Annotated in this window: 45 protein-coding genes (1 of these 45 cut by a window edge); 31 read left to right on the top strand and 14 right to left on the bottom strand. The window is 60.7% G+C overall.

Annotated features, from left to right (window positions below; genetic code table 11):
* Nucleotides 1-89: 89 nt before the first annotated feature.
* Nucleotides 90-632 carry a halocyanin domain-containing protein gene (locus C453_RS12445; protein WP_008324937.1) on the top strand — a complete coding sequence of 181 codons (543 nt, stop codon included), beginning with the start codon at nt 90-92 and terminating at the stop codon, nt 630-632.
* Between the two features lie 288 nt (nt 633-920).
* Here the strand turns inward: C453_RS12445 and C453_RS12440 are convergent, their stop codons facing one another.
* Nucleotides 921-3,209, bottom strand: coding sequence for a nitric-oxide reductase large subunit (locus tag C453_RS12440; protein ID WP_008324936.1), 2,289 nt, complete (start codon nt 3,207-3,209; stop codon nt 921-923).
* A 199-nt stretch (nt 3,210-3,408) separates the two neighbouring features.
* Here C453_RS12440 and C453_RS12435 point away from each other — a divergent pair, with 199 nt between their 5' ends.
* Nucleotides 3,409-4,050 carry a helix-turn-helix domain-containing protein gene (locus C453_RS12435; RefSeq protein WP_008324935.1) on the top strand — a complete coding sequence of 214 codons (642 nt, stop codon included), beginning with the start codon at nt 3,409-3,411 and terminating at the stop codon, nt 4,048-4,050.
* Nucleotides 4,051-4,135: 85 nt separating this feature from the next.
* Here the strand turns inward: C453_RS12435 and C453_RS12430 are convergent, their stop codons facing one another.
* Nucleotides 4,136-4,510, bottom strand: a complete 375-nt coding sequence (locus C453_RS12430; protein ID WP_008324934.1) for a winged helix-turn-helix domain-containing protein — start codon at nt 4,508-4,510, stop codon at nt 4,136-4,138.
* 256 nt (nt 4,511-4,766) lie between these two features.
* Here C453_RS12430 and C453_RS12425 point away from each other — a divergent pair, with 256 nt between their 5' ends.
* From C453_RS12425 to C453_RS12395, 7 genes are all read left to right on the top strand, one after another.
* Entirely contained in the window at nt 4,767-5,924 is a 1,158-nt protein-coding gene (locus C453_RS12425; RefSeq protein WP_008324933.1) for a multicopper oxidase domain-containing protein, read from the top strand.
* A gap of 106 nt (nt 5,925-6,030) precedes the next feature.
* Nucleotides 6,031-7,368: a hypothetical protein gene (locus C453_RS12420; protein WP_008324930.1), complete on the top strand. Its 1,338-nt coding sequence runs from the start codon at nt 6,031-6,033 to the stop codon at nt 7,366-7,368.
* 124 nt (nt 7,369-7,492) lie between these two features.
* A complete protein-coding gene (locus tag C453_RS12415; protein ID WP_008324929.1) occupies nt 7,493-8,356 on the top strand; it encodes a DUF6544 family protein in 864 nt (287 codons plus the stop codon).
* A gap of 84 nt (nt 8,357-8,440) precedes the next feature.
* Nucleotides 8,441-8,914 carry a hypothetical protein gene (locus C453_RS12410; protein WP_008324928.1) on the top strand — a complete coding sequence of 158 codons (474 nt, stop codon included), beginning with the start codon at nt 8,441-8,443 and terminating at the stop codon, nt 8,912-8,914.
* A 75-nt stretch (nt 8,915-8,989) separates the two neighbouring features.
* On the top strand, nt 8,990-9,865 hold the full coding sequence (gene surE, locus C453_RS12405) for a 5'/3'-nucleotidase SurE (protein ID WP_008324927.1): 876 nt from the start codon (nt 8,990-8,992) through the stop codon (nt 9,863-9,865).
* A 57-nt stretch (nt 9,866-9,922) separates the two neighbouring features.
* The gene (locus tag C453_RS12400; protein WP_008324926.1) at nt 9,923-11,560 is read left to right on the top strand and encodes a COG1361 family protein; all 1,638 of its coding nucleotides are present in this window, start codon (nt 9,923-9,925) and stop codon (nt 11,558-11,560) included.
* Nucleotides 11,557-12,744: an ABC transporter permease gene (locus C453_RS12395; RefSeq protein WP_008324925.1), complete on the top strand. Its 1,188-nt coding sequence runs from the start codon at nt 11,557-11,559 to the stop codon at nt 12,742-12,744. Before C453_RS12400 ends, C453_RS12395 begins: the two co-directional genes overlap by 4 nt.
* Nucleotides 12,745-12,833: 89 nt before the next feature.
* On the opposite strand, the gene C453_RS12390 is transcribed toward C453_RS12395, so the two are convergent.
* Complete coding sequence (locus C453_RS12390; protein WP_049907670.1) at nt 12,834-13,238, bottom strand: CBS domain-containing protein; 405 nt, start codon at nt 13,236-13,238, stop codon at nt 12,834-12,836.
* 204 nt (nt 13,239-13,442) lie between these two features.
* On the opposite strand from C453_RS12390, the gene msrA reads away from it, so the two are divergent.
* From msrA to C453_RS12370, 4 genes are all read left to right on the top strand, one after another.
* Nucleotides 13,443-13,982, top strand: coding sequence for a peptide-methionine (S)-S-oxide reductase MsrA (gene msrA / locus C453_RS12385; protein WP_008324923.1), 540 nt, complete (start codon nt 13,443-13,445; stop codon nt 13,980-13,982).
* Between the two features lie 1,064 nt (nt 13,983-15,046).
* Nucleotides 15,047-15,871 (top strand): ParA family protein, encoded by an 825-nt coding sequence (locus C453_RS12380; protein WP_008324921.1) that lies wholly within the window; start codon nt 15,047-15,049, stop codon nt 15,869-15,871.
* Nucleotides 15,864-16,409, top strand: a complete 546-nt coding sequence (locus C453_RS12375; protein ID WP_008324920.1) for a hypothetical protein — start codon at nt 15,864-15,866, stop codon at nt 16,407-16,409. The genes C453_RS12380 and C453_RS12375 overlap by 8 nt, the downstream gene beginning before the upstream one ends.
* Before the next feature lie 918 nt (nt 16,410-17,327).
* Nucleotides 17,328-18,578 (top strand): orc1/cdc6 family replication initiation protein, encoded by a 1,251-nt coding sequence (locus C453_RS12370; RefSeq protein ID WP_049907682.1) that lies wholly within the window; start codon nt 17,328-17,330, stop codon nt 18,576-18,578.
* 472 nt (nt 18,579-19,050) lie between these two features.
* On the opposite strand, the gene C453_RS12365 is transcribed toward C453_RS12370, so the two are convergent.
* Nucleotides 19,051-20,226 (bottom strand): tryptophan--tRNA ligase, encoded by a 1,176-nt coding sequence (locus tag C453_RS12365; RefSeq protein ID WP_008324918.1) that lies wholly within the window; start codon nt 20,224-20,226, stop codon nt 19,051-19,053.
* A 364-nt stretch (nt 20,227-20,590) separates the two neighbouring features.
* On the opposite strand from C453_RS12365, the gene C453_RS12360 reads away from it, so the two are divergent.
* The 10 genes from C453_RS12360 to C453_RS12315 all read left to right on the top strand — a co-directional run bounded on the left by C453_RS12360 (nt 20,591) and on the right by C453_RS12315 (nt 33,348).
* Nucleotides 20,591-21,364: a ferritin-like domain-containing protein gene (locus tag C453_RS12360; RefSeq protein ID WP_008324917.1), complete on the top strand. Its 774-nt coding sequence runs from the start codon at nt 20,591-20,593 to the stop codon at nt 21,362-21,364.
* A 357-nt stretch (nt 21,365-21,721) separates the two neighbouring features.
* Nucleotides 21,722-22,990 carry an RNA-guided endonuclease InsQ/TnpB family protein gene (locus tag C453_RS12355; RefSeq protein ID WP_008324916.1) on the top strand — a complete coding sequence of 423 codons (1,269 nt, stop codon included), beginning with the start codon at nt 21,722-21,724 and terminating at the stop codon, nt 22,988-22,990.
* Between the two features lie 147 nt (nt 22,991-23,137).
* Nucleotides 23,138-24,001, top strand: a complete 864-nt coding sequence (locus C453_RS12350; protein WP_008324915.1) for a universal stress protein — start codon at nt 23,138-23,140, stop codon at nt 23,999-24,001.
* A 265-nt stretch (nt 24,002-24,266) separates the two neighbouring features.
* Nucleotides 24,267-24,551: a translation initiation factor eIF-1A gene (gene eif1A, locus C453_RS12345; protein ID WP_049907669.1), complete on the top strand. Its 285-nt coding sequence runs from the start codon at nt 24,267-24,269 to the stop codon at nt 24,549-24,551.
* A gap of 385 nt (nt 24,552-24,936) precedes the next feature.
* Nucleotides 24,937-26,412, top strand: coding sequence for an ATPase domain-containing protein (locus tag C453_RS12340; protein ID WP_008324914.1), 1,476 nt, complete (start codon nt 24,937-24,939; stop codon nt 26,410-26,412).
* Nucleotides 26,413-26,439: 27 nt separating this feature from the next.
* Nucleotides 26,440-27,513: a sensor histidine kinase gene (locus tag C453_RS12335; protein WP_049907668.1), complete on the top strand. Its 1,074-nt coding sequence runs from the start codon at nt 26,440-26,442 to the stop codon at nt 27,511-27,513.
* Nucleotides 27,503-29,986 (top strand): PAS domain S-box protein, encoded by a 2,484-nt coding sequence (locus tag C453_RS12330; protein WP_241430756.1) that lies wholly within the window; start codon nt 27,503-27,505, stop codon nt 29,984-29,986. Before C453_RS12335 ends, C453_RS12330 begins: the two co-directional genes overlap by 11 nt.
* A 95-nt stretch (nt 29,987-30,081) precedes the next feature.
* Nucleotides 30,082-31,116, top strand: a complete 1,035-nt coding sequence (locus C453_RS12325; protein WP_008324907.1) for an NAD(P)-dependent alcohol dehydrogenase — start codon at nt 30,082-30,084, stop codon at nt 31,114-31,116.
* Nucleotides 31,117-31,135: 19 nt separating this feature from the next.
* Nucleotides 31,136-32,338: a threonine synthase gene (locus C453_RS12320; protein ID WP_008324906.1), complete on the top strand. Its 1,203-nt coding sequence runs from the start codon at nt 31,136-31,138 to the stop codon at nt 32,336-32,338.
* A gap of 164 nt (nt 32,339-32,502) precedes the next feature.
* A complete protein-coding gene (locus tag C453_RS12315; RefSeq protein ID WP_008324905.1) occupies nt 32,503-33,348 on the top strand; it encodes a hypothetical protein in 846 nt (281 codons plus the stop codon).
* A gap of 78 nt (nt 33,349-33,426) precedes the next feature.
* Here C453_RS12315 and C453_RS12310 read toward each other — a convergent pair whose 3' ends face one another.
* From C453_RS12310 to C453_RS12275, 8 genes are all read right to left on the bottom strand, one after another.
* The gene (locus C453_RS12310) at nt 33,427-33,903 is read right to left on the bottom strand and encodes a YbaK/EbsC family protein (RefSeq protein ID WP_008324904.1); all 477 of its coding nucleotides are present in this window, start codon (nt 33,901-33,903) and stop codon (nt 33,427-33,429) included.
* A gap of 169 nt (nt 33,904-34,072) precedes the next feature.
* A complete protein-coding gene (locus C453_RS12305) occupies nt 34,073-34,492 on the bottom strand; it encodes a type IV pilin (RefSeq protein ID WP_049907681.1) in 420 nt (139 codons plus the stop codon).
* A 260-nt stretch (nt 34,493-34,752) separates the two neighbouring features.
* Entirely contained in the window at nt 34,753-35,181 is a 429-nt protein-coding gene (locus C453_RS12300; protein WP_008324902.1) for a type IV pilin, read from the bottom strand.
* 326 nt (nt 35,182-35,507) lie between these two features.
* A complete protein-coding gene (locus tag C453_RS12295) occupies nt 35,508-36,725 on the bottom strand; it encodes a glycosyltransferase (RefSeq protein ID WP_008324901.1) in 1,218 nt (405 codons plus the stop codon).
* Complete coding sequence (locus C453_RS12290; RefSeq protein WP_008324898.1) at nt 36,722-37,678, bottom strand: glycosyltransferase family 2 protein; 957 nt, start codon at nt 37,676-37,678, stop codon at nt 36,722-36,724. The genes C453_RS12295 and C453_RS12290 overlap by 4 nt, the downstream gene beginning before the upstream one ends.
* On the bottom strand, nt 37,675-39,390 hold the full coding sequence (locus C453_RS12285) for an alkaline phosphatase family protein (RefSeq protein ID WP_008324896.1): 1,716 nt from the start codon (nt 39,388-39,390) through the stop codon (nt 37,675-37,677). Before C453_RS12285 ends, C453_RS12290 begins: the two co-directional genes overlap by 4 nt.
* Nucleotides 39,391-39,554: 164 nt before the next feature.
* On the bottom strand, nt 39,555-39,923 hold the full coding sequence (locus C453_RS12280) for a hypothetical protein (protein ID WP_008324892.1): 369 nt from the start codon (nt 39,921-39,923) through the stop codon (nt 39,555-39,557).
* 106 nt (nt 39,924-40,029) lie between these two features.
* Entirely contained in the window at nt 40,030-43,980 is a 3,951-nt protein-coding gene (locus tag C453_RS12275) for a PQQ-dependent sugar dehydrogenase (protein WP_241430753.1), read from the bottom strand.
* 294 nt (nt 43,981-44,274) lie between these two features.
* On the opposite strand from C453_RS12275, the gene C453_RS12270 reads away from it, so the two are divergent.
* Complete coding sequence (locus tag C453_RS12270) at nt 44,275-44,694, top strand: VOC family protein (RefSeq protein WP_008324883.1); 420 nt, start codon at nt 44,275-44,277, stop codon at nt 44,692-44,694.
* A gap of 90 nt (nt 44,695-44,784) precedes the next feature.
* The gene (locus C453_RS12265; protein WP_008324882.1) at nt 44,785-45,387 is read left to right on the top strand and encodes a hypothetical protein; all 603 of its coding nucleotides are present in this window, start codon (nt 44,785-44,787) and stop codon (nt 45,385-45,387) included.
* A 70-nt stretch (nt 45,388-45,457) separates the two neighbouring features.
* On the opposite strand, the gene C453_RS12260 is transcribed toward C453_RS12265, so the two are convergent.
* Nucleotides 45,458-47,293, bottom strand: coding sequence for a class I SAM-dependent methyltransferase (locus C453_RS12260; protein WP_008324881.1), 1,836 nt, complete (start codon nt 47,291-47,293; stop codon nt 45,458-45,460).
* A 297-nt stretch (nt 47,294-47,590) separates the two neighbouring features.
* On the opposite strand from C453_RS12260, the gene C453_RS12255 reads away from it, so the two are divergent.
* From C453_RS12255 to C453_RS12240, 5 genes are all read left to right on the top strand, one after another.
* Nucleotides 47,591-48,850: a glycosyltransferase family 4 protein gene (locus C453_RS12255; protein ID WP_008324880.1), complete on the top strand. Its 1,260-nt coding sequence runs from the start codon at nt 47,591-47,593 to the stop codon at nt 48,848-48,850.
* A complete protein-coding gene (locus C453_RS12250; protein ID WP_008324878.1) occupies nt 48,847-49,665 on the top strand; it encodes a class I SAM-dependent methyltransferase in 819 nt (272 codons plus the stop codon). The genes C453_RS12255 and C453_RS12250 overlap by 4 nt, the downstream gene beginning before the upstream one ends.
* Nucleotides 49,666-49,809: 144 nt before the next feature.
* Nucleotides 49,810-51,231 (top strand): sulfatase, encoded by a 1,422-nt coding sequence (locus C453_RS12245; protein ID WP_049907667.1) that lies wholly within the window; start codon nt 49,810-49,812, stop codon nt 51,229-51,231.
* A 138-nt stretch (nt 51,232-51,369) separates the two neighbouring features.
* A complete protein-coding gene (locus C453_RS20200) occupies nt 51,370-51,525 on the top strand; it encodes a hypothetical protein (RefSeq protein ID WP_160163399.1) in 156 nt (51 codons plus the stop codon).
* A gap of 3 nt (nt 51,526-51,528) precedes the next feature.
* Nucleotides 51,529-53,019, top strand: a complete 1,491-nt coding sequence (locus C453_RS12240; RefSeq protein WP_008324873.1) for a lipopolysaccharide biosynthesis protein — start codon at nt 51,529-51,531, stop codon at nt 53,017-53,019.
* On the opposite strand, the gene C453_RS12235 is transcribed toward C453_RS12240, so the two are convergent.
* Nucleotides 53,016-54,629, bottom strand: coding sequence for a PAS domain-containing protein (locus tag C453_RS12235; protein ID WP_008324871.1), 1,614 nt, complete (start codon nt 54,627-54,629; stop codon nt 53,016-53,018). The two genes, C453_RS12240 and C453_RS12235, sit on opposite strands and share 4 nt — an antisense overlap.
* Nucleotides 54,630-54,797: 168 nt before the next feature.
* On the opposite strand from C453_RS12235, the gene C453_RS12230 reads away from it, so the two are divergent.
* Nucleotides 54,798-55,710: the 5' portion of a DUF7350 domain-containing protein gene (locus tag C453_RS12230; protein WP_049907666.1), read on the top strand. Its footprint extends 149 nt past the window's final position; only the first 913 of its 1,062 coding nucleotides appear in the window; it begins with the start codon at nt 54,798-54,800; its stop codon lies off the right edge, out of view.

Raw genomic sequence — 55,710 nt, 5'->3', positions numbered from 1 at the left:
CTCAGAGATGTGTATAAGAGACAGGACGAGATACGCCCCGAACATATTCGGGGTAATCGTCTGCATGTCTCGGCGACGACGAACAACTGATGACATCTACTGGACTCAGCAGACGGCGGTTTACTGCACTCGTCGCGACGACCTCCATCTCGGCCGCACTCGCTGGCTGTACAAGTTCCAGCGGTGATGCTGCCTCGGAAGAACCCGAAACGGCCGAGGAAGACCCAGCCGAGAACACGGAGACGAGCGACTCCTCGGGCAGCGAAAGTGGACAGGCAGGAGACACCCAGAACTTCGACGGCTGGTTCGACGACGTCGAGAATTTCGACGGTGTCGACGACGAGACTGGCTCGGACGCCGTCGCAGTCGATGTCGGCGTCGAGGCCAACGGCGGCGCGTTCGGGTTCGGCCCCGCGGCAGTCCGCGTCTCGAAGGGGACCACAGTCACGTGGACGTGGAACGGAAAGGGTGGCACCCACAATGTCGTCCACACCGACGGCGAGTTCGAGTCTGAACTCGTCGGCGACGAAGGCCACACGTTCGAATACACCTTCGAGAGCGCAGGCGTCTACAAGTACTCCTGTGTTCCACACGAGACACTCGGGATGAAGGGGGCAGTGGTCGTCGAATAGCGCCCGGAACCGAGTGACTGGACAGTTGCCGCATTGTACGATTCCTACTATTTTTACAAGCTATGTGATTTCTACAAATTGTACAAATTGTGGAGTTTGTTGAGTTTGTGAAGTCTTTGGGCTGTTCGAAAGTCTGTAGAATTCAGGACAGCGTCCGCTGGGAAACTGGTAGTTGAACCGTCTTGGGGCGGGTTCGCCGACATGTGATCTTGGGTGTTCGAGCGCCCAGTCGAGGGTCGATGCGGACGGAGAGGAAAAGGAGAGGGCGAACCAGAACGCGTACCCACCTCAGTCGTCGTCAGACATGACCTGGTCTGAGACGGGCGTCCGCGCCGGAACGTCGCTCGTCTCCCTGAGGACGAACCGCTTTTTCACCACGTCGTACGCGAACACGATGGTCCCGGCGATGAGAAGCGTGTCACCGGGCATTCGTGCCCAGAACAGCGCCTGCACGAGACCACCGTTGTAGAATTCGAGGCTCCGCGCTGCGGCGTAGCTCTGAGTGAACGCGACTTCCAACTGGAGGAAGCCAACCGGCAGGAGCGACACCAGAACCATGAGTGCGAGGCCAGCGTTCCAGAGCCAGAAGGCCCACCGAAGGCGGCGCTCGACCCACTGGCCGGGGGAGACGGTCAACCGAAGGATGTACGTCGCCATGCCGAGCGCGAGGAAGCCGAAGGCCCCAAACATCGCCGCGTGGGCGTGTGCGACCGTCAGGTACGTCCCGTGTTCGTAGTAGTTCACGAGCGGAAGGTTGATGAAGAACCCGAGGACGCCAGCGCCCACGAAGTTCCAGACCCCGCTTGCGATGATGAACATGAACGGGAGCGTGTAGGGGAACGACTCACCGCTGGTGGCGAGCGTCCGGTACTCGTTCATCGCCTCGAAGAGGATGAGCACGAGCGGGATGAGTTCCAGCGTCGAGAAGATGCTCCCGAGCGGGAGCCACACGTCGGGCTGGCCGACCCACCAGTAGTGGTGCGAGACGCCGATGACTCCGGTTCCCATCACGAACAGCGCCTCGAACGCGACCGCCTTTTCGGCCGACCGCCGGGACAGCAGATTCATGCTCACCAGCGTGAGCGACACGACGGCGATGATGAAGAATTCGAACGCGCCTTCGACCCACATGTGGACGACCCACCAGCGCCAGAACTCGGTCGTCACGATGTTCGTCTGCGGCGTGTAGAGGAGGCCAGCGGTGAAGAGGAGCGCAATCGACCCACCGGCGTAGAGTATCATGTGCGCGAGGCCGTAGGGCGCTTCCTTATCGAGAAGCGGCTTGAACCCGCGTGCGGCGAGGCCTGCCCAGATGAGGAACCCGGCGAGGAGTCCGAACTGCCAGAAGCGGCCGACTTCGAGATACTCCAGGCCCTCGTTGCCGAGAATCCACCAGAGTTGGCCGTCGATGTACCCATTTGCGCCCAGCCAAATACCAGTCATCCCACCGACGACGACCACGACGAGCGCGACGAGCAACCCGTTGACGTAGCGGTCTTGATTCTTCGGTTCGTGCCCGGTCAAGAGTGGCGGGAGGAACAGTCCGGCACCGAGCCAAAGGGTCGCAATCCAGAGGATTCCGAGGTCGAGGTGCAGGGTCTTCGCCATCGAGAACGGAAGAATCGAGAGGAAGTCGATGCCGAGCAGTTCTCCGAGCCCGAAGAATCCGTCACGCTCGATGTAGTAGTGCGCAAGAAGCCCCCCGAGAAGGACCTGTACGACGAACAACAACGCCGCGATTGGCACGTATCGACTCGCTGCTCGCTGACTTGGCGTGAGTGCGACGTCTCGCGGGTGCGGCACGTCGACGACGCCGGTCTTGGGTTCCGGAAGCTCGACGGACTTGTAGAGCCAGACGCCGATACCAGCGCCAGCGACGAGCAATACCATGGCGATGACGCTCCACGTCATCGTGGCCCCGGCGGGCTCGTTACCCGCAGCAGGTTGGTACGGCCACTCGTTGGTGTACGAGTGGTCGCTTCCCGGCCGGTCAGCGTGCGAGAACCACGCGGTCCACATCGCGAAGTCGGCGAGGCGGCGTGCTTCTGCCTCGTCGCTCACGGTTCCCGAGGGGATACCGCGTTCGAGTTCGCCCTCGTGATACAGTTCCACGTATCGCTCGCGGACCTGCTCGTGGGCATATATCTCGGCGGCCGAGTACTCAATGGTCCCTTCGCGGCCAACCGCCGAGTCGAGTTCGCGGCGGACTTGGTCACTAATCGCCGCTTTCCCGTCGGCATCGAGCTCCGAGAAGGACGTCCCGTACTTCTCTCGGGCGTAGTAGTCGCGCATGTACTCGACTTTCATGTCGAGTGCTTCCGCGGTGAGGTCGGTCCCGAAGTATGCGCCGTTACCCAGTATCGACCCGTGATTCATCAAGCCGTTCTGTTGGAAGACGACTTTCCCCTGACGGATGTCGGCACCCGTCGCCAGCGACTCGCCGTCCGGACCCACGACTTCGTCCGGTATGGGCGGTGCTTGCTGTGCTGAGTACCATGCTCCGAGACCCATGACGACGAGATTCACGACGAAGACCGCCGCCAAGAGCCTCCAGAGGGTTTGTCGAGAGACTTTCATACAAGTGGGCGTTCGAAAACTGGGTGAAAAAGAGGAGACGCCGACTACCAGTCTTCGGACACGGGGCGAATATGTTCGGTCACGTGAACGTCTCGACTCGTGAGTGTCTTTCAGCGTCTCGAATCGAATTCTGCTCCTCACAGGCCGAACATGTTCGCCACTAACTTCCTCCCGGAGAGCAAATAACTACTACCTACCTATGCCACGCGCCAATCTCTCTATCACGCTGCCGCCAGAAGTCTGGGTCTCCGACCTCTCGCGCCAGTATTCCGATGCCGAGTTCACGGTCCTCGCCGCGATGCCAGCGGACGAAACCGGCGTCGGCTTGGTCGAGATACAATCCGACGAAATCGAACACGTCGTGACGGCGATGGACGGGTACGACTCCGTCCTCTCGGTGAACATTCTCGAAGCCCAGCCAAACCGTGCACTCGTCCAGTTCGAGACGACAGAACCGCTTCTCATCCTCTCTCTGAGCGAAGTGGGCATCCCACTCGAACTGCCGATTACAATCTCCGACGGCGAGGTGACAGTCGAGATTACGGCACCCCGAGAGAAACTCTCCGACCTCGGCGAGAAGCTCGAACTGTTCGGCATCCCGTTCGACCTCGTGTCGATTCGACAGTCTATCGACACCGAGTCACTCCTGACAGAAGACCAGCGACAACTGCTCGAAACCGCGGCCAATCGCGGCTACTACGACACACCACGAACCTGTACACTTACAGAACTCGCTGACTCGGTCGGGCTCGCGAAGTCGACGACGAGCGAAAAATTACATCGGGCTGAGGGCAAGGTCATGAAAGAGTTCCTCACGGGCGACGATGTCGGCTTAGAGTAGCCGAGCATCTGAGAGTCGTGTTTCGCTGGTTCAACCGTATCTCGCCGGTTCAGCCGCATCTCGCTAGGGAAGTCGCTGTCGCCGATTACCGGTTCGGGTCTGCTTCGTTTCGGACCTCAGACCAGAGTTCCGACAACTGCTCGGACGCAGATTGCGACGGACGCGAGATGGAGAGGTCGAGGTCGCCGGACTCGCGTGTGACGAGTACTTCGTCGAACCCCAAGGAGTACCGCGCCGCCTCACGACCACGTTCCTGTTTTTGAAGTAGCCCGGCGTCGACCATCAGCTCCACCTTTCGGTACACGGTCGACCGCGGGAGGTCGCACTCCTCGGCGATTTCGCCGGCGGTCATCGGATGGTCGAGCCCACTCAGTACCGCACGGCACTGTTCGTTCGTCAGCGCGTCGAACACCGTCTGAAAGTCCGGTTCGAGAGCGTCTGACAGCGGATTTGTTGACATCGTGTGAGTTTCGGTCTCTTCGTTCCGTTCGTGACCGATTCGAATGAACGAACGTGGATAGTTAGTTCGTCGTCGTCGAGTCTGAAATGTGTGGGGTATCTGCAGTACGAACCAGTCCCTGTCGTTTCACAGCCACCCCAACGGAGGGTAAGAGAGTCAGGGTAGTATCGGAAGTGCCGAACATGTTCGAATCTTTCTGACGCCGTGAGAACAGCCCCCCTCATATACCGACCCCTCCTCCCTACGCCAAATTGTTATGAGAAAATACGTAGGCGCACCCGGTTCGACGATGTCTCGCAGAGAATTTCTCGCAGCGACTGGCAGCGCCGGTGCGGTCGGTCTCGCAGGGTGTACTGCACCCACGAACAGCGGGTCGAACGCCGCCATCGAAGCGGAGCAACAGACTCCCGCGTCGACGAGCGCATCAGAACTTCCGTACACGAGTCCACCGGAAGTCGTGAACGTCGACGAGCAGGGCGGGAAGGTGACTATCTCTTCGACACCCGCACGGCACGCTGTCCATCCGGGTGAGTCGATGGGTGGCCCCGTCGAACTCCCGCAGGTGTGGGCGTTCCAAGCCGACGACGGGAACCCGAGCGTTCCCGGCCCGATTCTACGCACCACCGAAGGCGAGGACATGGAGATCACGCTCGACAACACCGACGGAATGCGTGCACACACGCTCCACTTCCACGGCGCTCGGAAGGCGTGGAAGGACGATGGTGTCCCGACGACGACGGGCATCCGCGTCGACCCCGGTGAGAAACACACCTACACCATCCCGGCGAACGTCCCCGGAACGCACCTGTATCACTGTCACTATCAGACCCATCGCCACATCGAGATGGGGATGTACGGTATCTTCCGCGTCGACCCGAAGGGCTACGAGCCTGCCGACAAGGAGCACTTCTTCACGCTCAGAGACTGGGATTCACGCCTCCCCCGGATGATGGCCGGTGAAGACGTGCAGTACAACCCGCGGAACCGCAAGTCCGACGTGTTCACCGTCAACGGAAAGAGTGCCCCACGAACACTCCACCCCGAAGACGGCTCGCCGGTCATCGTCGAGCAGGGAGACCACGTGCGTCTCCACTTCGTCAACGCGGGGTACATGAGCCACCCCATGCACATCCACAACCACCGCTTCCAACTCACCGAGAAGGACGGTGGCGTGATTCCCGAAGCGGCCCGCTACGAGATGGACGTGACCAACATCGCACCCGCAGAGCGCCACACCATCGACTTCACGGCCGACGCTGAGCCCGGAATCTACCTCATGCACTGTCACAAGGTCAACCACGTCATGAACGGGAACTTCTATCCCGGCGGCATGCTCGGTGGCGTCGTCTACAAAGAGGCGATGGACACCGACATCTTCAAGAAGCTGATGGAGTACGCGGGCTACGAACTCTAAGCTCGGTCGTCGCTCTTTTGTCCGGTTTTCCCGCGTTCGTCGAATCGTGCTCGGCCCCGAACACGTTCGGAATTAGAGCAACGTCGAACGCGACCCAACGCAGGGTATGAGCGCGATTCTCGCCGAAGTCGACACCGACGGGGGACCACCGATAGCAATCCCGTTTCACCACTTCGCGGTGGCCACCGTCTTCCTTCTCGCCGGTCTCGGACTCGGAGGTATCTCGGTGTTCGGTGGACAGCTACCCATCGTCGGTAGGCCGCTCGTCTTCGCCCACGTCGCCCAGGTTCACGCCCTCCTCGTCGGCTGGGTCTGTCTCACCATCATGGGTGCGATGACACAGTTCATTCCCGTCTGGTCGAGCGTAGACCTGCACTCTCGACGACTGGCTTACGTCGCGCTCGGACTCGTGAGCGTCGGCGTTGCAGGTCTCGTCGCGGGGTTTTCGACCGTGGGATTCACCCTCCTCGCCGTCTCGGGTACGGTCGCACTCGTCGGATTTTGGGTGTTCGCGTACAACATCGCCCGGACGCTCGCCAGCGCACGGCCGTTCGACAGCGTGGAGCGACACTTCGCGTACGCACTCGGCTTTCTCGTGCTCGCGACGCTTCTCGGCTTCTTGCTCGCGGTCGACTTCACCATCCCAGTGCTCCGTGACGTGGGTCTAAATCGCTCGAACGTCGTCCTCTCGCATGCGACACTGGCCGTCTTCGGTATCGTCCTGACGACTATCTTCGGCGCGTTCGGGCAGCTATCGGAGATGTTCACGCAGACGACGCACTCGGCGGGGGGGCGTCGGCTCAGACAAGTCGAGGAGTTGCTTCACCCGACCGGAACAGTCGTGTTTGCAGGCGGACGGCTCCTCGGTGTCGAGTGGGTGGCACTCGTCGGCGGCCTCGCAATCGTCGCCGCGACGTTGTCATTCGCCGGAGCAACCGCCGGATTACTACGCCGGATGCGAGTCCCGTGGTCGACGGTCCTCAGGCGGTATGCCGTCGCTGTCGTCGCGATGGTCGTCTGGGCGCTCACCGCCGGTGCAACGTGGGTCGCATCTCCACTCAGCCGAACAACCCTCTTTGGGCCACCGGGTGCAACCCTACTCTTCGGCCTCGGCGTCGTTGGCTTCGTGGTCTTCGGAACCCTCTATCACGTCGTGCCGTTCATCGTCTGGGTCGACCGCTACAGCGACGACCTCGGGCGACGGCCGGTTCCGATGCTCGACGACCTCTACAGAGCCGACGTTGCACTGGCCGATTTCGGCCTTCTCGTTGGTGGGACTATTGTGCTTCTCGGAGCAGTCGGACTCGGTGAACCCGCAACTGGCGTGATGACTGTCGCCGGGGGCGGTCTCTTAGCGATGGGTGTTGTCGCGTTCGTCGCAAACCTCGCCCAGACGGTTCGAAACCACGTTCCAGAAGGGGTGTTTCGGATTCGGGCCGCCTGAGCAGGTGGGGTGGTCGAGGAGAGAAGAGAGGAGGGGTCCGGGGAGGAGAGAAGAGAGGAGCCCACGACTACCAGTTTTTGAGAGCGTAAGCGAGGCTCTTCGTGCTGGCGAACAGAGTCAAGATATGCACATCTCCCGGCGAGCGGTACTTTTCGGCTTTCTCGGAATCGCCAGCATCGCCTCCCTCGTCGCCAGTCGCGTGTGGCAAGACGACACCAAGGCAAACCTTGTTGCCGAGTTCGAAGCGGCGCAGACGCCAGTCACTCGACCGCAGTTCAGTCCGGAGGATGTGTCCGACCTCCCCGCACCGATTCAGCGGTATCTGAAACACGTTCTCGACGACGGCCAGCCGTACGTGCAGTCGGCCCGACTCCGCCAGACCGGAGAGTTCAGACTCGGCGATGCAAACTCCCCATGGAAGCCACTCGAAGCAACACAGCGCTACTCCGTCGAACCACCGGGGTTCGTCTGGGACGCCCGAATCGAACTATTCCCGTTCGTGCCGGTTCACGTGGTCGATGCGTTCGTCCATGGCCGCGGGACGTTGCGGGCGAAACTCCTCTCGGTCGTCACCGTCGCGGACGCCCAGCCGAGCCCCGAACTGGACGAAGGCGAACTGCATCGGTACCTCGCAGAGATGGTGTGGTTCCCGACGGCCTTCCTCCCCGGCCAGCGCGTCGAGTGGGACCCCATCGACGAAACCGCAGCACGGGCGACCATCGAATTTGAGGGGACGAGCGTCTCCGCCGTGTTCCACGTCGACGAGAACGACGAGATTACGCGCGTCACCGCCGACCGCTGGTACGAGACAGACGACGGGGCGTACGAGAAACACCCGTGGACGGGATACTTCGAGGAGTACCACGACGTAGACGGACTGCTCGTGCCGCGCTCGGGTGTGGTCGAGTGGAACCGTCCAGACGAGACCGTCCCGTACTGGCGCGCAACCATCGACGAACTGTCCTACGAGTTCGCCGAATTAGACTGATTTTCGTGGCGAAACCAGTGGGTTCAGAGAACCACGAACGTGTTCGGGACCACAGCTACCCCGCGGTGTACGAAAGATTCGAGTATGTTTGGGCTCGGCTCACCAACTCCCGACGACGTCTTCGAGGACGAGGACTCGTTCGACCCGGCTACGATTCCGACTCCCGGGGCGTTCCTCGCCGACCACCACGTCCTCGCTGGGAGCGACCATCTCTCGGTGCATCAGACCGCCCACGACCTCTTCGAAGAACGGGGCGTCTACGACGTGACGTTCGGCTACAACCTCACCCGGCTGAACCTCGACACGCGACACCCGGACGCTGGCTTCCGGTACGCCGTCGACGCCGACGACTCCGCTGTCCTCTGGGCGGAGTTCACGCCCACGACACCGTTCTGCCCGCAATCACAGACCCTCGCAGTCGGTGCGTCGCGGGCGTGGAACGAACTGGCTGAGTCGCACAACTTCGACCTCGTTCGAGTCCGTGTCGCCGAGATGCACGAGCGAAGCGAGGCCGTAAACGACCGACTCGTGGACGTCGAATCCGAGTACGTCCCGTAATCCAATATGGACGATGGGTGAGCCCAGAGCGGCAATCCGCAATACCTACCACGTGTGACGTGAACCCCCCAGTAGATGAGCGATTCGTCCTCTCCGCTTCGTATTTTGCTCACCAACGACGACGGAATCGACGCGCCCGGTCTGGCCGCGATGCGCGAAGAACTCACCGCCATCGGTGAGGTGACCGTCGTCGCACCCGCCGAAAACCAAAGTGGCGTCGGACGCGCCCGAAACGAACACGCCGTCCGCCGCGACCATCCGTGGGGGTACGCCCTCGAAGGGACGCCCGCCGACTGTGTCGCGTACGCGCTCCGCGGCCTCGATACGGACTTCGACATCGTCGTCTCCGGTATCAACGACGGCCCGAACGCCGGGAACTACGTGGTTGGACGCTCCGGCACAGTCGGTGCGGGAATCGAAGCAGCGTTCCTCGGAACGCCCGCGATTGCTGTCTCTAGCTATCACGCCCGCGATTTCTTCTGCCACCCGCCCGAGGAGTACGACTTCTCCCGCCCGGCACGTATCGCCCGTGCAGTCACAGAGCGTGTCAGCGGTGCCGGAATCTTCGACGAAGTCGACCTGCTGAACGTCAACGCGCCTATCGACGTTCCGAATCCCCGGATGCGCGTGACCAAGCCGCTGGCGGACTACGACCAGCGAGTCGACCACCACCACGACGCCAGCGCCCACTCTGACGGTGGTGACGAATCAGAACTCGGCGACGACGAGGTTCTGGTTCGACTGCGAGACGTATCGTGGCCGGACACCGTCGGCTACGAGAATCCGTTCCCGCCGCGCGACGAACACCGAGAGCGCTATCCGATTGGGACCGACCGTCGGGCGATGGTCGACGGCGAGGTGAGCGTCTCACCACTCGCAGTTCACCACGGCCACACCGAAGACCCCAAACTCGCGAGCGTCGTCGAGAGCCTCTCCGAGACGGTCGAATAAGAAGCTATTCGAGGGGGTGGCGGCACGGCTATCGTCTTGCACCGCTAACATCTTACGATGAGTCCCCGCGGCCACGTCTTCGCCCTCGTCGCTGTCGTACTGCTTCTCACGTCGAGCGTCGGGACGGTCGTGGCCGTTCCAGACGCCCGACTCACAGTCAGCGACGCGGCAGTGTTACCAGAGACACCCGTCGTCGGCGAACAGGTCGTCGTCAGCGTCTCTATCGCCAACTCCGTCGCCAGCCCCGACGCCGCACGAATCGACGAAGTTCGACTCTCCGACCCCGTCGACGACCTCGACGTTCGTGCACGGACCCTCGGGAGTCTCTCGCCGGGCGACTCGGTGACTGTCCCGGTGGCGCTGACGTTCGAGACCGCCGGGGCGCGAACGCTCTCGCTTACCGTCTTGGGGACTGACGAAGATGGAGACAGGGTTCGCGTCGAGCGCCCGGTTCCCATCGCCGTCGAAGATGCGCCCCCGCTGGTCGACGTCGCTGTGAGTGACGCTGTCGTCGATAGCGAAACCCGAATACAGGTGTCGCTCTCGAACCCGACGACCGCCGATATCCGAAATATCGTCGTCTCTGTCGATTCGTTCGATGGCGAGGCGCTGGTCGGAACGGCGTCTGTTGCGACGCTCCCGGACGGGGCGACCGAAGTTCGGAATCTGACCGTCGTTCCGGCAGCCTCGGGGGACCTGCCGGTCGCTCTGCGCGTGAACTACACGACTGCGTCAGGGACTGAGAAGTCATTCGTCACCGAAACGCGAGCGCAGGTGGGCGAGTTCTCTGACGACGTGCAGCTTTCGCTCAGACCGATCCGAGAAGACGACGGGGCGACGACTGACGCCTCGACACTCGCGTCGCTTCTGGGTGGGGGTGCAGCGGGTGTCGCGTTCGGCGGTGGGGGCGGCGTGACCGACGGGGCAGACGAAAGCACCACCGAAGACGTGGCCGGGTTCGAAGTCGTCGTCACGAACTTTGGCAGCGCGCCGGTCTCGGACGTCGTCGTCGAGACAGAGTGGTCGAACGGGACGTTACCGCGGCTCTCGATTCCCGGCCCCATCGAACCCGGGGCATCCGCTGCCGCCACCGTCGACCTCTCTGAGGTTCGGACGGCTGGACCGCTCTCGATGACCGCTTCGTATCGCGTCGGCGTCGCGTCCGGGACGTCCACGACGACGCTCGACTACCGGCCCGCAGTCGCCGACGTTGCCGTCACTGACCTGGATGTGACCGTCGAAGACGGCGAACTCAGAATCGTTGGCAACATCGTCAACCGCGGTCTCGGAGAAGCGTCTGGCGTCGTCGTCGAACTCGTCGAAGGCGAGTCTGTCGCCCCACAATACCCGCAACGAGACTACTTCGTCGGTCGAGTCACACCAAGCGACTTCGCACCGTTCGAACTCACCGGACTGGTCTCCGAAGAGGCGACTGACGTGACGGTCAGAACCCGATACACTATCGGCGGCGTCGAAGTCGTCCACGACCACGTCGTGGACCTTCCTGAAGACGAACAGGATGGTGGATTCGCCGTCGGCAGCCTCGGGAACGTTGGGACAGTCGCGGGGTCTGAGCAGCACGCTGCTGTCTCTCGTATCGACCCAGCGACGAGAGGTGTCGCTCTCGCCGTCTTCGTGACGTTGCTCGCCCTTCCAGTGGCGGCCGCACTTCGAATCCGTCGGGAGACGGGATGAGCGCCCCGGAACCGGAGTCTGAGAAACATTCGGAAGCTGCGTCGGATATTGCAGAGCAGTTCTTGGCTTCGGTGTATCTCGCCCGTACGAGCCTCGCCCGCAACCCGCTTCGGTCGACGCTCGCAACACTCGGAATCGTCATCGGCGTCTTCGCTATCGCTACGCTCGGTATCCTCGGAAGCGTAGTTCAGCTTACCGCAACCGACGCACTCGGTGGGTTGGGTGACCAAGTTATCGTCTCGCCGAACGCCGACGCCGGTGTGGACCGACTGACGGATAGAGACGTCGCGCTAATCTCTCGGGCAGTCGGCGATGCGACCGTCATCCCAATCGTCACCGGCGGAGCATTGGTCCAACGTGGTGAGTCGCAGACGTTTGCGGCACTGTATGCCGTCGAGCGACCGGGAAACCTGTTTTCCGCACGCACTGGTGAATTGCCCGAGCGCCACCGCCGGGGCGCAATCGTCGGCAGCGACGTCGCGTCAAGTCTCGGTGTCGACGTCGGACGGACCGTGACTATCGAAGGCCGAGAGTACCGCGTGATTGCGGTGCTCGCGGAGTCTGACGGGGTGAACCTCTTGCAACCGGATGGGGCGGTGTTGATTCCGCGGAGCGCCTTCGCAGACGAATCGTTCACGCAAGTCATCGTCCGGGCCGACTCAGGGGGCGAAGCCGCTGCGGCAGCGGATTCGGTTCGAGATGCACTCAACACTCGCGGCGAGCGCGTGACGGTTCTCGAACTCTCTCAAATCGTCGACCGAATCGACCAGTTCTTCGGCCTCTTGAACGCGTTTCTCGTCGCAATCGGGGCTGTCTCCTTGGTCGTCGCGGGCGTCAGTATTCTGAACGTGATGCTGATGAGCGTCTCAGAGCGACGCGGCGAAATCGGCGTCCTCCGCGCAGTTGGCGTCCAGCGCATCGACGTACTGCGAACGATTCTCGTCGAGGCAGGTCTCCTCGGCGTCGTCGGCGGTGTCGGCGGGGCGGCAATCAGCGGCCTCGTCGCGCTCGGACTGTACGTTGTCGTCCCGGAAGTCACGCTCCCTGTCGTTGCAAATGTCCGTACTGCCGGGTATCTCGTCTTCGCGGTCGCATTCGGAATCACCGTCAGTTTGGCGAGCGGCCTCTATCCCGCGTGGCGAGCGGCGAATCAACGGCCGGTCGAAGCACTCCGCGTGAAGTGAGATGAAGCGAAGAATGAGCGCAATTCGTGGTGCATTCCGGTACCGTTAGGACCGGAATGAGCGCGTCACGCTACCGTACAGTAGACGCGTTACGCTACCGTCGGTTGGTCCGCACGCGAGAGGTACGCCGTGAGGTCGGAGGTAGCGATAATTCCGATGACTCCCTCGTCCTCGTCGACGACCGGCATGTGGTGGAACCCGTGTTCGGTCATCTGCTCGGCGACGTCGATGATACTGTCCTGTGCATTCGCAGTGATAACGTCGGTCGTCATGTACTTCTGGACGGTCGTCTGTGCCTTTGGCTGACTCTTCGCGACGATGCGCACGAAGTCAGTAGTGGTCAAGATTCCGTCGAGTTGATTGTCCTCGTCGACGACGAGGACCGAACTGATGTTGTTGTCAAGTATCAACTGTGCTGCATCTTCGACGAGGGTGTCGGTCGTCACCGTGTGAAGAGACGACGACATGAGACGAGCTACGAATATATCTTCCATGATAATTGCTAACAGAGACAGGAGTTAAATGTTAGTGTCCCAGAGAAAACGACGGGTATCGTGCCGACCGGGTCGGTTTAGTCGTTGGATTTGGAGTCAGTTTGGTCGCGTCCGAAGGCCCTGAATTTCGGAGACGGGCATTCGTATCTCGTTTTCGCTGCGCCCCGCCGCGGGGCTTAATTCACCAGCGACGTAAGGGGGAGTATGACCAACACGGAGACGGCGACGTTCGGCGGCGGGTGTTTCTGGTGCATCGAGGCGGCGTTCAAAGAACTCGACGGGATTACAGCCGTAACCTCGGGATACGCGGGTGGCGACGTTCCGAACCCGAGTTACGAAGAAGTCTGTAACGGGACGACCGGCCACGCAGAAGTCGTTCGGGTCACCTTCGAGACGGCTGTTCTCGACTACGAGGACCTCCTCGAAGTGTTCTTTACTGTCCACGACCCGACGACGGTCGACAGACAAGGCCCAGACGTTGGAAGTCAGTATCGGTCGGCTATCTACACCGAATCAGACGAACAGCAACGTCTGGCCGAGCAGTTCGTCGACGAACTCGAATCGGCAGAAGCATTCGACGACCCAATCGTGACCGAAATCGAACCGCTCGATACGTTCTACGAGGCAGAAGCGTATCACCAAGATTACTTCGAGAAGAACCCGAACCAGCCGTACTGTGCGGTGAACGTCGCCCCCAAGGTGAAGAAAGTCCGCGAGAAGTTCGCCGATAAGCTCGCTAACTGACGACTGGTCGTCGGCAACGTCTCGTCCTCGCGGAAGGCTCTCGGTTGCCAGGGCTGACCATCGACGCGGTGAACACAGTCTGGAATGTGTGGAATTTTTGGACACTGAACACACCGTCAGATGTGCTCACATCATAGACTGCTAGGAGAGTCAATACTGTTCGAACAACGTCAACATCCAAGGCAGTTCATACATCACAGACAGTTCACACACCACAGACAGTCAGCACGTTTGGGAAATCGCGAGAATCCCAAACATCATAGAATCCACCAACATCTTTCGAATTCTACAAATTTTAGAATTTGTACACAGTCACGAGTGCATAGTGACACAGTCGGTCCGAATCGTGGCTGAATGGATAGAGGACACAGCAATTCGGTTTCGAACCCAACACCACCATGTCCGCAGTAAACCAGCGGTTGAGACCTGTATAGACCTGTTTCATACAGTGTGAATTTTGTAGATATCTCACACAGTATTCACGCTGTGCCAAGTTCACACAGTTGGCAAAGTCTACAATTTGTACAGTGTTTCACCGCTGGTCCACGAGGACTCTACCTCGAAGCGGGAAGCACCTGGACAGTTCGGGCGGATAGCCGAGCCAAACGACCAACCCAATTCCGAAAGCGAATAGTATTCGCGTTTCGTGGGGTGAAGGCCCGAACAATTCATTTTCGCAGGAAGTACCCGATGCCCTCGAGAGAGATAGAAGCTGAAATTCGAGCATCCAGCTCGACAGACAAGGTGGGTTGGGAAGTGTGAACCGCCATGGGGAGTCAAGCACCGAGGTACTCGCCTTGTTTCTTCTGTAGAAACTATACAATTTTTAGAAATTCTAAAATGTTTGAGAATGGCCAACAGTTACGACAGTTCAAAAGTTGTGGATAGGATTATGTACCAGTGCGAAGAACCAGATTTTGAACGACGTCATGCGCATCCAATTCACCCACCACGGCCAATTTGTATCGGCTCCAAGGCCCACACAGCCCACAAACTGTACAAATTGTGCAAATTGTACAACCTGTGTGAATTGTAAGCAGTCTCGACAGCCGGGGGGACAGTAGATGTCGCGAGCAGTGAGTGTCTCCCTGCAGAAAGGTGGCGTCGGTAAGACGACGATTGCAATCAACTTAGCCGACGCACTCGCAGCACGAGACAACGACGTCCTTCTGGTCGACCTCGACCAGCAAGGGAACGCGACCGAAGGAGTAGGAATGAAAGATGCCTACGAGTCTGCAAACCCGAATATCGGCGACGTGTTGACCGACGACGACCCAGTGGACGTTCGGGAGATTATTCGCGACCGGGAAGTGTTCGACGTCCTTCCAGCACACGTCGACCTCGACGACATCGAAGACCGAGTTCGAAACTCGACGTTCGGTGTGCTGTGGGTCCGGCGACGAATCATCGACCCACTGCTGGATGACGAGTACGACTACATCGTCATCGACTCGCCGCCGAGTCTCGGTCCGCTCTCCGACGCTGCCCTCATCGGTTCCGGGAACGTCGTGGTCCCGCTTCTGATGAGCGAACCCAGCGTGAGTGGCTTCGAGCGAATGTTCGAACAACAAATCGGTCCGATTCGCCGAGAGGTCGACCTCGATATCCTCGCAATCGTGCCGAACGACCTCACCGGAAACAACGAAGAGCGTCGAATCATCCAGAACCTCGAAGACTCGCCGTTCGATAAGTACATCCCGCAGTTCGCTCGGTCGAGCCTCTTCGACGACGCCGAGTCGAAAGGACCGGGAATTCGACATCGAATCGCATTCAGTCGGGCGTGGCGTGACGGAAAGACGCTTCGAGAATACGACCCGACGAACGACATGCTGAACAGACTCGACGAACTGGCCGGTATCGTCGAGCGTGGAGGAGTGACCGATGCCTAAAGAGAACCGTTTCGCCGGGCTCGGCGAAGCAATCGACGGGAACGAAGACGAGGACGAAGACGAAGCCGAAAGTGAGCAGAAAGCAGACCAGACTGCCAATCAGGACGCAGAGCCAGTCGACGAAACGGAGAAAGACTCCACAGAAACGCCGGAGGAACCAGAGGGAGAATCTTCGCCAGAGACGCCTGAGGAAGAGACGCCCGAAGCGAACGCCGTCGACGAGAATCAGAGCACCGACGGTGCAGACCAATCCGCAGATTCAGAACCCGAACCATCCGCCGAGTCGAGTCAACATGACGACGACGAACCCGACGGTCCAGCGTTCGAATTTGAAGCGACGACCGCAAAGAGCGTCTACGTCCGCCAAGAGACGCTGGATGTGATGGACGACGCCGAGTTCGAAGTCGAATCGCTCCTTCGTCGAGAACACGACATCCGCGACCTGACGGGACGCGAGTTCCACGATGCGCTCATTCGTGTGGCAGCCGAGTATCCCGAGGAGATCGTCGACGTAGTTCTCGATACCCGAGACAGCTAAACAGGCGGTCAAAAAGTCGCTTCGTGGTGTATTGGGTGTGTTTCTCTTTGCCGACAACAGATGGGGAGACAAAATAGATAGCACAGCGTAGACAACACAGCGCAGATAGAACAGCGGACACAGTGGTGTTACTATCGAAGCCCAGCTGCCAAATCGGACGGAAGGAACACCACAATGTCCGCAGTAATCCGTGGCGGGTCTGTAGAACGATGTATTTTCGAGTCGACTGAGTGAGTAGACGTCGTACAGACGTGTCTCGGCAACCTGTAACACCACCAAGTCCGCAGTAATTGTAGCCAACATACCGTTGGAGTCGGAGATTAGACGGGGTCAGCGATAGCGTAGAAAGACGAGACAAGGCGAGGCGACTGAGTAGTAGACAAAAATTTGAGAGAGACCAACTCGGGAGTCCGTGGTTTCGAATCCCCCCCACACAGACACCACCATGTCCGCTGTTCTGACTGTGAGGAAGTTGGCTGGAGTCCTGGACACGAGGGTATTGCTCCCGAGACGATGTAACACTCACACCACTATGTCCGCTGTTCTCGGTGAGAAGGTGAAGGGGTGGTCCAAACTGTCGGAAGGTATTGCAGGTAACGAGCTGAGATGGAGAGAACCTGACAATAATCGAAGCATAATCACACCCGGAACCGACAGAACAAACTAGCAACCTCACACAGTCTACTAGTGACAACCAACTAATGCTGTTGTTATTATTGGCCTACGGATATGGTTTAACCTACTTTATGATAAAGCTTGCCTTACTCAATAGTGGTATTTTGTTGGCTTCCTTCCTTCGAAGACGAGAACAGCGGACAAAGTGGAGGGGGTGTGTTTGCTGTTTATTTATATACTCTCAGAACAGCGGACACTGCGGACGCGGTGGTTTTATCAGTGATGTGGACGAACCGTGTTCTCATGCCCCTGTTTGAACGAGACACCGAAATCTATCGGGACCGGGATGCCCTCCGTGAGGACTACCAGCCCGATGAACTCGTGGGGCGCGACGAGGAACTTCGAACCTACCAAGCAGCACTTCAACCAGTCATCAACGGTGAACAGCCGAACAACATTTTCTTGTACGGCAAGACTGGTGTCGGGAAGACAGCAGCGACGAAGTACCTCCTCGCTCACCTTCGGGAAGATGCGAGTCGGTACGACGACATCGACCTCACAGTCGTCTTTTTGAACTGTGACGGGCTGACGAGTTCCTATCAAATCGCGACCCGCCTCGTCAACGAGTTCCGCTCGGAATCTAACCAAATCAGTACGACCGGGTATCCGCTCGGCTCGGTGTACGAGATGCTCTGGCAGGAACTCGATGAGTGTGGCGGGACAATCACTGTCGTCCTCGACGAAATCGACCACGTCAACGACGATAGTATCCTCTATCAACTCCCACGCGCACGCGCGAATGGAAACTTAGACAACGCCAAGGTCGGTCTCATCGGTATCTCGAACGACTTCTCGTTTAGAGACGACCTGTCTCCGAAAGTAAAGAGTTCGCTGTGTGAACAGGAGATTCACTTCCCCGCGTACAACGCGAAGAACCTCCGAGCCATCCTCGAGCAACGGGCAACTGTCGCATTTCGGGACGGCGTCCTCGCAGACGAGGTCATCCCACTCTGTGCAGCCTACGGCGCGAAAGACGCTGGTGACGCCCGCCAGTCTATTGACCTGTTGATGAAAGCAGGCGACCTTGCCCGAGACGAAGAGACAGATTGCGTCACGGAAGAGCACGTCAAACGCGGTCGGAGAGACCTCGAACGCGGTCGTATCAAAGAAGGAATCAACGGCTTGACCGAGCACGGCCATCTCGTTCTGTACTCACTTCTCACACTGGACCTCGAGGGGGAGACCCCGATTCGCTCTCGCGATGTTCGACCGCGGTATACGCGCTTTGCCGAACTCGCTAACCGAGACCCGCTCGTTCCACGCAGAATGCGCGACCACCTGAGCGAACTCGCGATGCTCGGTATCGTTTCGGTCACCGAGCGCAACGAAGGCCGTCGCGGCGGAACGTACCGAGAGTATGCGCTGGATATGGACGTGGAACTCATCGTCTCGGCGATGCGCGACACCATCGACCTCGTCGGTGTCCACGAGACAGTCGAGCCATTCCTCAACGAGAACTCGTCCAGCACGCTCGACGATTTCGTCGGGAACTAGGTGTCTTGTTGGTCCTCTCTTCGAGCATATCTGATATTGAAAACGACGCCTAGAAGCGACGCCTGAAAGCTGCGACTGGGAGCTGCGACTGGAAGCAGCGACTGAAGACTAGCTCCGGCCGATTACTGCGGACAATGTGGTGTTCGAATTCCTCGCTCGGTAGTTGGTAAGGTAGATTCTCCCTGTTCTATGTCGCTCGCAAGGAGTAGCCGGTGGCCGACACCACCGTGTCCGGAGTAACTCGCTAGGTTTGTCACTCGAACAGCGGACACAGTGGTGTGGGTCGGAGTGGTGTGGGTTGGAGTAGTGTGCGTTGGTAGTGTCCTGGAACCGGCTCGACAAAGAGCTCCGGACATGGTGGTGTTCCACGTCCGAATAGTGGTGTTCCGCGTCGGTATGGTGGGTGTCCTACGCCGGGGTTGCAGATAGACTTCAGTAGTCGCGCGTGGCTCTCTCCCCGAATACACGTGTGTTAGAATACACGTGTACTAGGGTACCCGGCCTGCTTCCGTGCCGCCTGTCGTTCGGATTCCCTCAGTCGATACTGTTTGAGTTCGTCAGCTACCGGCCCGAGCTCTTCGCGCCGGTTTTGGTGTGCTTCGAGGAAGTCCGCGATACTCGCCGCGGCGATTTCTTTGAGCTCTCCGCTCAGGAGTGACCCGTCGCGATACTCACGTGCCAATCGCTCTACGCGCTCGTCACTCTTCTCGAAAAAGTAATACAGGAACTGGTACGGAACGTCAACCTCGGGGTCCCCACCGTGCTCTCGGTGGGACTCTACACTGCGTCGTCCACCGGAATACGCGTGGTTTCGAATCTTTTCGAAGACCGTCTCCCGGTCGTCAGACAGGCGAATACTAGCTGCATCGCCCGACGAACTCATCTTCCCTGGTCCTTCGAGGGCCGGGAGGAATTTCGAGAGCAAGGCACCGGGCTTGGAGACGTCGTATCGCTGCTTGGCTGCGATATCGCGACAGACCCGGACGTGAGGGTCTTGGTCTACAGCAATCGGAACGAGCGTCGGATGCCGCCCCTCGACGAGTTGCGGCAAGAGGAGGTGGGCGGCCTGAACAGCCGGGTAGAACGAGAGTCCGATGTTCTCGGGGTCTCCGTACGTCGCGTCCACGGTCGACTGCGTCACTTCCTTCGCAAAGGCGGCTGCGAGCGGATACACCACGTCGGCGTCGGCCGTGTCGACGACGATTCGAGTTCGCTCGGGGTCGAACCCGACGGCGAGGATATCCAATAGGTTCTCCCGCGTGTGCCCGTGAATCTCGTCGAGCGATTTGTCCTTTAACAGGTACTTCTCGTCGTCGGAGAGCGGAATATACACCAGACACCCTGTCTGGTCTTGCAGATACTTGGCGAAGTAAAACGGAATGATGTGCCCGATGTGTATCGGCCCCGACGGACCACGACCCGTCACGATAGAATGCGTTTTACCTTCGTTTGCGGCAGCGAGGAAGGCATCCACGTCTCGTCCCGCATAAAAGACGTCGCGACGGATGAGTTGGTGTACGGGTTGGGGGAACTGTGCTTTCTGTTCGGTTGTGAGGGACTCGGCCCCGAACTCGTCGAGCAGTCGGTCGTAGTCGATGTCTCCTTCGACGGCGTACGGGGTTACGGTGAAGTCGTCTGTTGCTGGCATCTATGTCTATTGGTGGTCACTCTGAAAGCGAGACAACCGAAAAACGGAGTGAGCACCGCGGCCGAATCTGGCGGGTGAAGCCCGTCTGATTCTAGACCGCGATACTATCCACTTCCCAAAACGCTTGCCAACGCCAGCACGTGGCGCGGGAAGTGGACACCATACTGTCACCAATATAGTTGAATCATTTATAGGTTCTGTTCTACCGTAGTTGAGCCTGTGCCCACCACGGTGGTATTCAGAAGACACTCACTCCAACAAAAATTTCATAAATATTGACTTTGGTTGAATTTGGGAAAAAGTTCGGAAAATCATAATCCCGGAGTCGCAACCACATTCAGACGCGCTTCGGCGCATGAACCCTATGGACGACGAAAAAACAGACTCCGCCCCTGAGCTCGGCCGGACACTCGAACCGCTCCGTGAACAAGCCACCCCTCGCCGGGCGTTCCTCGTCAGCACTGCAGCCGCTGGCCTCGGAGCATTCGGACTCTCGGGACTGGCCGCGGCAGACGAACACGAAGGAAACGGCAACGGCAACGGACCCAATGGAAACGGCAACGGGATGAACAAGGCGAACGGCGACCAGGACGTCCCCGGAACGGACGTCGACGTCCTGAACTACGCGCTCACACTCGAACACCTCGAAGACCAGTTCTACAAACAGAGCCTCGAATCTCTCGGCGGATTCTTCAGCCGAGAGACCATCGAAAACAGTGACGTGCTGTCGGGGTTCGGCGACGAAGTGCGTAGTACAGCCTACGACCACCTCACGCACGTCGGCGAGCACGAAGCAACGCACGTCGACGTACTCGAAACCGTCATCACGACGTTGGGTGGCGAGCCTGTCTCTCCCGCAGAGTACGACTTCGGAACGATGGTTCAAGACGACCCGACGAAGTTCTTCGCCACCGCACAGGCACTCGAAAACACCGGCGTGATGGCCTACACCGGCGCACTCGACCTCATCGAGAGTCCCGACTTACAGACGGCTGGTGCGACCGTTGCTACGGTCGAAGCCCGCCACGCCTCGTACCTCAACCTCCTCAACGGCGACGACCCGTTCCCCGCTGCCTTCGACGAGGCGAAGTCGATGGACGAAATTCTGGAAATCGCCGGTCAGTTCATCGTCGAGTGAACCACCCCCATCCCCCGTTTTTTCCACTACTCTATCACGAATACTCGTGCCGAATCGTGCCGCTAATCACCATCGCGGCGAAAAGAGAGCGTCTGTGTAGACGGTGACCGTACTGTTCGAGGAGCCCGGCGAGCCAGTCGTCGACTCACTCGACCCATTTCCGTACTGGCTGGGTGTCGGTTTTCGTGGGGAGCGCGTTCAGTTATGGAAGTTTCAAGGCTAAAACCCCTCCCTTCAGGGCGGGGATACAGCCGACAACTCCTCCACTAACCACGTTCGATTTCAGACCGGATATTCCACGTCTCGGTCGTTACTTTTAATATACAATTCTCCATAAATTCTTATGAACACAGTCGGATGCTGGAAACAACCCGCACCTATCGAGCAAAAATCGTCAACCACTCTCAAGTGAGTGACGACCTCGATGATTGTGGGCACTCCGCATCCAAACTGTGGAACGTCGCCCGATACCACGCCCAAAATGAATGGGATGACACTGGCGAGATTCCGTCCGAGGCCGACCTCAAGTGCGAATTAAAAGACCACGAACGATATAGTGACCTCCATTCTCAGTCAAGTCAGCGCGTTCTCGAAGAACTCGCTGAGTCGTTCAACGGTTGGTTCAAAAAGCGCAAGAACGGCGACACAGACGCGAATCCACCCGGATACAGAAAGCGAGGCGGCAACCATCCACGCTCCACCGTGACGTGGAAGCAGAACGGCATCAAGCACGATTCCAAGCACAACCAACTCCGTCTGAGCAAAGGCTTCAACCTGAAGAACCACCGCTCGGACTTCATCCTCGCAGAGTACGAAACCCGACCGGACGTGACCGTGGAGAACATCCAGCAAGTGCGAGCCGTGTGGAACGGTGACCGTTGGGAGCTTCACCTCGTTTGCAAGGTTGAGATTCCTGTCGAGGACGCACCCGGCGACAACACCGCTGGAATTGACCTCGGCATCAGCAACTATCTCGCCATCGCCTACGACGATGGAGACGCCGAGTTGTATCCGGGGAACGTTCTCAAACAGGACAAGCACTACTTCACCCGTGACGAGTACGACACCGAGGGCAAGAACGGCCCCTCCCGTCGTGCCCTTCGTGCCCGACAGAAACTCTCGCGTCGGAAAGACCACTTCCTGCACGCCCTCGCCAAGCACATCGTAGAGCAGTGTATCGACCACGAGGTCGGTCGCATCGCCATCGGTGATTTGAGCGATATTCGTGAGGATGAGAACGGGGAGTCTCGGAACTGGGGGAAGCGTGGAAACAAGAAAATCCACGGCTGGGAGTTCGACCGCTTCACCACGTTACTCGAATACAAGGCCGAAGAACACGGTATCCTCGTTGACCGTGTTTCAGAACGCGCCACGAGCAAGACGTGTTCGTGCTGTGGTCGAAAGCGTGATGCGAATCGTGTGGAGCGTGGTTTGTACGTCTGTGAGTCGTGCGGAACGACGATGAATGCGGACGTAAATGGTGCGGTGAACATTCGCAGAAAGATAACTCAGAATCCCCCTACGGAGGATATGAGTAACGGTCGTTTGGCACGGCCAGCAGTCCACCTGTTCAACCAAACCTCGGGGCGTTTCGCACCGAGCAAACAGGTGAGTTGCGAACCCTAATATCCCAACGCTCGGGAATCCTCGCCCTTTAGGGCGGGGAGGATGTCAATCCTGCTCCGACTGTCTGATTGTAAATAGTTCCCACGCACCGGGAATAGACACCCCGTTTGACACGTCTGGAAAGAGACTACTGACGTGTGAGAGCTGATGTACGACCGAATTCTCGTTCCAACAGACGGCAGTGATGCAGCAGCGGCGGGTGTCGAGGCAGCACTTGCTCTTGCTCGCCGGTTCGACGCCGAGTTGTCCGTCGTTCATGTCCTCGACCCCAACGAACACCCACCTGACGATGCTGAGGACCCTGAAGAAGTCACCCAGTGGGGAAACGAAGTCGTTGACGAGGTCGTCGAGATGGCGACGCACGCGGGCCTCGAAGCTACAGGTGATGTTCTCGAACACGAGGGCTCGATACCAGAGACTATCCTCGCATACGCCGCCACCCACGACGTTGACTGCATCGTCATGGGGACGACCGGCCGGACGGGACTCGGTCGGTACGTCCTCGGAAGCGTCGCCGAACAGACAGTGCGGGCGTCGCCGGTGCCGGTCGTCACCGTCCACGAGGATATCACGTTCGACACCGAGTTCGAGTCGATACTGGTCCCGACCGATGGGAGCGACCACGCACTCGCCGCCGCAGACCACGCGGTCGACCTAGCGGCCGCGACCGGTGCTGGACTCGACATCCTTCACGTCGTCGATATCGGCGCGTTACCAGGTAGCGCCGACCCTACCTCCGTCCTCGATGCACTGGAGGAGGCAGGCGAGCGGGCGCTGAACGACGTTATCGACCGCGCCACCGAGGCAGACGTGCCAACGGTCGAAGCCTCCGTGATGAGTGGATCGCCGTATCGAGCCATCGTCAAATACGCCGAGGAGAACGATGTCGGCCTCGTGGTGATGGGAACCCACGGTCGAACCGGTCTGGACCGCTACTTCTTGGGAAGTGTCACCGAACGCGTGGTTCGGCGTTCAGACGTTCCGGTCCTTGTCGTCTCGAAACCCGACTGAGAGCGAGTGCGCCTCGTCACTCATCTTCGGGCACCCGCTCAACCCGTCATTCCAGTAGGTTTTGTCGCGGGCCTTCTTCGTCTTGTGGTAGATAATTCGGAGATAATTCAGAGATAATATCGCGACATACAGTTCATACCACCACGAATGAACCGCGAATAACAGCGGACATCCTGGTGTTCGAACACGGCAATTCCAGCCGATGTCTGTGTTGTGTTACCACGTACATCCGATAAGTTATCCGTCTGGAACTCTCAGTAAGAGTGTGAGTGAAGAAACAGGGCGTCGAAACCTTCGAATGCCCAATGGCAGTGAGCTGTTTGCAGTCGTAACCGAGCACAACGGTGGGAACCACGTGCGAGTCCGCTGCGAGGACGGCGAGAATCGGATGGGCCGGATTCCCGGCCGGATGAAGTACCGAACCTGGATCAACGAGGGCGACGTCGTTCTCGTCGAACCGTGGGACTGGCAAGACAGTAAGGCAAACATCGAGTGGCGCTACACCGACGACGATGCCGACCAGCTCCGTCGCGAAGGTCACATCCAATAGATAACTCCCGAGAGGGTTCTACTGAACGTTCTGAGTCTCTTTCCGCCAGCTAGCTCTGACTCTAGTCAGTCTACTCTGACTTCCGTCACCCAGCGACTGCTCCGGTGAACAGTCCTAAAAATTGACAGAGGACCGTTCCCACCATGTCAAAAAAATAGACTGATAACCGTCTAAACGCCTCGTTTTCGCTTTGTAGTTTATATACTCTACCGGCGGTATGTTTATGGTCTATGTTGAGTGTCTTTTAGAAAAGAATGACTGGAATTGCCGTTTCGACCTCTTTCCGCGGTTGCGCCGCACCTGCTGCGCACCCAATCAGTAATTCTCAGCGACATATTCCTTCGTCTACGCTGGTGTCTGCATCGCAGGGACTGGGTTCAACTAGATGACTCCACCAGCGGAACCGCCTCGAATTTCGACTGGTGTCGACGGACTCGATTCGATTCTCAACGGTGGTCTCATTACCGGACGAAGTTACCTCGTTCGTGGTGCACCGGGGACGGGAAAGACGATTCTCGGCATGCACTTCTTGGAGGAAGGAATCGACAACGGTGAGTCCGCACTCTTCGTCAATCTCGAAGAGTCCGAGTCGGACGTCCGAAGCAACGCCGCCTCACTCGGTATCGACCTCTCGGGTGTCGAGTTCCTCGACATGAGTCCGAATGCAAGCGTCTTCGTCGAGGACCAATCGTACGACATCCTCGCTGCGAGCGACGTGGAGAAAGAACCGTTCATCGAGTCGATTACCGATGCCGTCTCGGAGTACGAACCTGACCGCGTTTTTGTCGACCCAATCACGCAACTGCGATATCTGACGCCCGACACGCACCACTTCAGAAAGCAGGCAATCGGGTTCATGGAATATCTCACTGCCAACGGTGCGACTGTGATGTTCACGTCGCAGGACACCCCCGACAACCCGGACGATGACCTGCAGTTCATGAGCGATGGCTCCATCGAGCTGGACACCCAAGAAATGGGCGCTGTCATCGACGTTCCGAAGTTCCGAGGGTCAGACACTGTCGATGGAACTCACTCGATTCGTATCACTGACACCGGTCTCGTCGTCTTCCCAGAGCTACAACCCCTGACACACTCTCGGGAGTTTCCGAACGAGTCGATTCCATCAGGTGTCCCGAAAATAGACAAACTTCTGCACGGTGGTCTCGAACGGGGAACAGTCAGCATCATCAGCGGACCGACCGGTGTCGGAAAGACGACGCTCGGAACGCAGTTCATCAAAGAGGCAGCAGGTCGCGGTGAGCGGTCTGTGTTGTACCTCTTTGAAGAGAGCTACTCGACGTTCCGCGAGCGCAACGAATCGATTGGCATCCCCATCTCTCAGATGGAAGAACAGGGCTCACTCCACGTCCGAGAGATGGAACCGCTGAACCTCTCGCCGCAGGAGTTCGCCCAGCAGGTCCGAGACGAGGTGGAAGGACACGATACGAAAATCGTGATGATAGACGGTATCAACGGCTACCAACTGGCCGTGCAGGGCGGAACGGACGTACTCATCCGAAAACTCCACGCACTGGGACGGTACCTCAAGAACATGGGGGTAACCGTCGTCTTCATCGACGAGCACAGGAACGTCACTGGTGAGTTCACCGCGACGAACTCCGGTGTCAGTTACCTCGCTGACAACATCGTCTTCCTTCAACACGTCGAGATGAATGGAAAGCTACAGAAAGTCATCGGCGTGTTGAAGAAGCGAACGACGCAGTTCGAACACCAACTCCGGCAGTTCGAGATTACGGAACACGGGCTGAAGGTCGGTGCCCCGATGACGGGTACGAAAGGCATCCTGTCGGGAGCGCCGGAGAGCGCTGACTCGAACCGGAACTCGAACGAGCGGTAACACTCCACTACTAGGTTTGATTATTTGATGACACCGAACCAATCCCGGAAGGAGTCGTGGGGGGGCGACGAAGGCCGGGGGTCAGCCGACAATATGCGGTTGCTTCTGTTGCTCTCGAACGGGAAAAGCGGACGAGTTCTCTCCGAAAAACTCCGCCCGGAGTACGACATCTCGACCGACAACTCGGCACTCGAAACTGGTGACTTTGACCTGTGTATCTTGGATGCATACTCTCTGGAACAGTTCCGAACCCAACTCGTGTCCGTCAAGCAATCCGAAGAGCCCGTCTTCCTTCCGATTCTGCTCGTCGTGAGTCCAGAGTGGAACCAAATCGACCCGTCAGTCTTCGATATCGTCGACGAGGTCATCACGGTTCCACTGGTTCTCGAAGAACTCGGACCGCGAATCGAATCGCTGCTTCGGAACCGCCGGCTTTCACAGGACCTAAGCCAACGAGACCAGGTCGAGCAGATGGCTGCAATCATCTCACACGACCTTCGAAACCCCTTGAGCGTCGCGCGTGGGAATCTCGAACTCGGGCGGGAAAGCGGCTCTGACGAACACCTCGAAAAAGCATCAGACGCGTTGGACCGGATGAACACACTAGTCGAAGACCTCCTCTCGTTTGCGAAACAGGAGTACTCACAGCCCGACATCGGTCCCGTGTCTCTCTCCGATGTCGCGGTCCGCTCTTGGAACCAAGTCGAGACCCAGTCGTCCGACTTGAAGATGGACCTTTCCGAAGACACCGCCGTCCTCGCGGACGCGAGTCGTTTGCAGGAGCTGTTCTCGAATCTGTTTCGAAACGCGTGCGAACACAACGACGAAGCCGTCACTATCACCGTCGGCCCGCTTCAGACAGGGTTCTTCGTCGAAGACGACGGCGACGGTATCACCGAGACGTCCCGAGACATCTTCGAGACGGGATACTCGACGAACGTCGACGGAACTGGATTCGGGCTTGCAATCGTGAAGCGAATCGCCGACTCGCACTCGTGGGACGTCGTGCAGACCGAGTGTCCGGGAGGCGGAGCACGGTTCGAGGTGACGGGCGTTCAGTTCCTCGACGACGGGTCAGCGACGGTCGGTGGTGAATTCTAACCCCGTGGATTTCGACTGGCCGGAGACCCAAGACGTTCGGAGCCATCGAGTGACGCTGCTTCTCGGCCACCGCGAAAATAGAGAGTTGCTCGCGGAGTGGATTCGAGAGGAGACACCTCACGTCCCGCTCGTGCCCGACGATGGAGCGGCCTCGCCGGTCGCAGAAGACGGCGATATCTCGTTCACTTCGGCCGATAGCGACACCAGTCCGTTTGCTTCGGCCGACAGAGACACCAATCCATACGACTCGGATGGTGACAGGGACATCCCACGGGGCGACATCTGTATCGTCGACCAACGGATGGTCGCACAACATCGGGAGTGGGTGTCGGCTCAGAAACGGGCGGCGAACCGCGAGTTCTATCCGGTGTTGCTCGTCCACTCAGACGACGAACGACGGCTGAAACAGTGGATCTGGTCGCTCGTCGACGAGGCGATTGCAGCACCGATACGGATTCCGGTGTTCGAGCGACGGCTGAACAACCTCTTGGAGCGACGGCGACTCTCAGTCGCCCACGCACGTGAGTTTCGCACAGCCGAACATCAGTACCGGGCGCTCTTCGAAGCGAGTAACGACGCAATCGTCGTCTTCGACCCAGTCCGTGACGTTATCCAGGAGTCGAACAAGCGTGCGACTGAACTGCTCGGTTACTCTCGAGCCGAGCTTAGACAGCTCTCGCCAGCGTCTTTGTTTTCTACCGATACGGACAGATACCATGCGTTCGTCGAGGCCACGCTCGACACCGGAAGAGGGTGGACAGACGACCTCGTCGTTACCAGACGGGACGGAACCGAAATCGTGACTGAGGTGTCCGTGAGCGTCATCGAGTTCGACGACTCACCGCGACTCGTAGCGAGTATCCGAAACGTCACCGAACGCCACTCACAGAAACTCGAACTCGAGAGACGGCGAGACGAACTCGACGAACTCCACAGCATCAATCGAACGCTCAGAAAGACGACGCAGGCGGTGGCGAGGGCGTCGTGCCGAAGCGAACTCGAACAGAAGGTGTGCGAACAGTTGGCGAATTCTGACCGCTACGAGTTCGCCTGGATTGGGACTGCAGACGAGGAAACCGGAGAAATCGTCCCGCAGACTGTCGCAGGCGACGCGCCGGAGTATCTAGAGTCGGTCACCATCCGCGCCGACGACACACCGACCGGTCGGGGACCGGCAGGGACGGCCTTGCGAAAAGGCGTCGTGAGCATCGTCCAAGAGACCCAGACCGACCCCGCGTACGAACCGTGGCGACACCTCGCAACGCGATACGGAGTCGACGCCGTCGCCGGCGTTCCGATTCGGCACGACGACGAGACGTATGGTGTCTTGACCATCTACGCAAACGAACCCAACGCGTTCGGCGAGAAAGAACGCAACGTGCTTGCAGACCTCGGCGTAACCGTCGGGCACGCTATCAATGCACTCCAGGCGCACAGAGACGCGAAACGGTTCGAAGAGGCGGTCGAACACGCGGGCCACGCGATTTACATCGCCAGCGGAGACGGCACTATCGAGTACGTCAACTCCGCGTTCGAGGAGAGTACCGGATACACCCGCGAAGAAGTCGTCGGCTGTCACCACTCAGTTCTTCGAACTGGTGAAGACAACCCGTCGTTCCACACGGAGTTGTGGGAGTCGGTCTCGACGGGCGACACGTGGCAAGACGAGACGACTGGGCGGCGAAAAGACGGGCGGCGGCAACACATCGACCAGACGGTCGCACCGATATCGACCATTGGTAACGAAGAAAACTACATCGTCGCGGTCCGCATGGACATCACCGACGAGAGACGCCGACAACAGCAGTTGCAAACCCTCCATCGAGTCCTGCGGCACAACATTCGAAACGAATTGAACGTCATTCGGGGCTACCTCGACATCGTCGATGAGGAGACGCCAGAGGGGACCGCCGAGAGTGCGATGTCTAAGATTCGGTCGTCGACCGAGGAACTCCTTCGGACGAGCCGACAGGCCAGACGCATCGAACAGACGTTCGTCAGGTCGGACGACGCGTCCGAGTCGCCAGCGAAGCAGTCGTTTTCGTCGGTTGTTCGTGCCCACTGTGACTTGGTTCGGACTCGGTTCTCGGAGGCGACAGTCGAGTGGTCGGTCCCAGAGTGCGGCGCTGCCGTGGATGCCGAGTTCGGGACTGCACTCAACGAGATACTCACGAACGCGCTCAGACACAACGACAGCGCGGCCCCGACCGTTATCTGCGAGGCGTCGGTCGAGAACACGGGCGCGACAGTCACGCAGGCCGTCGTCTCTGTTCGCGACAATGGACCGGGAATCCCGGTTCACGAACGTCGTGTCCTCAGAGAGGGCGAAGAGACGCCGCTGCTTCACGGGAGCGGCCTCGGCCTCTGGCTCGTCAATTGGATACTCACCGAACTCGGTGGAGAGGTTCGCATCGACGACAACGACCCGAGAGGGACGGTCGTTACGATGCGACTCCCACTGTACGACGTCTGAGGCGCCCACGCGACCTGAAACCCGCTGTCCGCCGAGGCTTACTTACTGCCGGGCGACCTGTGTTTCGAACACCGAGCGTCGTCTCGATACTGCCCATGCACGTCGTCGAACTCACAGAACCAGGAATCTTCGAGCACAGAGAGCGCCCGCGTCCAGCCCCCGGACCCAACGAGGTGCTGGTCGAGATACGGCACGTCGGAATCTGCGGGTCCGACGTTCACTACTACGAACTCGGCCGAATCGGCGACTACGTCGTCACCGACCCGCTCGTCTTGGGCCACGAGAGTGCTGGCGTCGTCGCTGAGGTCGGACGCGATGTCGACCACCTCGACTCGGGCGACCGGGTCGCCCTCGAACCCGGCGTTCCATGTGGCGAGTGCGCCCAGTGCCGATCGGGAACGTACAACCTCTGTCCCGACGTCGAGTTCATGGCGACACCCCCGGACGATGGCGCGTTCGCGGAGTACGTCGCGTGGGACGCCGACTTTGCCTACCGGCTTCCGGACGGTGTTTCGACCCGTTCGGGTGCCCTCTGTGAACCACTCAGTGTCGCACTGCACGCGACACGCCGTGCAGCAATCGACCTCGGTGAGACCGTCCTCGTAACGGGCGCTGGACCAATCGGCGCGATGGTCGTGAAAACCGCCCGTGCGGCCGGTGCAGGCGACATCCTCGTTTCCGACGTGGTTCCGTCGAAACTCGACCGGGCGCGCGAGATGGGAGCGACAGAGACGATAAACGTCTCTGAGCGCTCTCTCGAAGCCGCCATCGACGACATCACCGGCGGCGATGGTGTCGATGTCGTCGTCGAGGCGTCTGGTGCGACTCCGGCAATCGCCGCAACGACAACTGTCGTCCGTCGTGGCGGGACCGTCGTCTGTATCGGCCTCTCCGGCGACGACGAGATTCCTATCGCAACCAACGAACTGGTCGACAAGGAACTCGATTTCCGTGGGTCGTTCCGCTTCCGAAATACGTACCCGGACGCGATTTCGCTCCTCGAACGCGGTGTCATCGACGTGGAGGATATCATCGACTTCGAGATGCCGATGGCCGACCTGACCGCAGCCTTCGAACGCGCCCAAGAACCAGACGTCGTAAAGGGGATGGTCGCCGTCGGGTCCGAGTGAGCATGGTGGGCGATTTCCAATGACGCTCGAACGCGTCTGTGACGACTGTGGTGCACGAACGACCGCTCCGGCCGCGAGATGTGACTGTGGCGAGCCGCTCTGGCTTGCCACCGACCCGGGGTCGTTTTCGTGGGACGACGTCTCCGACTCCCCGGGGATGTGGCGATACGAGGCGTTGCTCCCGGTCGGCTTCCCGGGCGGACTCGCCGCGGCAGCAGGTGGAACGCCACTCCTCCGCGACGATGCACTCGACGAGTACGCTGGTACGACCGTCCACGTCAAAGTAGAGGGGAGCCACCCGACAGGGAGCTTCAAAGACCGCGGGAGTGCCGTGGGGTTGGCTGCCATCGAATCCGGTCTCGTCGGTGACGCTGCCGCTGTCGGCACCGTTTCGCACGGAAACATGGCGATGAGTACCGCCGCGTTCGCGACGGCCGCGGACGTGCCCTGTGTGGTGTTCGTCCCCGACGACGTCCCGCAAGCACGACTCGACGTTATCGGCCAGTTCGACCCGGCGATACTGACCGTGGCGGGCGAGTACAGCCGTCTCTACGACCGAACGCTCGAACTCGGGCCCGACAACGACGTCGTCTTTCTTAACTCCGACGTCCCGCTCAGGGTCGAAGGCCAGAAGACGACCGTTGTGGAACTCTGTGAGGCCTTCGCCCCCGACGTGCCTGACGCGATCGTCCTCCCCGTCAGCAGTGGTGGACACGCGAGCGGTGTGTGGAAAGCCGTGCGGGAACTCCACGAAGCCGGGACGATTGGCCGTATTCCAGAACTCTACTTGACGCAGGCCGCAGCCTGCGCTCCCATCGCCGATGCGTTCGAACGAGGCGACTCAACCGTCTCTCGCGTCGAGGGCGGCGACACCATCGCGTACTCTATCGCCAACGCCGACCCACCGAGTGGGACGCGAGCGCTCCGTGCCGCCAGCGAAACCGGTGGTGCGGTCGTTTCAGTCACTGACGACGAGATTCGAGACGCCCAACGTGTCCTCGCGACACAGGCGGGTCTGTCCGTCGAAACTGCGTCCACGACGGCGCTCGCCGGAACCAAACAGGTAGTCGAACGTGGATTCGTCGACTCGGGCGACGACGTTGCAGTCATCGCGACCGGGACCGGCCTCAAAGAGCCGCCAGCCGAAGGAAGTCACGACCCCGTCGGCACGGTCGGTATCGACGACATCGACGCGGCTCTCGGTCGGTTTCTCGGTGGATAGACTGGCGTGTAATCCACCGACTCCCGTCGGAGAACAGCGGACATAGTGGTGTTGGTGTAACCGGAATTTCACTTCTGAAACGTGCGGATACTCGCCGTAGCGTGGCTCTCAGCCGTTAGGAGCCGCCTAGTAATCTTCGGACATGTACATCTGTTCGGTACGACATGTCTATCGCAATCGGTCACTTCGCGTTCGGAGCGGCGCTGACCGCGCTCACGGCCGCGCTCTTCGTCCCAAGATTTCGGTTCCACCGGACCGTGGTGGTCTTCGGTGGACTGTGGGCGATGATTCCCGACTTCTATCACGTCTCACCCGTCGGCGGGTCGTTCGTTCGGCTTATCCACGATTCTGCCGCAGCGGACCTCTTTTGGGGCCACGGCGCGCTCGACGCGTTCGACGTCACCGATTCGAAAGAAATCGCTGCACTGTTCCTCGGATTCTTCTTCGTCGCCACAGTCCTCTCGGAGATACGGATGGCTGCAGTTCGTGGCCGTGTCGAGACCGGTACCCGCGATGGTTGGTACTCACCAGCGGGTGCAAACTCGTCGCCGGGTGCAGACTCACGGCCGGGCGCAGATTCGTGGCCAGTCGCAACCGGCGGCGGTGTCGATATGGCTCCCGTCGAGCGGTCGTGGCTCGATAGGTCTGTCTTCGGCCGGTCTGCCAAGCGGGCCGCCGCATTCACTGCGCTCCTTGCTGGCGTGGGGTTGCAATCGCTGTTGTTCTCCCGGCCGCAGTACATCGGTCTCCTCGTCGGACTCGGTGCGCTTCTCGAACTCGTCGGGCTGACCATGTTCCTCGACGTCTCACCGTTCGATAGGTGGGTGAAGTCGGTGTTCCCGCCCGCCGTGCGGACCATGGGCGCGCTCGTCGTGACGTTCGCGGCGCTCGCAGTCGCGGGCGGGCTTCTCATTCCAATCCAGCAACTCACGCCGCTCGCGTTGTCCTACGCGGCGTTAGCTATCGTCATCGTTCTCCAGACGATTCGGTTCTGGGAGTCGGCGGTCTGATTCGGCCTGCTACCACCACTTGCTACCAGCAACTGCTTCCGGAGCGGCGGCGACTCACTCGAACACGGCAGCCACGACTCATTCGAACACATCGACGAACCGCGGGTTCGACAGCTCGCGTAGCTGGTCGGGCGTCAGTCGAAACACCGCTTCGGGCGTCCCGGCGGCGGCCCAGATTTCGTCGAAGTCGTCGAACACCGGGTCGGCGAGTATCGGACAACCGTTGGCATGGCACGTCGGCGGAACGCCGCCGATACTCCACCCCGTCGCTTCCTTTACTTCGGAGGCGTTCGCACTCCGAACCTCGGCAGGGTCGGCGTCGAATTCGGTTGCGAGCGCCGCCTCGTCGACGCGGTTCGCGCCACTCGTGAGGACGACGACTGTCTCGTCGCCCACGCGCATCACGATGCTCTTGACGATTTGGGAGACGTCGCAGTCGATTGCGTCGGCGGCATCGGCCGCCGTCTTCGTTCCCTCTGGAAACTCGCGAACGTCGATTTCGATGCCGTGTTCTGCCCGGACCTCGTCGGCGAACCGCTTGGCCGTCGGGTGCATGCCAACGGATTCTGCGGCTTGCACTATGAACGTTCGCCGGGGGTGGGGCTCGGCAGTGTTCCTCTCGCCTGTTCGTCAAAAGGGGTGGCAGAAGGGACGTATAGTTGAAACCGACAGAAGAGACGTGTAATTGGTCGGTAAGAGAGCCGTTTGGCGTGGGACAGTCCCGCTAGCCGTTGTACGTCCACTTCTGGAGCGTCGACGAACTGGCTCCCGACTCTGCGGTCCAGACGACGCGGACGACGTCACCGGACGTGAACGTCGCTCCTACGTCGTAGTAGTTTCCGGCCTTGATTTTGTCGCCGGTGGTCGTTCCGTGGGTGGTCCACTGCTCGTTGGAGATGCTGTCACCCGTCACGTTGATTTGGGACGCGACGAGGGCTTCTCCGCTTTCGTGGGTAATCGTCAGGTTGCTTCCATTGTAGTCGAACGTGAAACTCGCTTGCGGTGCGGTGCTCACTTGGTTGCCAAGCCCGAGGACGAACGTCCCGATAACGGCCGCGAGGATGACTGTGATAGCGACCATGAGGATGACGCCGATGACTGGCGAAACGGCACGAGAGTCTGTGAATAGCTGTTTGATGTTCATTGTGTTCTCCATGGTAACCGGACAACGAGTGTGTGACTCGCGGGAAAAATCGAGTCGGTGGCAACACACTTGCCGGGGAAACCTACAGTAAATTGAACGTTTTGGAGATATTTAAGTTCATGTTACCAGGAATATCGTCTTTGGTATGTCCTTGTATATCTGTTCTCATAGTAGACAGCCAACCGCTGCGTGGTCGGTGCTGCCGCTCGATGGCTGAAAAACGGAAAATGTGGATCGGGCGAGTGTCGCTCGAAAGCCGCTCAGTTGTTGTAGGTGTACTTCTGCAGGGTTGCAGAGTTAGCACCGGATTCGGAGGTCCAGATGACACGGACCGTGTCACCGGAGCTGAGTGCACCCGAGTCGACTTCGAAGTAGTCGCCTGCGTTCATCTGTCCGTCACCGCCGTCGTAGGTCGTCACGGTCGCGCCCGCGTTGGACGAGACAGAGACGTTCAGGTTGGAGGCGGTGATTGCGTCACCACTTTCGTGCGTGACAGTCACGTTCCCCGCCGTGCTGTTGTAGTCGAAGCTGAAGCTCGCCTGCGGTGCGGTGTCTCCCACCTGGTCTCCGAGTCCGAGGACGAACGTCCCGATGACGGCCGCGAGGATGACTGTAATGGCGACCATGAGGATGACGCCGATGACTGGCGAGACTGCGCGTGATTCGCTGAGGAATTCTTTGATATCCATTGTTCTTCACCAGGACCGGTATCTTTCCACATCGCGCCCGTCTGTGAGGCTTCGAGCGGTTCTCGCACCGGTTCCTGTTAACAATGCGTATGTTCTGGATGTACTTAATTTCGCAATGGCTTACTTGTCGAATTCGAGGGGTTATATGATTCCTAACGCCTGATTTGGCCAATTAATGTGAACGTTCCAGTTGGATACCACACAACGAAACCCCCCGGTCGTCGCACTCAGTCTTCGAAGCCGTGGCTCTCGCAGTCTGCACTTGTCGTCCACGGAGGGACAGAGACGTGCGCCAGAAAATCAGTCGAGTTCGCGTCGAATGGGCTCTATCGGTCGTCCACCAGCGATGCGACGAACGATTCGTAGGCCGTCGTGACGGCCTGCACCGAGAAGTCCTCAGCCCGAGAGCGGAGTCGGGTGTCTTCGACGGGGTCGTCCAAGACGCGCGCTATCGCTTCCGAGAGCGCCTCGTCGTCGCCGACGGGAACGAGCGGCCCCAACTCCCCGCCGTCGAGAATCTCGTGGGGCCCGCTCGGACAGTCGGTCGACACGATTGGAAGTCCACACGCGAGCGCTTCGAGGAGAACTGTCGGCAGCCCCTCGTGTCGCGAGGAGAGGACGAACGCGTCGGCTCGCCCCATGTACGCGTAGGCGTTCTCGACGTATCCAGGGAAACACACGCGCTCGCGGATGCCGAGTGAACTGGCCAGCGACTCCAGTTCGTCGCGCTTCGACCCTGTCCCGGCGACGACCAGCCGCGTCTCCGGTCGCTCGTCGTGGACGCGCGCGAACGCCCGAAGCAGCGTGGGGAGGTCTTTCGCCGCCTCTAATCGGCCGACCGTGAACAGCACCTGTAGCGATGGGTCCGATAGCCATTCCCGTGCTGGCGTCTGCTCAGCGATGGGTTGGGTCGCTGCCGTGGCGATGTCGTCCACCTCGATTGGGTTGTACAGGACTGCAATCGACTCGGGGTCCGTTCCCAACTCGGTGGCGATGCTGTCGGCGACGCCCTCCGAGACCGCGATGACGCTGTCGGCGCTTCCGTAGAGCCGCGCGGCGATTCTCGTCGTCAGCGCCTCTTTTCGACCGTGTCTGACGCCGACGGTGTTGTGTTCGGTAAGTGCGACGGTCGTCTCAGTTCCGGAGACTGCGTCCGCGAGGACCGAGACGACGTTCGCGTGCATCATCGCCCCGATGAGAACGTCTGGCCGCTCTTCGTTGAGATATCGACGGAGCGCGGGGACGCTGGCCAGCACGCCGACAAACGGGAGTCGCGGTGTTCCGAGTTCGACCACGCGAACCGAATCGTCGAGTGCATCGGTGAACTCACCGCCGCCGTAGGAGACGACGATGTCTACTCGGTGGCCGGCCTCGACGAGGCCGTTCGCAATCGTCGCGGTCACTTTCTGCGCGCCGCCGACCCCCATCGACGGGATGTAGAAGGCGACGTGATATCTCGCGTTCGCGTTCGGTACCTTGTCTCTCTGCGTATCGTCTTTCGCAGCCCCTTCAGCCCCCGTAGCCGACGGCACGTCGAGACTCACGTCGGAACCCCCCGCGACCTGACAGCACGAGCAAGTCGCTTCGCCGACTGGTAGGTCACGCGGCCGCCCAGTGCGACAGACAGGTGGACGAGCGTGTCGGAATCGACGTGGCCACCGAGCAAGGCGAGCGCCAGCAGACGGCGCGCATCCCCATAGTAGCCCGTCCGAAGGGCTTCTTTCCCGAGTTTCGCGCGATGCGCCGCGACGAACTGTCGTTCGATACCGAGTTGCCTCGCCAACGGGCGGAACTGCTCGACGAAAAGCGGGAAACTCTCGTCACGCTTCGTCTCGAAGCGTTTCGTGACGCGGTCGCCTCCCTCGACGTACCGAATCGTCAGCGCCTCGTCGACCGACGCGAAGCGGCAGTGCTGTGAGAGTCGGACGAACCATTCGCGGTCTTGCCAACTCGGGAACCGCTCGTCCGGGAGTCCAGCGTCGTCGACGACCGACCGGCGGACCATCACACCGGAAAACTCTGACAGCGACCCTCCGAGGAGGAGGGCACGCGTCGCATCGCCTCGGACGCCGCCGGTCTGTTTCTGCACGGTCTTGCCAGCTTCGCGGTACTCGGTTCCGGTGTAGACTAGGCCGACGCTCTCGGAAACGCCATCGAACACGTCGACTTGGCGAGCGAGCTTTTCGGGATACCACTCGTCGTCGTCGTCGTGGAACGCGATGAAGCGCCCGGTTGCAGCTCGAATACCGGTGTTTCGGGCGGCGTTGCCACCGCGGTTCGTCGGATGGCGAATGATGCGAACCCGATGGATGGCGTCGACACCGACGGTCGGCTCGTCGAGAACCTCACGCGCCGGGATTTCGGAGTGGTCGTCGACGACGACGAGTTCTATCGGGCTGTACGTCTGTGCGGCCACGCTCGCGACCGCTTGGCGAAGCCCGTCGGGACGGTTGTACGTCGGGAGGACGACGCTGACGAGGGGGTTCGAGTCGCTCATTCCAGATACCCCAATTCGCGGAGCCTGTCGGCGACGTATTCCGAATCTTCGTCGGCCGCCGATTCGTCCTCGCTCGAGTCGGTTCTCTCGTCGTCGAAGAACCGTCTTTCTGCGGACATGGTGGTGTGGGTCGCGTCGGTGTCGGCTGGTTCCTCGGTGTCACGGCCGACGAGAGCCGGGTCCCAGTCGTCGAGCAGCGAGGTCCCTTCGACGTGGGCTGGAGGGTCGATGCCGAAAAGTGAGAGGACCGTCGGCACCACGTCGATAACCGTCGCGTCCGCCACGTTGAGCGTTCCTACCGACGTTGCTGGCCCGCTCAGGGCGAACAGACCGGTCCACGTGTGGCTGAACTCGTCGGTCTCACCGAACTGCTCGTCACGGACGATATCCGAAATCTTCCACGTCATTCGTGCCGGGAACAGCAGGATGTCCGGCGCGCTCTGCTCACCAGCTACGTCGCGTCCGGCGAGGGCGTGTCTGTCCTCGACGGCGTCGAAGACCCGTGTTCCATCGGGTGCCGTGACCTCGCGGAGGTCGGAAACGAGTTGGGTCCGGTAGGCATCGAACTCGTCGGCGGGAATGACGCCGCCGGGGTCGCGCCCCTCGACATTGCATCGAATCCCAAGCGAAGAGAGCGACCGAGTGAAGGCCGCAGAGCGGTCGAAATCGACGTATTCGCTCGCGTCGACGACTTCCTGAAGCACCGAGTCGGGAAGTACCCGCGCGACAGTTCGGTCGAGGCCGAGGCTGGCGAGCACGCGCTCGACCCGCGTCGGGGTGACACCGACGTGCCCGAGGAGGCCGAGTCCGCCTCGGAGCGTTCGCGTCGCGAGTGGTGGCCGGGTGTCGTCGTCGCCCTCGCTCGTCGCGGTGTGTTTGGTCTGTTCGTTCCACGCGTGGCGGACGGATTCGTCTGTCGTGACGAGGTCACCGCGGTCTTTCAGCCACGAATTGAGGTAGAAGACACGCTCGTACTGGTGGATTCCGTGGTCGGACACGAGGACGACGTGGGCGTCGGGGCCAGCGAGTTCGACCAATCGCTCGATACCCGCATCGACCCGGCGGTAGACGCGTTCGACAGCATCCGGGTCGTCGCCGTCGGTGTGGAAGACGCCGTCTGTGCTCTGGAACTGGACCATCATGAGGTCCCACTCGGTCGCGTCGGCGAGCGTCTCGGCGGCATCGACTCGGGCGTCCACCAATCGCTCGTATTCGGCGAGCCGGTCTTCTCTGGTCGCCGTCTGGCCCGCGTAGACTCGGTAGTCTGGAAGCACTTCGTCGAGTTGTCGCTTCTCGCCATCGACGAGGATATCGACGCCTTCGGTGGCGAGATAGCCCGGGACGAGACTTCCGTCGAACTCGTGGACCGGATGTGTGACTGGGACGTTCACGACGACCGACGAGAGACCGTGTGCGGAGAGTATCTCCCACAGATAGGGGACCTGTACGTCTCGGGCGGAGACGAGTTCACCGTCGGGGTCGCGGTCGTAGCCGTAGAAGTCGTAGACTCCGTGTTGCCACGGCGTCGCCCCGGTTACGACGGAGGGCCACGCGGAGGGCGTCCACGGTGGATGCGTCGTTTCGAGTTCGTCGACGACACCGGTGTCGAGGAGTTCGGCGATAGTCGGGACCGCCCCCGACTCGACGAGCGGGTCGAGTTGCTCGAAGCACGCGGCGTCGATGCCGACGATGAGTACTTTTGGGGGAGACATGAAAGACACCGTTCAATCGGCTAGACGAACGTGAGAGAGTAGATTAAGCATAGAGCGCCTAACGACGCCCGCTCGACGTAAACCACCACCTTACTGTCGGACGGTGGTGGGTGGCAACCCTCCTCGCTCCCCGAAGCCGAACCGACGATGTCGGTCGAAAACAGCTACTGCGGCGCGTGCCAGAACCGCGGCGTCGATTCGAAGTCGATTTCGGCGTCCGAAGGAGCACGCTCGTAGAGGGCGTCGTGAACCTCTTTGTAGGCGGCTTCCGGCCCTTCCTGTGCCAGTTCCGGGTGGTCGCGCGTGTCGAAGACGATTCGCCACTCGCCGTTCGAGAGGTGGAGTCCGAGGATGTACTTCCCGCGGACGTTCACCACCAGTTGGTAGGCGTGCTTCACCGTCTCCCCGTCGCGTTCGAGGTTGTAGCCGCGTACGGCGACGGCCTGCTGGATTGCCTCGTTCGCTTCGAGTTCGTCTACGAACGACGCGGGGACTGCCGTCGGCGGGAGCGATTCGACGATTGCTTCGCTCATCGTCTTCCCTCCTCGGTTCGTGCGTGCGGAGCGTCCATCGTACCCGGAGACGGGTGCTCGGGAGGTAAAGACTGTACGAAGTTCGGCGGGTGAGCGTCCGGGGACCTCAGTGCCGCTTTCGGACCGCTGCTGCACCACCGAGCGCGACCACGAGTAGTGCCAGAATCGCCCCTGCAACCCCGAAACCGGGCGTTTGTGTTTCGGTGCGCTCCTCACTCGCGTCGGTGTCTCCGACCCGGTCGCTTCCACCTGCGACTCCGTTTTCGGCCACCGGTTCGTCGCTATCGATACTGGTCGCTTCCGCGTCTCCCGTGGCTCGCTTCACACTGTCCTCGTCGCTCCCACGTTCGGTATCGTCGCTGACGCCGATAGCGTTGCGTCCGTCGTCGGGAAGCGCCGGGCTGTGGCTGTTCACGACGACTGTTCCGACGAAGGAACCGCCGACTGAGACGGCGTATTCTCCGGGCTCGTCGGGCGCGTAGGACAGTTCGACTGTCGTCTCCTCACCGCCAGCGACCTGTATCGTCTCGGTCGTGACGACCGTGCCGTTCAATTGGAGGTCGAGACTGACTTCGGTGGGCGCGTCGCCGGTGTTTCGGACCGTGGCGACGACGGAGATGTTCTCCCCGAGCGCGACTTCGCCGACGCTCGTGTTTGCCTCGATGGTCGGGGTCGGTTCGGACTGGGATTCGGTTGTTTCAGACGCTGAAGACGTGCTATCGCTACTTCCACCGCCACTGCTGCCGCCACCGCTGGAGGAGCTACTACTGCCGCCACTGCTGGACGACCCGCCGCTACTACTGCCTCCCGACGTGCTCCCGCTACTGCTCCCGACGGAGTCGCTGTTGCTACTCCCACTGTTACTCTCGTCTGACGTACTGTCCTCTCCCTCTGTGCTGTCGGTCGCTGGCGACCCGCCGGTCGTCGTCCCATCGTCAGTCCCGTCGTCGGTTCCGGTATCGGTGGAGTTGCTGGTTCCGGTGTCAGTGGAATTATCAGTGCCAGTGTCGGTAGAGTTGTCAGTCCCGGTGTCAGTGGAGTTGTCACTCTCGTCCCCGGACGAGTCCTCCGTAACTACGTCGAACGAAACCGTCTCGTTCGCTTCGGGGTTCTGGTAAACCGCGTGGCCCGCAGATGCGACCGCGACCCGGACGGTGTGCACTCCGGGTGAGAGGTCGGTAAACGTGTGCGAACCATCGAGTTCCATCACCGTCGTGTGGGTGCTCGCGTCGTCCAGCGTGAGGTGGACGTGGTCGCCTTCGACGTGGCTCGTGGCGTTCCACGAGACAGTGACGTTTGGTCCCGTGATGGTCGCGCCGTCGTCGGGACTCGTGATATCGACACTCGGCCCCGGTTCGGGTTCGTCACCGAGGTAGCGGTCTTCGAGGTAGGTTTCGACCTGCTGGCGCTCGCTCGTCGAGAGCGCGCGGTCGTAGACCACGATTGCCGCCACGTCCATGTCGAGATACGGGGGCGGTGTCATCTCGGCACCGACGACCAGCCTGTCTCCGGCTGTGTCGAAGGTGTGTGTCGCCGAGTCGATGGCGACGCCGTCTTTGTAGTGAGTCAGTTCGCCCGACTGGACCGTGGCAGACTGGACGACCATCCCGGGGCCGACCGCGTCGACGCCGGAGCTGAAGTCGTTGCCACTGCCCCAGCCTTGCACTGCGAGGTCGCCGTTCGCGTCGGCGACGAGACCGAAGGCACGGTTGCGTTGCGGTGCGCCCCACGCGACACCGCCGAAACCACCCTCGCGGTAGTCGGCGACGAAGAAGACTGTCCTGTCCGAATCGCCGGTCGGAAGAGTCAGTCCTCCCACGTGTTCGAGGGCGTCGTCGGTGCCGTCGAATCGGACCACGTCGCGGCCGTTGGCGACACCCGAGACGAGCGTGGGGGACCCGACAGCAGCGAGGTCGTTGCCGCTGCCTGACTGGTCTGTCCACGCCGTGACGGCGTCGCCGTCGGTCACGACTCCGCTTCCAGTCTCGAAGTGAGCGACGAGACCGTCGATCGGAAGCGACTCACAGGACCCATTGGCGGTGTACGTCGCGGTCAGTGTGGAGTCGCTCTCAGGGGCGGTCATCGTGTGCAGGCGCTCGCCCCCGTCGGACCACGAGTCGAATTCGTATCGCGTTCCGGCGACACACTGTGCTTCGGGCGCTTCGACGCTGTGTTGGAACCCGACGAGTGTGTCCGCGACGTAGGTCGTTTCGCGTGGAATCTGGTCGAGGTCGACCGTCAAGCCGGTGGGGGACGTGTCGAGCGTCAGATTGACTTTGTCGGGCTGGAGCGTCACCACGTCGGTGTCGGTTGTCCCATCCGAGTCGGTGGCTTTCAGCGTGATTCGGTAGCCGGTGTCGCCGCTGTAGTCGTGGCCGCTGTCCTCGACGTGAATCTCGCCGCCGGAGCCGTTTACCGGCCCGAGCACCGGATGGGTGTGGTCGTCGTGGAGGAAGACGACTGTCCATTCGAGCATCGACGGGTCGAGCGTGCCGTCTTCGGCGTCTGTTGCGCTGCCGCTGAAGTTGATGTGCTCTCCGGCGTGGAAGACCGTACCGTCGGCTGGTGTCTCAATGGTCGCCGTCGGTGCGTTCCCGGCCGAAATTCGAATCGGGTTCGACGTCACTGTCGCCGTGCCGTCGGACACTTCGAGGACTGCGTCGAACTGCCCACTCGTGTTGTAGGTATGTGTGACCGACGCGCCCGTCGCCGAGGTTCCATCGCCGAATCGCCACGTGTAGGTGAGGTCATCCCCGTCGGCGTCTGTTGCGCTGCCGTCGAAAGAGACTGTCAGTGGGGTTTCCCCGGACGACGTGTTGGCCGCCGCGCTCGTGATACGCGGTGCGCTGTTCCCGGTCGAACCCTCGTAGGTGATGCGCTTGACAGCCCCGGTCTCGTACGTCGGTGGAGAGACGATTTGGACGTAGTAGAGCGACCCATCGGGTCCTTCTTGGAGCGCGACCACAGCGCCAGCGTTTCGGTGGAAGTTGGTCACGTCGGTCACTTCGCCATTCGACCCGACGTTCAACGCCTTAATCCAGCCCTGCGCGTAGTCACCGATGAAGATGTCGTCGTCGTACGTCGCGGGGAACTGGTCTCCGTGGTAGACGAAGCCAGCCGTAATCGACCCGCCGACCTCAGGGTCGTGTGGGTACGTGTAGAGCGGGTCGTCGTAGGCGGGGTCCTCACAGTTGCCTTCGCAGTTCGGCCACCCGTAGTTCGCTCCCTTGCGGCCGATGTGGAGGTCTTCCTGTGCGACGTCGCGGTCGTTGCCACCGACCTCGCCGATGTAGTGGGTCCCGTCGTCCCAGAACGAGCGGTAGGGGTTCCGAAGCCCAATCGCCCAGATGTATCGGGTTGTGGGGTTGCTCGAATCGGCATACGGGTTGTCGCTCGGAACCGAGCCGTCGCGGTTGACGCGAATGACCTTCCCCGCCGCCTCGCCGAGGTCTTGGGAGAAGTCGCCGTTGAACATCTCGCCGGTAGTCAGGTAGAGTTTGCCGTCGGGGCCGACGTCGAGGCCGCCACCGTGGTGGTAGGCGTTCCAGCCCCACTTGCGGTTGTGCTGCCAGATGAGCTTCTCGGTCGATTTGTCGCCGCGACTGGAGAGCCCACCGGCGTTCTCGCGGTGGGTAAACCGAGCGATGCGGTCTTTCGTCTCGCCTTCGGTGGGGCTATAGAAGACGTAGACGTAGCCGTTCGACTCGAAGTTCGGGTCCAACGCGATATCGAGGAGGCCGCGTTCACCACCGGTCTCGGTCTGCGATGTGAGGTCCATGTAGACCTCTTTTTCGCCCGTCTGCGGGTCGGCGATGTACATCTTTCCGGCCTTTTCGAGGACGAGCATCCGACCATCGGGAAGGAACTCGACCATCATCGGTTGGGAGAGCCCCGAGAGCACCGTCTCTTCGCGGAACTCATCGTCTTCCATCGCCCACCCGGATGCCGCGGACGCCGGTTGGACAAAGAGCGCTGCGTCACCTGAGATGACCACGAGAACCATGAAAACCGCGAGGGCAATTCGTGTCGGACGGACAGAACCACCGAGAGGGGACATGGTGTAAATACGACGACAATGTCGCTCGTCTCGTATAGTTAAAGAGACAGAACCCGGTTCGCTCGACGAAATCGAACGACTGCACTCCCGTTCCGCTCAGAAAATGTGATACATTAATTCGATACATATGCTGACAGTCAGGAATCGAGACCAGTCTGTCACGTCTTTTCCTGACTGCTTCGGCGACTTCGAATCGGTGTCCATCGCCGAACGCTGCTCACGTTTTGGTCGAATAACTCCTCGCGTACGTCTCCCGAACGAAGCGATTTTGCGGGTGTCGCACGCAACCCGAATATGACCAGCCTTCGCGCCCATCACGTCGGTATCACGGTTCAGGACCTCGACCGCACACTCGAATTCTATCGCGACGTTCTCGGTCTCTCGGTCCTCGACACGTTCTCCGTGTCGGGCGACGCGTTCTCGACCGCCGTCGACGTTCCGAACGCGACCGGCCGATTCGCCCACCTCGATGGCGGCGACGTCCGAGTCGAACTCGTCGAATACGACCCCGAAGGCGAGTCGCTGCCGGACGCATCTCTCAATCGTCCGGGCGCTGCACACCTCGGCCTCTCCGTCGACGACGTCGACGCCGTCGTCGACCAGTTCCCGCCGCACGTCGAGACACTTAGCGAGCCACAGATCACGGAAAGCGGGACGCGAATCGCGTTCGTCCGCGACCCGGAAGGGAACCTCGTCGAACTACTTGAGGCATGAACTCTCGTCGAACTGCTCGAGGCATGAACTGCAACGCCGCGCCGACTCGAATCCGAACAGAGCGTACGAACCGGAGCCAGAGGCGACGGTATGGCTCGTAAAGACACACTTGACGGCGACGTCTTCCAGCCCTTGTGGGCGGCAGGGTGGCAGTGGCAGTGGCTCGTCGTCGGGGCGGTGTTTCTCGGCGGGTACTTCATCGTCGAGTTCGGTGAACTGGTCCAGGGGGCGGCGGTGATTCTCGGTGGCGGAGCCATCGCCGCCGTCGGCATCCGGTACGTCGACCGCCGGTTCGAGCCGTTGCTCGACGCCGGAATCGACCGCGTCAAATCTGCGGTTCTCGACACCGTTGACGACGCAGACGGGGACACTGCGGTCTACACTGTACTGACCGCTGACCGGCGTCTCGCGTTCGTCGCCCCCGCGAAGACGTACACGGTGACGACACTCCTCGTCGGCGACGACGCGTTCGTCGTCCACGACGACGCATCAGTCAGCCTCGCTCACCGGTTCTTCGAGGTCGGTGACGACGCTCACCGCTACGAGTACAGCACTGTCTCTGCGATTGGGTACGACGATGACGAACTCACGGTCGCATTGACCGACGGGTCCGAAGACACTTACTCGCTCTCGCGAGAACCGGTCGAGGCACTCGCCGAGGTTCGGGCGCGACTGTCGGCGGTGGGAACCTGAGACCGGGAGCAGAGTGCGATTCGACGGGGTAGATACGCGATTCCGGGGCGTGACCCCGAGGCGGTTCACCCTACTCGACGCGGTACTCGAACGCCCCGTCGAGGACGTTCGAGAGGGCCATGATGTACGAGCCAATTTCGTAGGAGCCTTTGTACATCTGGTCGCCCACGTCCATGCGCTCGCCCAGCGTCAGGAAGCGCATCGGCACGCCGATACCCGAGTAGTCGTGGAGGTCGAGGTTGAGTGCGTTGCGGCCGTATATCCACGCGAACGCGTCGCCGACCTCTCTGTCGTAGTTCTTCTCTCCACCGGCGGCGTAGTAGGACATCACGGCGTTGACGAAGAACGTCTGGTGGCACTCGTAGAGGAAATCCCAGTGCGGCGGGCGGCGGTCGAGCAGGTGTTTTGTCACGTCGTGGCGAAGGCGCTTCCAGACTGGAAGGTCCTCCCAGATGAACGCCCCGTTGTCTAACATCCGCTCTTCGATGGTGTAGTCGAGGACGCGCTCTATCACCTCCAAATATCCGGTTAGCCCAGTCGCACGGATTGCCGCGCCGATTCCCCAGAGCGTGTACATCTGGTTCTGATGGCGTCGCGTCGTATGGTTCTCGAAGTGGAACAGTCCCTCGGGTGCCTGTCGCTCGACGACGGCGTGCAGTCCATCGGTGACTGCGTCGCGCACATCGGGCGTCGGGGCTGCTTCGTAGAGGTGGGCCCACCCCATCAGGACGAGCGTGTCTTCCGAGTGGTCGAACGAGACGCGTTCGACGGTGTGCTGGAAGAGTCGCCGTGCGACGTCGAGGTATCGGTCGTGGTCGTCTTCGAACACTCGGGCGGCGACGCTGAACGCGACCATGAGCGGGCCGAGGCCGTAACTCGGCATCTCGGCCAGTGTCTCGTCGTCGCTCGTGTCGCGGGCGAATCCGTCTAACTCGGCGCGAAGTTGTTCGTCGTAGCGGTCGTCGGCGAGGGACGATGCCCGCCAGCGCATCGCACCCATGATGCCAAAGGGTGCATAGCGCCAGTGGATGCGGGTGTCTGGTCGCCACGTGAGCAGGCCGTTTTCGAAGCGGTACTTCTGTGCGCGCAGGATTCGGGAGCGCTCGTGATTCCAGAACCCCGCTTCGTTCATCGGGCGGAAGAGACAGGTTAGCGACTCGTCGAGATAGCGTTCGTAGGGTATCGGCTCCCCCGAGAGGACGAGATACGATGCGAAGTCGTCGGCGTCGGCGTCAGTGAGAACGTCGGAAAGCCGGTGCGCGAGAACGACGAACCGCTCTTGGGCCGCGTCGGGAAGCTTCGAGATAGCGAGGTGAATCGGGTACGGATACTGGAAGAGCAGGTCACGGCCGGTGCGGTGATACCCCGGCGCGAGCAGGTCCATCGCGTCGTCTGGGTCGAAATACTGGAGGACGTTTCGGTGCGTCTTCGCGTACGGCGACCGCGGTGTGGGGACCGAGAAGACGACGCGGCCGTCCTCCGCGACGACCCGGTGGAGTTCGTCAGTCAGCGACTCGACGTCGAGGAAGCGCCAATCGTACGGGCCGATTGATATCGCGCCGTCGAAGTCGTCGGCGGCGAAGGGTATCGTCGGCCGCCCCGGCGGGACCACGACGTACTCCGTGACTGACTCACCGAGTATCTCGCGGGCGCGAGCGGAAGCGTCATGCGAGAAGTCGACGCGGACGACCTCGCGGGCGTCGATACCGGCGGTAACGGTCGCTTCGGAGGCGATGTCGAGGACGCGGTCGCGCCGCCCGAGGCGCTTCAGTGCGGTCGTTCGCTCCTCGTCGCGGAGATACTGTATTATCGGGCTCGTCGGCGGTTGTTTCACCCACCGGGCGAGCAGTTGCTCGCGGGCGGCAGGCGCCTCGGTCGAACGTTGTGAGAGAAGATGTTGGCGCATGATTTGCAAGGATACGTATTCGACCTGTATGAAGCCCGCAAAGAGGCATAATTATGAATCGGCATACGTCTGCTCGACGCCTCGAAACCACTGGTTTCGCGTGTCGGTGCGCTCTCTCAGAAAGCTAATTCACCGACGATGAGGCGACGGGCGACTGTTTGGGTCGGAAAGCAGGGATGCCACTGAACGGTCACATCCGTCTGGTAGGCGCTGTATAACTCCGTGAAGTCTGGAACAAGGTGTCTATACCTTACATCGTCGCGGCCCCATTTTCCGTGAAGACTAATGCGCATCTGCATGCTCTTGGACGCGGCGTACCCGACCGACATTCGCGTCGCAAAGGAGGCTCGCGCGCTCGTCGACGACGGGCACACGGTGTTTATTCTCTCGCGCGCTGTCGGCGACCGCCCACAGCGCGAGGAGGTCGACGGGACGGTCGTCGTCCGTCGGCAACTCGCCAACAGCGAGGTAAACCGCGGACTCGGTGGTGTGGTCCGCGGCCTCGTCGACCTCGTCACCGACGTTCGCCGCGTGTGGGTCGACGAGGCCGGGTCACTCGTCGAACTGGAGGGCATCGACGTGATTCACGTCCACGACCTCCCGCTTGCGAACACCGGCCTCGCCATCGGCGACGAGTACGATATTCCCGTCGTGCTGGACCTCCACGAGAACTGGCCGGAAGCGGTTCGGCAGTACCGCGCCGGTCACAGTCCGCGGAACTTCCTGAACCCTCGGTACGTCGCGTCTCGGCTCACGACGCCGATTATCCGCCTCAAGCGCATCGAACGCCAAGCGGTTCGCCGGGCCGACCGAGTCATCGCCGTCGTCCCCGAGGGTCGCGACCACTACATCTACGATTGCGGTGCCGACGCTGCGGACGTGTCCGTCGTGTCCAACGTCGTCGATTTGGACACCTTCGATGGCGAGGCGGACCCGGTTCCCGGCTACGAAGACCAGTTCGTCGTGTCTTACGTCGGCACGCTCGGCGGTGGGCACCGCGGGCTGGATACGGTTATCAAAGCTGCCCCCCACGTCGTCGACGACGTCCCGTCGCTTCGAATCGTCATCGTCGGCGACGGCTCCGACTACAAACGCGAACTGGAGCGTCTCACTGCCGACCTCGGATTGGAGAACGTCGTCGAGTTCACCGGCCGGGTTCCCTTCGACGACGTGCCGAAGTACGTCGCCGCGAGTGACGCCTGTCTCGTCCCGCACCGCGACAACGGGCACACGGCAACCACGATACCGCACAAACTCTTCCAGTATATGGCGGTTCGGAAACCCGTTATCGTGACCAACGTCGCGCCACTCGGACGTGTGGTCGACGAGACGGAGTCGGGACTCGTCGTCCCCGCCGGTGACGTTGTCGCAATGGCCGATGCAATCCAGCGACTCTCCGACGACCCAGCGCTCTGCGACCGACTGGGTGAGAACGGCCGCGAAGCCGTCGAAACCAAGTACAACTGGGCTGTCGAGTCCGAGCACCTCCTCGATATGTACCGCGACCTCGAACGCGAGACGGCACCGAGCGCCCAGGAGGTTCCGTCGTCGCCGTGACTCGATCGAACTCCCGTGCCGACGACAGCAGCCAGCGGGACGTGGCCGGTCGCACACAGACAGATGTGACCGGTCGCACGCAGATAGATGTGACTGGTCGCACGCAGACGGACAGCAATTCGCCCGCCTCTTCGGCAGTCGAAGCTCGGCTCGTCAGGTTCGTCGACCAGCCTCCTGCGACGCCGAACGTCCAGTATCTCCGTGACGAAGAACGCGTTCGGGCGCTCGACCTCCTCGGTCACCGTGACCGCGTCCTTGACGTTGCTTCGGAGTCAGGAGTCACCGCCGGTATCGACGCAAACGAAGTCGCGCGTGTCGACTTCGCCTCGGCTGCCAGCGACACCGCACAGGATGTCCTCGGCGACACCGTCTCCGACTACACCCTCGCATCCTACGACGACCCGCAACTGCCATTCGACGACGACTCGTTCGACGCCGTCGTCTGTATCGGCCCGTACGATTGGCCGTTTCTCGATATCGACGCACTCACCGCCGAGATTCGTCGCGTCGTCGCTCCGGGCGGCCGGTTCGTCTTTTCCGTGCCGACCCCACGCTCGCCGTACTTCGCCAACGGCAAGAACCGGTTTCTCACGCCGGACGAGACCACCGCGCTCGTCTCCGATGGGTGGACGGTCGTCGCGCGCGACTTCGTCTTTCAATATCCGCGCCGTCTCCACTCCGCGGTAAACCGACTCCCTGCTCCGCTCCAGTATCCGTTCGTCTGGGGTGCCCAACTCGCAACTGCCCTTTTGACTCGAACCGGCCGCTCGGAGATGGCTTCGTACGTCGTCGTCGCAGCCGATTCGACTGCGTGATTCCCTCACTTCGGACGGGTTCGCCTGCGTAATGGACTGACCGCGATGTGGTCGGCCCATCCATAGCAATTAGTACGCCATTAGGTCGTTCTGCTTCTCGTTAAGTAGTCGATACTCAACACCTCTGCTGGCGTACGTTCGGTAATGACGACTCATGGAGCGCTCCCGAGCGTGCTGTGGATTACACTCGACAGCGTTCGGCACGATTACACGTCGCTCGGCACGCCAGACCGAGAGACGACGCCGAATCTTCAGGCAATCGCCGCCAGAGACGACGCGGTCTCGTTCGATTCGTGCTTTGCCCACGCCCACTGGACACCGTCGTCGTCGGCGTCGATTCTCACCGGTCGCCGCGTCTCGTCGCACGGCATCGGATTCGCCGACACGACACAGGTCGCCCGCCTTCCGGACAGTCTCACGACCGCCGGAGAGCGGTTCTCGCGAGCGGGGTACAACACCGCCTGCTTCAGCACCAATCCGTACCTCGGCCCCGTGACTGGGTTAGACCGTGGGTTCGACATCGGCCACTGGTCGACGTCGCATCTCGACATGCTCTCCGGTGCCGGGATACGGACGGCCGTGAAGTACCTCCTGAACGTCAGGAAACTCGGCGGTGGGTTCTCGCTGTCGCCGCGCGACCACTTCGACCCTATCCACCCGCGCTATCAGACCGAAGTCGTCAAAGGCTGGATGCGGAAGCTCTCCCGCGACGGGCCATTCTTCATCTACAACCACATCAACAGTACGCACCACCCGTACAACCCGCCCGTGACGGTGCTCCGGCGGTACCTCGCCGGCACAGACCTCTCCGCGAAGGAAGCGATACGGACGGCGCGCGCGATCACCGACGACATCTGGGGATTCATGGCGGAAGAGCGACCACTCACCGAACGCGAGAAGACCGCTCTCGTGGCCGTCTACGAGGCCGAAATCGCGTACCACGACACGCTCGTCGCCGAACTCTACAAGTACGCGATGTCGCTCGATACGCCGGTTATCGTCGTCGTCACGGCCGACCACGGCGAACTGTTCGGCGAACAGGGCGTCGTCGGACACAACTTACTGCTCTCGGACGGCATCGTCCACGTCCCGCTCGTGGTCTCCGGTCTTCCGGACATGGAATCGCGTGACGACGACATCGTCCAGCATATCGACGTGATGCAGACGATTCTCGAAGCAGTGGGTGCCGACGCCTCCGGGTTCGAAGGGGTCAACCTTCTGAAGCAGTCGCCCGGATTCGCCATCGCCGAGCGCGGTCCCAGACCGTCGAACCTCGAAGCGATTCGCACGAAGAATTCGTTGTACGGCGGTGAGTACATGACCGACGCGCTCGCGATGCTCAGAACCGATACGTGGAAGCTCCTCCGAAACGGCGACGAACACCATCTGTACCGACTCCCAGACGAGGGAACCGACCTCGCGAAGTCGTACCCGGACGTCGTCGAGACACTGAGCGAAATTCTCGACGAGCGGGTCAGTTCCTCACCGACCGTCGAAGACGCAGACGCAACTGCTGCGTACGACCCGGAGACGCTATCGCGTCTGGAGAGTCTCGGCTATCTCTGAGACAGGTGCATGTCTCTCCTCGTCTCGCCTCGCGGGAAGTCGATTTTGTCGACCCGATTTCGGGCTCGTTAGTGGGTTCAAAACCCGTTAGACGAGGTATAGTTATGCCCGTACGAAGCCCTCTTTCGAGGTAACTCTATGTGTTTCACCCCGCTCGCTCGCTCGGTGTTCAGCGCCGATTCTGTCGATGGCCTCACAGACGAGCAGTCGCCCTTCCTTCGTCTCGCTCCTCTCGATACGTATCGTGTTCACACTGACCACTCGATGATGGAGGGGCGGACCACCGCTTTCTGAACAATGCGCTCTCTGCTTCGTCGGTTCATCCCGTCAGGTGCCGTCGGCGAGCGAACGGTCAAAAGCGGCCTCTGGATGACCGGCATCAACGTCTCGAATCGCATTCTCCTGATGCTCATGGTGGTCGTTCTCGCCGGCCTCCTCGGTCCGACCGAGTTCGGTCTGATGGGGCTTGCCCTCCTGACGGTGACGGCGATGAACCAGTTTACCGAACTCGGCCTCGACGCCTCGCTCATCCAGCGCGAAGAAGAGGACGTCGACGCCTACCTCGACACCGTCTGGACCATCAAGCTGATTCGGGGAATCGTACTCTTCGCGCTCGCGTACGTCGCCGCTCCGTATCTGGCGGCGTTCTTCAACGAACCGCGGGCGACCGACGTGTTTCGCGTTATCGCCCTTTCGCCGCTTCTCGTCGGCCTCCGAAACCCCCGTATCGTCTATCTCCAGAAGAACCTCGAATTCCACAAGCAGTTCGTCTACGACGTGTCGGGAACGCTGTTTCACGTGGGGGTCGCGCTCGCGCTCGGGTTCATTTTCGGGACTGTGTGGGCGCTCGTCTTCGGGACGTTAACCGGGAACGTCGTTCGAACCCTCGTGTCGTATCTCATCGACAGACGCCTGCCGCGACTGGTCATCGAGCGCGCCCGCGCCATCGAGATGATTCGCTACGGGCGCTGGATTACCGGGTCGGGCATCTTCATGTTCTTCTTCGCCAACGGTGACGACGCCTTCCTCGGGTGGTTCCTCGGCGCGACGGCGCTCGGGTTCTACCAACTCGCCTACCAACTGGCGAGAACGCCCTCGTCCGAAGTGACGAAAGTCATCTCGTCTGTGATGTTTCCCGCGTACTCGAAGCTACAGGGGAACCTCCGCGCACTCAGACAGACGTACTTCACGGTGCTGAAACTCACAGCAGTCGTCTCGATGCCGATGGCGGTCGGGATTATCGTCGTCGCCGGACCGTTCGTGCACGCCTTCCTCGGCGACGAGTGGATTCCAGCGATTCCCGCGCTCCAAATTCTCGCGCTCTGGGGATTGATGCTCTCTATCGGTGCAACTTCGGGGCCGCTCCTGAAAGCCATCGGCCGCCCGGACTACATCACGAAGGTGAACGTCCTCAAGACGGTTGCGCTCGCAATCCTCATCTACCCCCTCACCGACGCTTACGGACTGGCCGGCACCGCCGCTGCGGTCGTGCTCGCTGGCGCACTCACATCCGAACCGCTCATCAACTACATCGTGATTCGGGAGATAAAGGGGTCGTTCACCCAGTTCTTCGTCACCGTCGGGACGCCGCTGACGGCGAGTCTGGTCATGGGCGCAGCGGTGTTGGCGACCGAATCGATGCTCCCCGTGTCGGGAACGGCACTCGGATTCGCGGCGCTCGTCGTGACTGGCGTCGTCGTCTACACGGCGTGCATGGCTGCTATCGAGGTGACGTTCGACTACGGAATGCGCTCGCTGGTCCGCGACATCGCGGCGAAGATAACCTAGTCGGTCGGGGTGTCCCGCGGCAGTTCCAACGTCACCGCAGACCCGCCGAGTGACGTCGTGTCGAGTCGCACGCTGCCGCCGGCCTTCGTGACGACCCAGTGGACGAGCCACAGTCCGAGTCCGGTCCCGTGTTCCAGCGGCGTCTCCTCTCCGCGTTGAATGACTTCCCACTCGCTTTCTGGGATTCCGGGCCCGTCGTCTTCGATGCGGATGACGAACCGTGACTCGTCGGTCGGACTTCGGTACGTGTCGATGTGAACCGTCTCGCCACCGTGTTGGAGCGCGTTGGTGACGAGTTCTTCGACGGCGACACCGACGCGGTTGTCCACGTGTTCGGACAAGTCGGGGTCGACGGCGACTCGCACCGTCGAGTCCGGATACTCCGAACGCGATGCCGACACCACAGTCTCGACGAGCCTCCCGACTTCCATCGGGTGGCCGTCGGATTCGAGGAGTTCGGTGACGGTCCGGGCCTTCTCGGCGAGTGACGTGAGGTTCGATGCCGCATCGAGGATAGTCGCTGCCTGGTCGTCGATTTCTGGGTCGTCCGTTTTGGTCTGCACCATCTCGGCGTATCCCTCAATGACGTTCATCCGGTTTCGGAGATTGTGTCGGAGCATCCGGTTGAGAACGCCAAGTCGCTGTCGCGTCAGTTCAGGCTCGGTGATGTCCGACTGGATAGCGACGTATCCGATGCACTCGTCGTCCTGCTCGATTGGTGCGATGGTCTGTGCAGCCGTGTAGAACTCGCCGTTCTTTCGCTTGTCGACGATTCGTTCTTGCCACGTCTCGCCCGCTTCGATGGACCGCCACAGTCTCGCGTAATACCGGTCGTCCATCTCCCCGGACTTGAGTACGTTCGGCGTTTGGCCGACGATTTCGTCTCTCTCGTAGCCGGTCGTCTGCTCGAACGCCGGGTTCACGTAGGTGATTTCACCGTTGCGGTCGGTCAGGTAGATGGCGTGACCCGCCTGTTCGACGGCCATCTCGAACTCCCGAAGCCGACGCTCGCGGGCTTTCTGCTCTGTCGTATCGACGAAGATGCCGATAATCTCGCGAACACTGCCGTCCGGGTCGTAAATCGGCGCGGTCGACAGCGAGAATTCACGCATCGTCCCGTCTCGCTGTTGTCGTTTGACCGCGACGTTCGAGAGGCCGTCCTCCTCGATTGAGCGTTCGACAGCGCGCTGAAACTCAGACTCCTGGTCGTCGGCGACGGTCGGAATCGGCCTCCCGAGAACTTCCTCCCGTTCCCATCCGAACGTCTCGGTCGCCGCGTCGTTCCAGATGGTCACTCTCCCGCTGACGTCGATAGCGATAATCGGTACTGGAGATGCAGAAATAACGCTCTGGAGGCGGTCGAGTGATGCTTCGACTGATGTCTGGTGGCGCTCGATTCGTTGGTTCTTCCGGGCGACGAGTATCCCGACGAAGACACTCGAAACGACGACGAAGAACAGCCCTTTCGCCAGCGCAGACGACGACACGAGTGGTGCCCCGAAGATACCTGCAAGCGCGAGTTCACCACCGACAATACCGACCGACCCGAACGCTAGATACGCGAGCGCGATGGCCCGCGCATCGAGTGTATCGAGCGGCGAGTCGTCCATTGTGGTGAGTGGGTGTTTAGAGGGTATTAATAGATAGTGGGCAGTCCTACGCCGTGAGAAGTCCGTGCGGCGCTCGAAAGCGGCCCCCGAAACACAATGCACATCTTTGCGCGGCCGATAGCGTAGACGAGTTGCCTCGACGTGCACTACCGGGGCATCACCTTCGCTATGAGACGACGAGACGCCCTCAAAACCCTCGGAATCGGTGCGCTCACAGCAACAGCCGGCTGTCTCGGCGGCTTCGAGCAACAGTCCGCGTGGCGTGACCCGCCACTCGTCGAGGACCGCCCAGACGCGGTGTATCTCCCTGCAATCACGGAGGGAATGAAGATGTACGGACGAACGTCTGCGGGCCCGTACGATGTGGCACTGACGTATTCGTACCCACACCGGTTCTGGACGGTCGCTGGCACCGACCTCCAAAAGACGGTCGTCGAGGCCGACGATTCGCTCCACCTCATGGCCTCCGTCTGGGACCGCGAGACGGGAACCGTCCTCCCACTCGACGCTGGCGTCACCATCGAAGTACTCCAAGACGGGTCGTTCGTGACCGAGGAACTCGCCTATCCGATGCTCTCTCAGCGAATGGGGATGCACTACGGCGCGAACTACAGACTCGACGGCGATGGTGACTACGAAGCCCGCGTTCAAATCGGGGGCACGTCGCTCCACCGAACTGGCTCGTTCGCTGGCCGATTCGAGACGGCCGAGACGGCGACGTTCCAATTCACCTTCGCGACTGACGAACTCCACGACGTCGAACTCACCCGCCACGGCGACGAGGCGGGTACCCGAACCACAGTCCCCGCGATGGAGATGATGGGCGTCCCGACGGGGAAAGCTCCCGCTGTCGAGTCGCTTCCGGGGACGCACCTCGGACGAGAGACGAGCGGCGACGCGTCCTTCGTCGCCTTCGTCGTCGACGACGGGGCGCGCTTCGATTCCGACGGCGCGTACATTTACATCTCCGCTCGAACCCCGCACAACGAGTTCATCCTCCCGATGATGGGCATCACCGCGACGGTCGAACGCGACGGGGAGACAGTCGCCGAAGACCGACCCCGCCCGACGCTCGACCCCG

It is taken from the genome of Haloferax elongans ATCC BAA-1513, assembly GCF_000336755.1.
In the GTDB taxonomy this organism is placed as follows: domain Archaea; phylum Halobacteriota; class Halobacteria; order Halobacteriales; family Haloferacaceae; genus Haloferax; species Haloferax elongans.
This window is presented reverse-complemented; position numbering and strand designations above follow the sequence as displayed.

What these genes read in the sequence shown, in the direction of transcription:
- C453_RS12445 (WP_008324937.1), top strand. Translation starts at nt 90, where the DNA reads ATGACATCTACTGGACTCAGCAGACGGCGGTTTACTGCACTCGTCGCG.
- C453_RS12440 (WP_008324936.1), bottom strand. Translation starts at nt 3,209, where the DNA reads ATGAAAGTCTCTCGACAAACCCTCTGGAGGCTCTTGGCGGCGGTCTTC.
- C453_RS12435 (WP_008324935.1), top strand. Translation starts at nt 3,409, where the DNA reads ATGCCACGCGCCAATCTCTCTATCACGCTGCCGCCAGAAGTCTGGGTC.
- C453_RS12430 (WP_008324934.1), bottom strand. Translation starts at nt 4,510, where the DNA reads ATGTCAACAAATCCGCTGTCAGACGCTCTCGAACCGGACTTTCAGACG.
- C453_RS12425 (WP_008324933.1), top strand. Translation starts at nt 4,767, where the DNA reads ATGAGAAAATACGTAGGCGCACCCGGTTCGACGATGTCTCGCAGAGAA.
- C453_RS12420 (WP_008324930.1), top strand. Translation starts at nt 6,031, where the DNA reads ATGAGCGCGATTCTCGCCGAAGTCGACACCGACGGGGGACCACCGATA.
- C453_RS12415 (WP_008324929.1), top strand. Translation starts at nt 7,493, where the DNA reads ATGCACATCTCCCGGCGAGCGGTACTTTTCGGCTTTCTCGGAATCGCC.
- C453_RS12410 (WP_008324928.1), top strand. Translation starts at nt 8,441, where the DNA reads ATGTTTGGGCTCGGCTCACCAACTCCCGACGACGTCTTCGAGGACGAG.
- surE (WP_008324927.1), top strand. Translation starts at nt 8,990, where the DNA reads ATGAGCGATTCGTCCTCTCCGCTTCGTATTTTGCTCACCAACGACGAC.
- C453_RS12400 (WP_008324926.1), top strand. Translation starts at nt 9,923, where the DNA reads ATGAGTCCCCGCGGCCACGTCTTCGCCCTCGTCGCTGTCGTACTGCTT.
- C453_RS12395 (WP_008324925.1), top strand. Translation starts at nt 11,557, where the DNA reads ATGAGCGCCCCGGAACCGGAGTCTGAGAAACATTCGGAAGCTGCGTCG.
- C453_RS12390 (WP_049907670.1), bottom strand. Translation starts at nt 13,238, where the DNA reads ATGGAAGATATATTCGTAGCTCGTCTCATGTCGTCGTCTCTTCACACG.
- msrA (WP_008324923.1), top strand. Translation starts at nt 13,443, where the DNA reads ATGACCAACACGGAGACGGCGACGTTCGGCGGCGGGTGTTTCTGGTGC.
- C453_RS12380 (WP_008324921.1), top strand. Translation starts at nt 15,047, where the DNA reads ATGTCGCGAGCAGTGAGTGTCTCCCTGCAGAAAGGTGGCGTCGGTAAG.
- C453_RS12375 (WP_008324920.1), top strand. Translation starts at nt 15,864, where the DNA reads ATGCCTAAAGAGAACCGTTTCGCCGGGCTCGGCGAAGCAATCGACGGG.
- C453_RS12370 (WP_049907682.1), top strand. Translation starts at nt 17,328, where the DNA reads ATGCCCCTGTTTGAACGAGACACCGAAATCTATCGGGACCGGGATGCC.
- C453_RS12365 (WP_008324918.1), bottom strand. Translation starts at nt 20,226, where the DNA reads ATGCCAGCAACAGACGACTTCACCGTAACCCCGTACGCCGTCGAAGGA.
- C453_RS12360 (WP_008324917.1), top strand. Translation starts at nt 20,591, where the DNA reads ATGGACGACGAAAAAACAGACTCCGCCCCTGAGCTCGGCCGGACACTC.
- C453_RS12355 (WP_008324916.1), top strand. Translation starts at nt 21,722, where the DNA reads ATGCTGGAAACAACCCGCACCTATCGAGCAAAAATCGTCAACCACTCT.
- C453_RS12350 (WP_008324915.1), top strand. Translation starts at nt 23,138, where the DNA reads ATGTACGACCGAATTCTCGTTCCAACAGACGGCAGTGATGCAGCAGCG.
- C453_RS12340 (WP_008324914.1), top strand. Translation starts at nt 24,937, where the DNA reads ATGACTCCACCAGCGGAACCGCCTCGAATTTCGACTGGTGTCGACGGA.
- C453_RS12335 (WP_049907668.1), top strand. Translation starts at nt 26,440, where the DNA reads ATGACACCGAACCAATCCCGGAAGGAGTCGTGGGGGGGCGACGAAGGC.
- C453_RS12325 (WP_008324907.1), top strand. Translation starts at nt 30,082, where the DNA reads ATGCACGTCGTCGAACTCACAGAACCAGGAATCTTCGAGCACAGAGAG.
- C453_RS12320 (WP_008324906.1), top strand. Translation starts at nt 31,136, where the DNA reads ATGACGCTCGAACGCGTCTGTGACGACTGTGGTGCACGAACGACCGCT.
- C453_RS12315 (WP_008324905.1), top strand. Translation starts at nt 32,503, where the DNA reads ATGTCTATCGCAATCGGTCACTTCGCGTTCGGAGCGGCGCTGACCGCG.
- C453_RS12310 (WP_008324904.1), bottom strand. Translation starts at nt 33,903, where the DNA reads ATGCACCCGACGGCCAAGCGGTTCGCCGACGAGGTCCGGGCAGAACAC.
- C453_RS12305 (WP_049907681.1), bottom strand. Translation starts at nt 34,492, where the DNA reads ATGAACATCAAACAGCTATTCACAGACTCTCGTGCCGTTTCGCCAGTC.
- C453_RS12300 (WP_008324902.1), bottom strand. Translation starts at nt 35,181, where the DNA reads ATGGATATCAAAGAATTCCTCAGCGAATCACGCGCAGTCTCGCCAGTC.
- C453_RS12290 (WP_008324898.1), bottom strand. Translation starts at nt 37,678, where the DNA reads ATGAGCGACTCGAACCCCCTCGTCAGCGTCGTCCTCCCGACGTACAAC.
- C453_RS12285 (WP_008324896.1), bottom strand. Translation starts at nt 39,390, where the DNA reads ATGTCTCCCCCAAAAGTACTCATCGTCGGCATCGACGCCGCGTGCTTC.
- C453_RS12280 (WP_008324892.1), bottom strand. Translation starts at nt 39,923, where the DNA reads ATGAGCGAAGCAATCGTCGAATCGCTCCCGCCGACGGCAGTCCCCGCG.
- C453_RS12275 (WP_241430753.1), bottom strand. Translation starts at nt 43,980, where the DNA reads ATGTCCCCTCTCGGTGGTTCTGTCCGTCCGACACGAATTGCCCTCGCG.
- C453_RS12270 (WP_008324883.1), top strand. Translation starts at nt 44,275, where the DNA reads ATGACCAGCCTTCGCGCCCATCACGTCGGTATCACGGTTCAGGACCTC.
- C453_RS12265 (WP_008324882.1), top strand. Translation starts at nt 44,785, where the DNA reads ATGGCTCGTAAAGACACACTTGACGGCGACGTCTTCCAGCCCTTGTGG.
- C453_RS12260 (WP_008324881.1), bottom strand. Translation starts at nt 47,293, where the DNA reads ATGCGCCAACATCTTCTCTCACAACGTTCGACCGAGGCGCCTGCCGCC.
- C453_RS12255 (WP_008324880.1), top strand. Translation starts at nt 47,591, where the DNA reads ATGCTCTTGGACGCGGCGTACCCGACCGACATTCGCGTCGCAAAGGAG.
- C453_RS12245 (WP_049907667.1), top strand. Translation starts at nt 49,810, where the DNA reads ATGACGACTCATGGAGCGCTCCCGAGCGTGCTGTGGATTACACTCGAC.
- C453_RS20200 (WP_160163399.1), top strand. Translation starts at nt 51,370, where the DNA reads ATGTGTTTCACCCCGCTCGCTCGCTCGGTGTTCAGCGCCGATTCTGTC.
- C453_RS12240 (WP_008324873.1), top strand. Translation starts at nt 51,529, where the DNA reads ATGCGCTCTCTGCTTCGTCGGTTCATCCCGTCAGGTGCCGTCGGCGAG.
- C453_RS12235 (WP_008324871.1), bottom strand. Translation starts at nt 54,629, where the DNA reads ATGGACGACTCGCCGCTCGATACACTCGATGCGCGGGCCATCGCGCTC.